51 protein-coding genes (1 of these 51 running past the window's edge) are annotated in these 57,671 nt (G+C 39.9%); 5 read left to right on the forward strand and 46 right to left on the reverse strand.

The features are described from left to right. Positions 1 to 84 precede the first annotated feature (84 nt). The 19 genes from LQZ76_RS02830 to LQZ76_RS02920 all read right to left on the reverse strand — a co-directional run bounded on the left by LQZ76_RS02830 (position 85) and on the right by LQZ76_RS02920 (position 23,896). On the reverse strand, positions 85 to 1,677 hold the full coding sequence (locus LQZ76_RS02830; RefSeq protein ID WP_230098257.1) for a lectin-like domain-containing protein: 1,593 nt from the start codon (positions 1,675 to 1,677) through the stop codon (positions 85 to 87). A gap of 1 nt (position 1,678) precedes the next feature. Next, complete coding sequence (locus tag LQZ76_RS02835) at positions 1,679 to 3,097, reverse strand: hypothetical protein (protein ID WP_230098258.1); 1,419 nt, start codon at positions 3,095 to 3,097, stop codon at positions 1,679 to 1,681. A 475-nt stretch (positions 3,098 to 3,572) separates the two neighbouring features. After that, positions 3,573 to 5,048, reverse strand: a complete 1,476-nt coding sequence (ffh, locus tag LQZ76_RS02840) for a signal recognition particle protein (RefSeq protein WP_230098259.1) — start codon at positions 5,046 to 5,048, stop codon at positions 3,573 to 3,575. Positions 5,049 to 5,062: 14 nt separating this feature from the next. Then, entirely contained in the window at positions 5,063 to 5,404 is a 342-nt protein-coding gene (locus LQZ76_RS02845; RefSeq protein WP_230098260.1) for a putative DNA-binding protein, read from the reverse strand. A 14-nt stretch (positions 5,405 to 5,418) separates the two neighbouring features. Further along, on the reverse strand, positions 5,419 to 6,714 hold the full coding sequence (ftsY, locus tag LQZ76_RS02850; protein ID WP_230098261.1) for a signal recognition particle-docking protein FtsY: 1,296 nt from the start codon (positions 6,712 to 6,714) through the stop codon (positions 5,419 to 5,421). 18 nt (positions 6,715 to 6,732) lie between these two features. Continuing rightward, a complete protein-coding gene (gene smc / locus LQZ76_RS02855) occupies positions 6,733 to 10,284 on the reverse strand; it encodes a chromosome segregation protein SMC (RefSeq protein WP_230098262.1) in 3,552 nt (1,183 codons plus the stop codon). 7 nt (positions 10,285 to 10,291) lie between these two features. Beyond that, the gene (rnc, locus tag LQZ76_RS02860) at positions 10,292 to 10,993 is read right to left on the reverse strand and encodes a ribonuclease III (protein WP_230098263.1); all 702 of its coding nucleotides are present in this window, start codon (positions 10,991 to 10,993) and stop codon (positions 10,292 to 10,294) included. Positions 10,994 to 11,300: 307 nt separating this feature from the next. After that, a protein-coding gene (locus LQZ76_RS02865) for an IS3 family transposase (protein WP_230098264.1) occupies positions 11,301 to 12,697 on the reverse strand; the annotation gives its coding sequence in 2 pieces (ribosomal slippage) (positions 11,301 to 12,211 and positions 12,211 to 12,697; 1,398 coding nt in all). Between the two features lie 140 nt (positions 12,698 to 12,837). Then, on the reverse strand, positions 12,838 to 13,089 hold the full coding sequence (gene acpP, locus LQZ76_RS02870) for an acyl carrier protein (protein ID WP_230098265.1): 252 nt from the start codon (positions 13,087 to 13,089) through the stop codon (positions 12,838 to 12,840). A 4-nt stretch (positions 13,090 to 13,093) separates the two neighbouring features. Continuing rightward, positions 13,094 to 14,131, reverse strand: coding sequence for a phosphate acyltransferase PlsX (gene plsX, locus LQZ76_RS02875; protein ID WP_230098266.1), 1,038 nt, complete (start codon positions 14,129 to 14,131; stop codon positions 13,094 to 13,096). A gap of 27 nt (positions 14,132 to 14,158) precedes the next feature. Next, on the reverse strand, positions 14,159 to 16,213 hold the full coding sequence (recG, locus tag LQZ76_RS02880) for an ATP-dependent DNA helicase RecG (RefSeq protein WP_230098267.1): 2,055 nt from the start codon (positions 16,211 to 16,213) through the stop codon (positions 14,159 to 14,161). 142 nt (positions 16,214 to 16,355) lie between these two features. Continuing rightward, positions 16,356 to 18,035, reverse strand: a complete 1,680-nt coding sequence (locus LQZ76_RS02885; protein WP_230098268.1) for a DAK2 domain-containing protein — start codon at positions 18,033 to 18,035, stop codon at positions 16,356 to 16,358. 30 nt (positions 18,036 to 18,065) lie between these two features. Then, the gene (locus tag LQZ76_RS02890; protein ID WP_168722470.1) at positions 18,066 to 18,428 is read right to left on the reverse strand and encodes an Asp23/Gls24 family envelope stress response protein; all 363 of its coding nucleotides are present in this window, start codon (positions 18,426 to 18,428) and stop codon (positions 18,066 to 18,068) included. Positions 18,429 to 18,631: 203 nt separating this feature from the next. Further along, the gene (gene rpmB, locus LQZ76_RS02895) at positions 18,632 to 18,832 is read right to left on the reverse strand and encodes a 50S ribosomal protein L28 (RefSeq protein WP_168722469.1); all 201 of its coding nucleotides are present in this window, start codon (positions 18,830 to 18,832) and stop codon (positions 18,632 to 18,634) included. A gap of 203 nt (positions 18,833 to 19,035) precedes the next feature. Beyond that, positions 19,036 to 19,698 carry a thiamine diphosphokinase gene (locus tag LQZ76_RS02900; protein ID WP_230098269.1) on the reverse strand — a complete coding sequence of 221 codons (663 nt, stop codon included), beginning with the start codon at positions 19,696 to 19,698 and terminating at the stop codon, positions 19,036 to 19,038. Positions 19,699 to 19,781: 83 nt separating this feature from the next. Then, positions 19,782 to 20,438 carry a ribulose-phosphate 3-epimerase gene (gene rpe / locus LQZ76_RS02905; protein WP_230098270.1) on the reverse strand — a complete coding sequence of 219 codons (657 nt, stop codon included), beginning with the start codon at positions 20,436 to 20,438 and terminating at the stop codon, positions 19,782 to 19,784. 15 nt (positions 20,439 to 20,453) lie between these two features. Further along, on the reverse strand, positions 20,454 to 21,356 hold the full coding sequence (rsgA, locus tag LQZ76_RS02910; RefSeq protein WP_230098271.1) for a ribosome small subunit-dependent GTPase A: 903 nt from the start codon (positions 21,354 to 21,356) through the stop codon (positions 20,454 to 20,456). A 201-nt stretch (positions 21,357 to 21,557) separates the two neighbouring features. Then, positions 21,558 to 22,001 (reverse strand): GatB/YqeY domain-containing protein, encoded by a 444-nt coding sequence (locus LQZ76_RS02915; protein WP_230098272.1) that lies wholly within the window; start codon positions 21,999 to 22,001, stop codon positions 21,558 to 21,560. 65 nt (positions 22,002 to 22,066) lie between these two features. Further along, positions 22,067 to 23,896 carry a DUF2207 domain-containing protein gene (locus LQZ76_RS02920; RefSeq protein ID WP_230098273.1) on the reverse strand — a complete coding sequence of 610 codons (1,830 nt, stop codon included), beginning with the start codon at positions 23,894 to 23,896 and terminating at the stop codon, positions 22,067 to 22,069. Between the two features lie 151 nt (positions 23,897 to 24,047). Between LQZ76_RS02920 and LQZ76_RS02925 the strand changes: the two genes are divergently transcribed. Beyond that, on the forward strand, positions 24,048 to 24,821 hold the full coding sequence (locus tag LQZ76_RS02925) for a hypothetical protein (protein ID WP_230098274.1): 774 nt from the start codon (positions 24,048 to 24,050) through the stop codon (positions 24,819 to 24,821). A gap of 184 nt (positions 24,822 to 25,005) precedes the next feature. Here LQZ76_RS02925 and LQZ76_RS02930 read toward each other — a convergent pair whose 3' ends face one another. Genes LQZ76_RS02930 through zapA form a run of 3 tightly spaced genes read right to left on the reverse strand, consistent with a single transcriptional unit; the run spans position 25,006 to position 28,217 of the window. Continuing rightward, entirely contained in the window at positions 25,006 to 27,381 is a 2,376-nt protein-coding gene (locus LQZ76_RS02930; RefSeq protein WP_230098275.1) for an endonuclease MutS2, read from the reverse strand. Positions 27,382 to 27,401: 20 nt separating this feature from the next. Beyond that, positions 27,402 to 27,947, reverse strand: coding sequence for a CvpA family protein (locus LQZ76_RS02935; RefSeq protein WP_230098276.1), 546 nt, complete (start codon positions 27,945 to 27,947; stop codon positions 27,402 to 27,404). A 3-nt stretch (positions 27,948 to 27,950) separates the two neighbouring features. After that, positions 27,951 to 28,217 carry a cell division protein ZapA gene (gene zapA, locus LQZ76_RS02940; RefSeq protein ID WP_230098277.1) on the reverse strand — a complete coding sequence of 89 codons (267 nt, stop codon included), beginning with the start codon at positions 28,215 to 28,217 and terminating at the stop codon, positions 27,951 to 27,953. Positions 28,218 to 28,393: 176 nt separating this feature from the next. On the opposite strand from zapA, the gene rnhC reads away from it, so the two are divergent. Then, on the forward strand, positions 28,394 to 29,326 hold the full coding sequence (gene rnhC, locus LQZ76_RS02945) for a ribonuclease HIII (RefSeq protein ID WP_230098278.1): 933 nt from the start codon (positions 28,394 to 28,396) through the stop codon (positions 29,324 to 29,326). 171 nt (positions 29,327 to 29,497) lie between these two features. Here rnhC and LQZ76_RS02950 read toward each other — a convergent pair whose 3' ends face one another. The 4 genes from LQZ76_RS02950 to LQZ76_RS02965 form a co-directional block, all read right to left on the reverse strand. Beyond that, the gene (locus LQZ76_RS02950; protein WP_230098279.1) at positions 29,498 to 29,947 is read right to left on the reverse strand and encodes a universal stress protein; all 450 of its coding nucleotides are present in this window, start codon (positions 29,945 to 29,947) and stop codon (positions 29,498 to 29,500) included. An 18-nt stretch (positions 29,948 to 29,965) separates the two neighbouring features. Continuing rightward, complete coding sequence (locus tag LQZ76_RS02955; protein WP_230098280.1) at positions 29,966 to 31,333, reverse strand: Nramp family divalent metal transporter; 1,368 nt, start codon at positions 31,331 to 31,333, stop codon at positions 29,966 to 29,968. Between the two features lie 229 nt (positions 31,334 to 31,562). Beyond that, complete coding sequence (locus LQZ76_RS02960) at positions 31,563 to 32,237, reverse strand: VIT1/CCC1 transporter family protein (protein WP_230098281.1); 675 nt, start codon at positions 32,235 to 32,237, stop codon at positions 31,563 to 31,565. 12 nt (positions 32,238 to 32,249) lie between these two features. Further along, positions 32,250 to 32,957 (reverse strand): VIT1/CCC1 transporter family protein, encoded by a 708-nt coding sequence (locus tag LQZ76_RS02965; RefSeq protein WP_230098282.1) that lies wholly within the window; start codon positions 32,955 to 32,957, stop codon positions 32,250 to 32,252. 105 nt (positions 32,958 to 33,062) lie between these two features. Here LQZ76_RS02965 and LQZ76_RS02970 point away from each other — a divergent pair, with 105 nt between their 5' ends. Next, a complete protein-coding gene (locus LQZ76_RS02970; RefSeq protein ID WP_230098283.1) occupies positions 33,063 to 33,524 on the forward strand; it encodes a Fur family transcriptional regulator in 462 nt (153 codons plus the stop codon). A gap of 68 nt (positions 33,525 to 33,592) precedes the next feature. Here LQZ76_RS02970 and pyk read toward each other — a convergent pair whose 3' ends face one another. Continuing rightward, positions 33,593 to 35,029, reverse strand: a complete 1,437-nt coding sequence (gene pyk, locus LQZ76_RS02975; protein WP_349304831.1) for a pyruvate kinase — start codon at positions 35,027 to 35,029, stop codon at positions 33,593 to 33,595. A gap of 102 nt (positions 35,030 to 35,131) precedes the next feature. Further along, a complete protein-coding gene (dnaE, locus tag LQZ76_RS02980) occupies positions 35,132 to 38,479 on the reverse strand; it encodes a DNA polymerase III subunit alpha (RefSeq protein ID WP_230098284.1) in 3,348 nt (1,115 codons plus the stop codon). 137 nt (positions 38,480 to 38,616) lie between these two features. Here dnaE and LQZ76_RS02985 point away from each other — a divergent pair, with 137 nt between their 5' ends. After that, positions 38,617 to 38,799 carry a DUF2929 family protein gene (locus tag LQZ76_RS02985; RefSeq protein WP_230098285.1) on the forward strand — a complete coding sequence of 61 codons (183 nt, stop codon included), beginning with the start codon at positions 38,617 to 38,619 and terminating at the stop codon, positions 38,797 to 38,799. A gap of 42 nt (positions 38,800 to 38,841) precedes the next feature. Here the strand turns inward: LQZ76_RS02985 and pepT are convergent, their stop codons facing one another. From pepT to trxA, 10 genes are all read right to left on the reverse strand, one after another. Further along, complete coding sequence (gene pepT, locus LQZ76_RS02990; protein WP_230098286.1) at positions 38,842 to 40,071, reverse strand: peptidase T; 1,230 nt, start codon at positions 40,069 to 40,071, stop codon at positions 38,842 to 38,844. A gap of 23 nt (positions 40,072 to 40,094) precedes the next feature. Beyond that, positions 40,095 to 40,901: a Nif3-like dinuclear metal center hexameric protein gene (locus LQZ76_RS02995; protein ID WP_230098287.1), complete on the reverse strand. Its 807-nt coding sequence runs from the start codon at positions 40,899 to 40,901 to the stop codon at positions 40,095 to 40,097. Next, a complete protein-coding gene (locus tag LQZ76_RS03000; protein ID WP_230098288.1) occupies positions 40,898 to 41,575 on the reverse strand; it encodes a tRNA (adenine(22)-N(1))-methyltransferase in 678 nt (225 codons plus the stop codon). Before LQZ76_RS03000 ends, LQZ76_RS02995 begins: the two co-directional genes overlap by 4 nt. Positions 41,576 to 41,725: 150 nt before the next feature. Beyond that, the gene (rpsT, locus tag LQZ76_RS03005) at positions 41,726 to 41,980 is read right to left on the reverse strand and encodes a 30S ribosomal protein S20 (RefSeq protein WP_230098289.1); all 255 of its coding nucleotides are present in this window, start codon (positions 41,978 to 41,980) and stop codon (positions 41,726 to 41,728) included. A gap of 63 nt (positions 41,981 to 42,043) precedes the next feature. Next, positions 42,044 to 42,313 carry a 30S ribosomal protein S15 gene (gene rpsO, locus LQZ76_RS03010; RefSeq protein ID WP_168722447.1) on the reverse strand — a complete coding sequence of 90 codons (270 nt, stop codon included), beginning with the start codon at positions 42,311 to 42,313 and terminating at the stop codon, positions 42,044 to 42,046. A gap of 136 nt (positions 42,314 to 42,449) precedes the next feature. Then, positions 42,450 to 43,466 (reverse strand): DNA polymerase III subunit delta, encoded by a 1,017-nt coding sequence (holA, locus tag LQZ76_RS03015; protein WP_230098290.1) that lies wholly within the window; start codon positions 43,464 to 43,466, stop codon positions 42,450 to 42,452. Between the two features lie 6 nt (positions 43,467 to 43,472). After that, positions 43,473 to 45,725, reverse strand: coding sequence for a DNA internalization-related competence protein ComEC/Rec2 (locus LQZ76_RS03020; RefSeq protein ID WP_230098291.1), 2,253 nt, complete (start codon positions 45,723 to 45,725; stop codon positions 43,473 to 43,475). Then, positions 45,725 to 46,198, reverse strand: coding sequence for a ComE operon protein 2 (locus tag LQZ76_RS03025; RefSeq protein WP_230098292.1), 474 nt, complete (start codon positions 46,196 to 46,198; stop codon positions 45,725 to 45,727). Before LQZ76_RS03025 ends, LQZ76_RS03020 begins: the two co-directional genes overlap by 1 nt. A gap of 75 nt (positions 46,199 to 46,273) precedes the next feature. Then, positions 46,274 to 46,966, reverse strand: coding sequence for a ComEA family DNA-binding protein (locus LQZ76_RS03030; RefSeq protein ID WP_230098293.1), 693 nt, complete (start codon positions 46,964 to 46,966; stop codon positions 46,274 to 46,276). 114 nt (positions 46,967 to 47,080) lie between these two features. Next, entirely contained in the window at positions 47,081 to 47,398 is a 318-nt protein-coding gene (trxA, locus tag LQZ76_RS03035; protein ID WP_230096432.1) for a thioredoxin, read from the reverse strand. 180 nt (positions 47,399 to 47,578) lie between these two features. Here trxA and LQZ76_RS03040 point away from each other — a divergent pair, with 180 nt between their 5' ends. Further along, positions 47,579 to 47,731 carry an SPJ_0845 family protein gene (locus LQZ76_RS03040; RefSeq protein WP_230098294.1) on the forward strand — a complete coding sequence of 51 codons (153 nt, stop codon included), beginning with the start codon at positions 47,579 to 47,581 and terminating at the stop codon, positions 47,729 to 47,731. A 43-nt stretch (positions 47,732 to 47,774) separates the two neighbouring features. On the opposite strand, the gene LQZ76_RS03045 is transcribed toward LQZ76_RS03040, so the two are convergent. From LQZ76_RS03045 to LQZ76_RS03080, 8 genes are all read right to left on the reverse strand, one after another. Continuing rightward, positions 47,775 to 48,068 (reverse strand): nucleoside triphosphate pyrophosphohydrolase family protein, encoded by a 294-nt coding sequence (locus tag LQZ76_RS03045; protein ID WP_230098295.1) that lies wholly within the window; start codon positions 48,066 to 48,068, stop codon positions 47,775 to 47,777. 2 nt (positions 48,069 to 48,070) lie between these two features. Continuing rightward, the gene (yihA, locus tag LQZ76_RS03050; RefSeq protein WP_230098296.1) at positions 48,071 to 48,697 is read right to left on the reverse strand and encodes a ribosome biogenesis GTP-binding protein YihA/YsxC; all 627 of its coding nucleotides are present in this window, start codon (positions 48,695 to 48,697) and stop codon (positions 48,071 to 48,073) included. 211 nt (positions 48,698 to 48,908) lie between these two features. Beyond that, positions 48,909 to 50,156 (reverse strand): ATP-dependent Clp protease ATP-binding subunit ClpX, encoded by a 1,248-nt coding sequence (clpX, locus tag LQZ76_RS03055; protein WP_230098297.1) that lies wholly within the window; start codon positions 50,154 to 50,156, stop codon positions 48,909 to 48,911. Between the two features lie 186 nt (positions 50,157 to 50,342). After that, positions 50,343 to 51,644, reverse strand: a complete 1,302-nt coding sequence (gene tig / locus LQZ76_RS03060) for a trigger factor (RefSeq protein ID WP_230098298.1) — start codon at positions 51,642 to 51,644, stop codon at positions 50,343 to 50,345. 344 nt (positions 51,645 to 51,988) lie between these two features. Next, entirely contained in the window at positions 51,989 to 53,335 is a 1,347-nt protein-coding gene (locus LQZ76_RS03065; RefSeq protein ID WP_230098299.1) for an RNA-guided endonuclease TnpB family protein, read from the reverse strand. A gap of 211 nt (positions 53,336 to 53,546) precedes the next feature. Beyond that, positions 53,547 to 54,734 (reverse strand): elongation factor Tu, encoded by a 1,188-nt coding sequence (gene tuf / locus LQZ76_RS03070; RefSeq protein ID WP_230098300.1) that lies wholly within the window; start codon positions 54,732 to 54,734, stop codon positions 53,547 to 53,549. A gap of 205 nt (positions 54,735 to 54,939) precedes the next feature. Continuing rightward, positions 54,940 to 55,851, reverse strand: a complete 912-nt coding sequence (locus tag LQZ76_RS03075; protein ID WP_230098301.1) for a hypothetical protein — start codon at positions 55,849 to 55,851, stop codon at positions 54,940 to 54,942. Positions 55,852 to 55,926: 75 nt separating this feature from the next. Further along, a protein-coding gene (locus LQZ76_RS03080) for a ribonuclease J (RefSeq protein WP_230098302.1) crosses the window boundary here: on the reverse strand, positions 55,927 to 57,671 show its 3' portion. It continues 127 nt past the right edge of the window; the window shows 1,745 of its 1,872 coding nt (coding positions 128-1,872); the start codon falls outside the window, past its right edge; it ends in the stop codon at positions 55,927 to 55,929.

Below are 57,671 nucleotides of genomic sequence, written 5' to 3' on the forward strand. Positions count from 1 at the left end.
GGAGTGCTCGCTAATTTATTCACTTTTTTCAAAATAAAAAAATTCCAGATGGAAATGATACTCATTTCCATCTGGAATTTTTATTTAAGAGGTAGTTATGTCACAACCCCTAGGCTGTAAACCGTATTGGGCCAGAATTTTTAAGTAATATGCTTCATTAAAACTGATGCGTTCGCCCACTTTACCTTGTAATGAAATTACGCGGATGACTTGGCCGGTTACATGATTAATAATCTGTAAATGAACGTTCAAAGTTTGCGCCTTAATTGGTGTGTAGATCACCTCAACTTGTTCGCCAGCGCCATTAAAACGACCGCTAAGCACCTTAATATTACTAGTAAAGCCTTTGACTTCGGGCACCGTCATTTGATAGTCATCCCCAAAATAGCCACTAATTTGGCGACTCGGTAAGATAGGATGGTGGTTACTTGTCATGAAAACCACTTTAACGTGGCCCATAAGCCGTTGATAAATTAAATTCACATTGGTATCAGTGGAGCCAAACGTCCCGGTTAAGGCGACTGAATTAGCCATATAGGTATAGCCTGGTAAAACAGTTGGCTGAATTTGATACGTAGTTCCAAACTCACCCGTTAGCGTTTGGCTTGCGGTTAATTGTTTACCATTTTGATCAAGGTAATTAATCTTAACATGCGTTGTTATCGGTTTATATGTTAAAACAATCGTTTGATCAGTCGCCCAAAAATTCCCTGTTAATTGGCTACTACTACGTTGGTATTGATAGCCAGCAATTGCAGCGGGTTGGATGGTAAAAGGACTGTTTACGGCCCCTTCAATTGATGTACTAGGCTGCAAACTGCTACCAGTAGCATCTTGATATTCAATTTTAATATGGCTTTTAACCACCGTGGGCGTGTAATCAAATGATTCAAAGTTAAATTGTTGTAAATTAAACTCTTCCCCGGTTGAGGCGGTCATTGATAAAGCGAGCGCATGACTATCACCTATCCAATTTGATAAATTACGGCTAAACGTCTGGTCACCATACGTTACCGTCATCATATGTGTTGAGCCATCATAACTAATCTTGACCGGTATAAATTGATTATTAGTTGGATTAGCAATTTTTTGGGCTGAATCAAGGTCGACTACCGGGGTATTTTGCTCATCGTTGTGTACGAAGGCGGCATAAGATTCATTATTTGTAAACTGGGCGGGATCATTAGGATTATGGTACGTATCCCATTTGAACCCAAAGGCCCCGGGAATCCCACCAAAACCAGTCATTTCACCCCCGACACCAGTTTCGTCAATCGGTCCGGGATGAAAAATGATACTAACCCCATCAGCACCACCCTTGGCCTGGGACTTATCACCAAGATTTAATTGCCCGGTCAAAGTAAAACTTTTATCCATATCAATCTTATTGTTTAAAGTAAAATTACCAACTTGATGGGCTTGATTTGGTGTTAAAGTTACTAACTGGTGCCCATTACTGGGTTGGCCCGCTAAAATTGTATCTTGATTAAGGTTAAAATACTTCGAAAAATCCTCCGGCGAAACGTGCACAGTGCCATCTGTGGCTGCACTACCGGTCATTGATTGCACGGCAGTTGCATGAATGACTCGCGGTACGATGGTCACCCAGCCTTGGGCCACTAACCCAGTTAAGGCAGCAGAAATTAATAAATGACTGAATTTACTTTCATGGGTCATCTTACTCCTCCTTGACGTGACCATACTTGCTAACTTTTGCTTGGGCAATCATATCCCCCAACTTTGACCAATCCAGTGCCGTTGGTGGTTTAACCCAAATTAGTTGTTCTATTAATAATTGTGGCTTAAAGTAATCCCCCAGATAGATATCTGTCGTACTCGTTATAGTGGTTGTCGTAACGACATTAATATTGACATAGGTTTTAAACATTTCCATCATAAACTGGTTAACATATTTACCACCTGAAAAATCAAAACAAACTTCAACTTGATCAAAACCACTAATATCAAAATCAGATACTAAAATATAAGAAATCAACTTAAAATATACTCGATCAACTTGATATTGTTCCGTTAAAATGTGCTGAGCCAATAATGCTTGTACGAATTTAACAACTAAGCGATTTAACGTCGGATATATGTCTTCAAAATAGCGGGTACGCGTTATATCAAATTCCGATGCAAAACCTTCCGTATATTTCTCTGACAAAATAATTTGAGCGGCGGTTGTAACAAAGTCGGCTTGGATTGCTTGGGACCCAGTTGTTAATAACGTTGCCATGTTACTTGTGATAGTTGCAATAATTGCCGATAATTCAGTCCCGTAGGCGGGGTTGATTTGTAAATCCTCCCGTAAGGTTGGTGCTAATAATCCTTGTTCAAATAATCCTTGCACCAATAATTGCGCTTCAATCGTTGCTCGTTGTGCATCACAGCCCAAAGTTGTTGCCAAAGTGCTCACAAAACTGGGTGCGGACGTCAACCATAAGTTAGTCAATTTGAGCTCTTCGGTTGCAACCGGCAGCCGCATCAAAGCAAGGGTCATTATTAATTCTAACTGTTGCTGTTGATTAGGACTTAAGTTGGTAACGGCTGTTAATTTAATTAAATTTTTAACCTTTAACTGATCAACATTATTTTCAATATTTAAGTTGTGCCCAAAAAAAGTGTATAATGCAAAAATAAATTGGCGGACTGCTATTTCTGGATAGGCATACCACTGATCAAGTTGTAAATCTTTTAATAGGCGCTTTTGTTTTGAATAGTATGTACGGCTCCACCCATAGCTTAATTCCATTTCTTGGGCGCGCGGATAACGATTACGAACTAAAGTTTCCCCAATTAACATTTGCAACGGCGCAAATTTAAAATAATATGCACGTAGTTGTTGAATTAAGGCCCGCGATAAAATTGGTTCGACAACGAGCCAATTTTGTTCAATACGTAACGCCGCTTGATTTAAAATCAGCTGCGTATCGGCATTAATACCGTTAATAGCCTCTTCAAATTTATAGTTTGAAATGGCTAATTTTTCACGAATAATATCAATACGAACATCATCATTACTCAAGCTTAGTACTAACTCTAGTATGTTAATCTTTAACTGATCTTGTTCAGGTAAAATACTAAGGAAGTCCATTTGCTTCCCCCCCTTTATGTTGTCTTGCAAATTTAAACCAAATAAATACCTTTAACATAATACCAGTTAAATCAAAAAAATATTAGTTTAAGCACTTCAACAGATTTTTAGCAAAAAATGATTCAAAAAAATTTTTTTGAATCATTTTTGTTTTGCCCCCCGAATTTGGCAAGTATAAAATTTTATTTTTAAAAAAAGTTCATGCGATGATTTCATAACTTATTAAGACTTAAAACAAGTTTCCCCCCGCAACAAAAACATCATCCTACCTTAACGGCAATCCCCCCGAACTAACATTATTAGCCCCCCAGCTAATAATGTTGAACAATGCTGTTACTCTATTGACTTATCTCGTTTCTTAACAATATTTAGTATAGGCCATAATCCAAATAAAAATGCTTTCAATTTTTTGAAATTCTCGAAAAATTGAAAGCATTTTTATTTAAAAGTTATTATCTGGTGCTAATTTTTGGGTCTAACGACGTTTTTTGGCCTTTTTAAGCTTACGTGCCATTTGTTTCATCGCTAAATTACCTAACCCACTGGCAACTTTACCACCAAGACCACCCATCCCTGGGATATTTGGCATACCGGGCATTCCACCGCCTTGGCCCATCATATTCATCATATTTTGCATTTGGGGTGACATCTTACCGTTCATTAAACCACTCATCATCTTTTTCATTTCCATGAATTGTTTAATCATGCGGTTAACCTCAACAACTGGCCGTCCTGATCCAGCTGCTAACCGACGCCGGCGACTTGGATTTAATAAATCAGGATTTTCTCGTTCAGCTGGCGTCATTGAAAAGACAATTGCTTTAATGTGTTCTAAATCTTTAGGATCAACATTCATGTTCTTAAGCGCTGGGTTATTAGCCATTCCGGGAATCATCTTCATGATATCTTCCAATGGTCCCATACTTTGAACTTGGTTTAATTGTTCAATAAAGTCATTAAAGTCAAAAGTGTTTTCCTTCATCTTTTGCATTTGTTCTTCGGCTTGCTTTTCATCAAAGTCACGTTGCGCTTTTTCAATCAGCGTTAACATGTCCCCCATGCCTAAGATCCGTGAACTCATCCGATCTGGATAGAAGACATCCAAATCAGTCATTTTTTCACCTTGACCGACAAATTTAATTGGCTTACCAGTCACGGCCCGAATTGAAAGGGCAGCCCCACCACGGGTATCACCATCTAATTTCGTAAGGACAACCCCAGTCACATTAAGACGTTGGTCGAAACCTTCGGCTGTTTGGACCGCATTTTGCCCAGTCATAGCATCAATTACTAATAAGATTTCATCTGGTTGGGCAATCGTTTTGATGTCCGCCAATTCATCCATTAATAATTCATCAATTTGTAAACGACCAGCCGTATCAATAAACACGTAGTCATTTTTATTTTCAGCGGCTTGAGCTAACCCTTGTTTAACAATTTCACGTGGATTAACATCAGTTCCCATGCTAAAGACCGGAATATCCATGTCATGACCAAGTTTTTCTAATTGGTCAATGGCAGCTGGTCGGTAAATATCGGCGGCAATCAATAATGGCCGCGCATTTTGTTCATTTTTAAGTTTTAAAGCTAATTTACCAACCGTCGTTGTTTTACCAGCCCCTTGGAGCCCGGCCATCATAATAACCGTTGGTACTTTAGGGCTCTTATTAAGCGGAACCGCTTCTTCACCCATCATCTTGGTTAATTCTTCATCAACAATTTTAACAATTTGCTGTGCTGGATTAAGTCCTTCTAAAACATTCGTGCCGGCAGCGCGATCACGAACAGTTTTGATAAATGTTTTAACAACTTCAAAGTTAACGTCGGCTTCAAGTAACGCCAAGCGAATTTCCCGCATGGTTTCGCGTAAATCAGCATCCGTCACTTTACCCTTACGGCGTAATCCTGAAATTGCTTTTTGGAGACGTTCTGTTAGTCCTTCAAAAGCCATTTTTTATACCTCATTTATTCTTCATCGATTTTTGTAATTTGTGTAATTATTTGGTGTAATTGTTGGTCAGTTTGATAATGTTCATCCACATATTGATTTAGCGTCTGTAAAACGCGCGTGCGTTGCTCAAAATCAGCCAACATGTGAAGTTTATTTTCATAGCTTTCCAATAATTTTTCGGTCCGTTTAAGATTATCATATACGGCTTGTCGGCTAACAGCAAATTCTTCAGCAATTTCGCCTAAAGAATAATCGTCGCCATAATACAAATCCATATATTCATTTTGCTTAACTGTTAAAAGCGGTTGATAAAACTCAAATAACAAGTTAACGCGATTATTCTTTTCAATTTCCATTAGCACCCTCGCCTTTAATCAATTAAACCTTTAAATAAACCTTGCACGAATTGATCAGGACTAAAGGTCCGTAAATCAGTTGCTTGTTCACCAAGACCAACCCACTTAACTGGTAAATGCATTTCATTACGAATTGCCAAAATAATCCCACCTTTAGCAGTTCCATCAAGTTTAGTTAAAACAATCCCCGTAACATCGGTTGATTCTTTAAATAATTTAGCTTGTTGTAAGGCATTTTGGCCCGTTGTTCCATCAAGCACAATCAACACTTCATGGGGCGCGTCTGGTAATTCACGACTAATAATCCGTTTCATTTTAGCCAATTCTTGCATCAAATTAACATTATTTTGTAAACGACCAGCCGTATCAACAAATAAGACATCATAAGCATCTTCTTTGGCCTTTTTAACCGCATCAAAAACCACTGATGCTGGATCGACGCGATCTGGACCTGAGACGACTTCAACCCCATCACGACGACCCCATTCCTGTAATTGTTGCGTCGCACCGGCCCGGAAGGTATCTGCCGCCGCTAATAAGACTTTTTTACCTTCTGATTTGTAAAGGTTGGCCATCTTACCAATCGTCGTCGTTTTACCAACTCCGTTAACACCGACAAATAAAATTACCGTTGGCCCGGTTGGTGCAAAATGCATTGAAATATCTTCACCATTACCACTGGCTTCATAAATTTCAATTAATTTGTCGACAATTACTTGGCGAATCGCGTCTTTGTTTTTAGCATTCTTTAATTTAACTTCATCCCGTAATTCATCACTAATTTGCATCGCCGTTTGATAACCAACGTCGGCTTGAATGAGGGTATCTTCAAGATCTTCAAAAAAGTCTTCATCTACCGAACGGAATTTAGCAAAGAAGGCATTCAAACGTTCCCCAAATGATTTACGTGATTTTTCCAACCCTTTATCATAGGCTTGTTCTTCAGTTGCGGGAGCTGCTTCAACTACTGGTTCTTCAGCTGCTGGGGCTTCCTCAACCACTGGCACTTCAGTTGCGGGAGCTGCTTCAATCACTGGTTCTTCAGTTGCTGGGGTTGCTTCAACTACTGGTTCTTCAGTTGCGGGAACTGCTTCAATCACTGGTTCTTCAACTACTGGGGTTGCTTTAGTAATTGGAATCTTAATACCATTAGTAACTTTAACCGCTGGTTCTTCAGTAGATGTTTCAATAGGCGCCGCACTTGGAACGGCGGTTGGTTCATTGGCCGTTTGGGCTTCCTCAGTTGATTCAACAACTGGTTCTGGTTGTTTTTCTGAATCTTTCTTACGGAAAATATCAAATAATCCCATATTTATTTCCTCACTTTTTTATTGATTAACATCAGCTAAGTTAACGGCGACAAGTTTTGAAATTCCTGATTCTTGCATCGTAATCCCGTATAACATATCCGCATTAACCATCGTTCCTTTACGGTGGGTAATCACGATAAATTGCGTATCATTTTCAAATGTGTGTAGATATTGCGCAAAGCGCGTCACATTTGCATCATCCAAAGCCGCTTCCGTTTCATCAAGAATTGCAAATGGCACTGGCCGAACCGCTAAAATTGAGAACAATAATGTAATCGCCGTTAAGGCCTTTTCACCACCCGAAAGCAGTGACATTTGTTGGAATTTTTTACCAGGCGGCTGTGCCATAATATCAATTCCTGTTGTTAATAAGTTCTCTGGATCGGTTAAGCGTAATTCAGCCTTACCACCACCAAACATGCGGCCAAAGATATCATTAAATTGACTAGCAATCGCATCAAAAGTTGTTTTAAAACGTTGTGATACTTCGCCATCCATTTCCGTCATCGTCGCAAATAAATTATCACGAGCGGCTACTAAATCAGCTTGTTGTTGACTTAAGAATTCATGACGGCTAGCGACTTCTTGATATTCGGCAATTGAATTTAGGTTAACATCCCCTAATTCGTCAATACCACGTTTAATCAATTTTAATTGCGTTTTAATTTCGGCAATCGGCATGTTAACTAATTCCGCTTTGGCAGCCTCAATTGTCAAATCATATTCTTCTGTCAATTGGTGTTGGGCTTGCTCTAAAAGGGCACTATTGCGGGCTTGTTGTGAATTAAGCGTACTTAATTCTTGTTGACTTAAACGTTGCGTCCCTTGCACGCGTTCGAGTTGTTCCTCTAACGCCGCAATGGCCGCATCGGCTTGCGCTAACTCATTTTTTATGACCGCTAAATCCGTTGTCGCTTGTTGATAGTCAGCTTGCGCCACTACTAAATCTTTTTGCGCGCGGGCCCGAGCTTGTTCTAATTCATCACCACCAGCGGAAAATAATGCTAATCGTTGTTCCAATTGTTGGCGATTTTTAACAGCACTGGCTTCTTGTTGCGTTAACGTGGCTATATCGTTGGCTAGGGCGGTCGCCGTAGCCCGTTGGCCTGCTAACCATTCCCGTTTGGCAAAAATTTGTTCACTCAAGCTCGTTTGACTTTGGGCTAGTTCGTTAATTTCTGCTTTGGCCGTCCTAATTTGGGTTTGTAATTGCGCTAAATTGGCTTCTAAAGTTGCTAATTTAGCTTTATTGGCAGCATCCGATTGGGTCATGCTAGTAACACTATCATCAACCGTTTTTTGTTGCGCTTGTAACTGCTCAACCTGCTGTTGCACGTGATTACTGTTTTCAGCGGCTAACTTAACTTTGGAAGTTAAAATTTGCACATTTTCGTTGCAAATTGCCAACTCTGCTCGTTTGGCCGTGCCGGCCTCCGTAACATCATTAATTTGTTGTTCAAATGCTTGGACTTTTAATTCCGCACTCGCTAGCTCTGCTTTCATTGTAGCAACTGCTTGGGTTAATTGCTCAATTTCCGTTTTTTGTTGCAAGACCCCATTATTATCATTACGTTGCGCCCCACCGGTAATTGAACCGCCGGGATTGATCATTTGACCATCCAACGTCACAATTTTAAACCGATGTTGACCGGCATGGGCAATTGCGGTGGCTCGCTCCAAATCCGTTGCAATCACCGTCGTACCCAATAAGTGGGTTAAAACTTTTTGATAACTAGGTGCGGTCGTTACTAAGTCACTCGCCACCCCTTGAAAACCATCGAGGCCTTGAATTGCTTGTAACTGTTGCACTGGTAAGCTTCGCCCTTTAATCACCGTTAATGGTAGAAAGGTTACCCGTCCAAGGCGTTGCTGCGTTAAAAATTTAACAGCTGCTTTAGCCGTTTGTTCATTGGCCACGACGACTTGTTGTAAAGCACCCCCGAGGGCAACTTCAATTGCCTTACTTAATTCCGCTGGTACATTCAATAAATCGGCCACGACCCCCGCAATTTCGGGGAATTGTTCACGTTGCCGCATTAAGTTACGAACCCCTTGATAATATCCGGCATACTCGTTATCCATTGCTTGTAACGATTCCAACCGGGCTTGAGCTTGCTTAACTAAGGCTAAACCATCTAACCACGCTTGTTGATTTTGCTTTTGTTGCGCATGGACGACTTGATACTCATTTGTTAGCGTATCAAAGGCTACTTGTGTTGCTTGTTGTTTGCTTTGTGCCGCGCTTAATTGTTCAGCTAACGTTTGTTGTTCGGCTTGAGCCAAACTCAATTTAGTTTGACTAGTGGCTAACTGCGTTTTTAAATCAGTCCCATTGGTGGTAACTTGCTTTAAATTATTAACGGCATTTTGGACTTCATTTTGGAGCGTTACTTGCGTTTTTAAATCAGCTAAATGCGCCTGTTCAGCAACTGCCACTTCTGCTTGCAATTGTTCAATCCGGCTAGCAACCGTTTGATTACTTAATTCGGCTAATTGAATTTCAACCAATTCAATTTCAGCCTGTTGACTAGCTAAAGCTGCTTGTTTAGTCGTCAATTCCGTGGTCAACTGTGCTAAATGTTGCGTTACTTGTTCTAAACTACCAGTTAACTCGTTAATACTACTAGTCCGAGTTTGTTCTCGTTCCGCAGTAATATTTTGTAACCCATTTAACCGTTCCGTCGTTTGCGCTAATGTCACTAACCGGGCTTGTAATTGCTCGCGTTGTGCGTGAAGCGTTTGTTGCGTAACTTTAAGTTTTTTGAGTTGGTCGGCTTTTTGTTTAATATCTGCTTGTTGTTGCCCAATTATGGTTTCTAACTGAGCGGCCTTAATCGAACTAGTCGTTTGGGTCGTTAAATATTCATCGATTTCAATTACTAAGCGTGATTTTTCCAAAGCATCGTATCGTTGCTTTTGCTCGATATAATCTTGGGCAATCGCCGCTTGTTGGGCTAATGGTTCAACCCGACTAGCCACTTCTTCTAAAATATCTTCGACCCGATCAAGATTTTCTTGGGTTTGCTTAAGTTCTTTTTGCGCACGTTCTTTATTTTGCTTGTATTTATAGACACCCGCAACTTCTTCAATAATTGTCCGCCGATCTTCAGCTTTCGAATTAAAAATGGCTTCCACGCGGCCTTGCGAAATAATTGAAAAACTTTCACGGCCTAAACCAGTGTCCATAAATAATTCAACAATATCACGTAAGCGAACATCTTGCCCATTGATGAGATAATTCGATTCACCAGAGCGATACAAGCGCCGACTAATCCGAATTTCAGTAAAATCTGTTTTTAAATAGTGATCACTATTATCAAAGATGATTGTTACTTCAGCACGGTTCAACGGGCTCCGTTTACTCGTACCACCGAAAATAACATCTTGCATCTTATCACCACGAAGACCTTTGGCTGATTGTTCCCCCATTACCCAGCGAATTGCTTCAATAATGTTTGATTTTCCCGATCCGTTGGGACCAACAATCCCGGTCATCCCTGGCTTAAATTCAATTTTTGTTTTATCAGCAAATGATTTAAATCCACTGATTTCCAAAGATTTAAGCTTCATATCGTTCCTACTTTTGCATTAATTGTTGATAAGCTGCCCGTGCAGCTGCTTTTTCAGCATTTTTTAGTGAGCTACCATGCCCAGTTGCCAAGACTTTACCTTGGACTTCCACGGCCACCGTAAACTGTTGTTGATTGTGTTCATCAAGATCCGTTTGACTAAGTTTTTGATACTTAATTTGCACTGCCCCATTTTTTTGTAAAAGTTCTTGTAGCTTACTCTTAAAATCAATGAATTGATCATAAAAGCCCGTATTAATTTTGGCAAACATATGTTGCGTCAAAAATTCGGTCACCGTGTTGGCCCCTTGATCAAGATACAAAGCGCCGATAAAAGCTTCCCAAACATCTTCTAATAATGAATCCCGATGCCGAGCACCATTTAATTCTTCACCACGGCCCAATAAAATGTAATCGTTAAACGCAAGTTCCTTGGCCAATAAAGCAAATGAGCGCGTTTGCACCATGGCAATCCGTAATTCAGTCAATTGACCTTCATCCCATGATGGATAGTTTTTGTATAGATATTGTGCGGTTTGTAATTGCATGACCGCATCACCCAAGAATTCGAGCCGTTGATAATCGCGCCCGTTAAATTTTGGATGTTCATTCAAATAATTTCCTTGAGTAAAAGCTTCAACGAGTAAATTAGGGTCGTTAAAGCTAATCCCAAATTGTTTTTTTAATTGTGTTTGTAATTTATCTAACACGTTTATATTCCTCCCCGATTAGGCAGTAAAAATGCATACAAATGCCATATTAAATTATACCACTAATTACGTGCTGATTTCTGCCTAATTAGGCATTCACACGGCAATAATCCGCTTTTTCAGTGGTAACTTGCTTACTAAATTCGTTACTAAAAATAATATCCTCCGCTAAACCATGCTAAATAAAAAGGAGCTGTGACAGAAGTCGGGCGATATCGAGAAATACACTAAAAATCCTCTATGAAGAAAATTCTTCATAGAGGATTTTGTCGTATTTTGCACTGAACCCCAAAAGTTGGACCGAATTTTATATTGTTTGTTGGGTGGCAAGTAGCCGGTATTTTACCGGACTCTTGCCACCCAATTTTGTTTTACTTCTACGATTATTATAATATTCAATCCACAGTGAAATTGCGGCACAAACATCCTCAAACGTATTAATTATTTTGTGGTAATAAGCTTCTGATTTTAAAAGATGAAAAAAGCTTTCCATTACGGCATTGTCTAGGCAGGTAGCTTTTCGGGACATACTTTGAATCATACTATTATCCTTCAGGTTGTTTTGCCATTGCTTCGTTTGATACTGGAACCCTTGATCAGAATGCACTAATGTTCGGTATCCTAAATTGGAAGGGATTTTTGTTATTGCCTTAGTTAAGGCTGATAGTGTGAATTTTACTGTCGGTTTCATGGCGATTTCATATCCAAGAATTTCACCAGAAAACATGTCATAAATGCACGTAAAATAACCGCGCTCGTTTTTAGTCTTTGCACCCCAACGAACTTCTGTCACATCAGTAGTTAATTTTTGATATGGGCGATCAGTGTAAAAATGACGATTTAACTTATTTTTCGCAATTTTGCCGATATTACCTCGGTAAGAACTATATTTACGACCTTGATGTTCGTATGCGGTTGATAAAATACCCAATTCTTTCATAATCCGTAAAACCTTTTTATGATTGATACGTTTCCCATCTTCGTGTAATTGATCTGTTACTTGACGATAACCAGCGGCGGGTGCCACTATTTTAATAGCTGTAATTGCCGCTTTACATTCGGCATCTTTATCGATGCCGTCATCATGTTTAACGATGTATGCATACGTACTTTTAGCCATGTGTACGACACTTAAGATAAGTTTTAAAGTGAAATTAAATTCTCGCCTTAGTTCAGTAACTATTCTAGCTACTTCTTTTCGCGTGACAGAACTAAGGCCTTTAATTTTTTTAGATATTCATTTTCAACTTGTAAGCGTAAAACTTCCTCTTTTAATTTCTCAACTTCAGATTTTTCTTGTTTTTGAGCTTTCATAGCTGCTTTAATTTTTTTAGGTGTCATATTTGCGTGCCTTCCTTTTGAAATAAAGAACGACTCTGGACCCAGTTCATCATATTTTTCCTGCCACCTTTGAATAGTGGTCCAGTTTCTGATAGAAAATTCTTTGGCTGCATCATAGTACGAGGCGTTATTATTTTTTCTCCATTTTAAAACAGCTTGCTTAAATGTACCATCGTAAACTCTAGGGTGCCGTCTTTTTTCTAGACCACTGATACCCTCAGAATTGAAAATACGCACCCAACTTTTTATCGTTGTAGCTGCCACAATGTGATTATTGTTGGCGGCCACTTTTTTAAAATTATGGGTTATTAAAAGGTATTCTTGTACCATTTTTAGTTTAAATTCTTTTGAAAATTTTTTCATAATAAAACACCCCAAAAGTTGACCTTTCTTGGTCCAACTTTTGGGGTGCATATCATTTCGAATATATCGGACTTCTGGAACGCGTTTTGGTAGCAATTTACTACCAGAAAAGCGTTATGTCACAACCCCTTTAATAAACATTAAGCGGTAATACCTTTTTTATCGGCGATGTAATCAACCGTACTTTGTAAAGTAACTAATTTTTCAGCATCTTCATCAGGAATTTCAACGTCAAAGTGATCTTCCAAATCTAATACTAATTCTACAAAATCAATTGAGTCCGCATCAATATCATTCAAAAAGTTCAATGATGGCGTGATTTTGTCAGCACTCAAGCTAAATTGTTCCATGATTGAGGCACTAATTGTGTTGTAAATATCTTGTTTAGTCATTTGATTATCCCTTATCTTCTTCAGTTGTCGTCGCTTTAATTACATCAGCATGATTAGCAATGTAATCTTGAATTGCTGGTACTAATCCATTTTGCACCATCGTGTGAATTTGTGCAAATGTATTTGCAACTTCTTGTTCTTTAGCTGAACCATGGGTCTTAACAACGGGGGCATTTACTCCGAGTAATACGGCCCCACCAGCCTTAGTGTAATCCATTTTATCACGCATGCCACGTAATGCATCTTTAATTAACAAACCACCAAGTTTAGCTTTAACACCGCCACCAAGGATTGATTCTTTTAATAAGTTAATAATTGTTAAGGCCGTGCCCTCAATCGCTTTTAAAGCAGTATTCCCATTTGAACCATCGGTAACAACGACATCCGCTGCGCCGTTAAGTAATTCGCGGGCTTCCACGTTACCAATGTAATTCAATTTCGGTGCTTTATTTAGTAATTGCCAAGCTTCTTTATGAACTTCATCACCCTTATCTTCTTCGGTTCCTAAATTCAAAAGACCCACTCGTGGATTTTCAAAACCAAGAACTTTTTCAGCATAGAAATCACCTAAGAAACCATATTGGTACAGGTGGGCCGCTTTTGATTCAGCATTAGCTCCCATATCCATCATCACAAATGAATCGTGGGGACCGCTAACTGATGGCAATACTGTGGCCAATGCTGGGCGATCAATACCTTTAATCCGACCAACAATAAAAATCCCGGCGGCCAAGATAGCCCCGGTGTTACCAGCAGAGAAAAATGCATCTGCTTCACCATTTTTAACGGCGTTCGCGGCTAAAACCATTGATGAATTTTTCTTACGGCGAATCGCACGAACTGGTTCTTCACCCATTTCAATCATATCATCGGTATGGTGAATTGTTACGCGGGTGGTATCTTTTAAGACCGCTTTAATTTTGGCTTCATCACCAAATAAAATAAATTCCATATCACTAAATTGGTCACGAGATTTTTCAACCCCTTTAACAATTTCCAATGGGGCGTAATCGCCACCCATTGCATCAACTGCAATTTTCATCGTTTTCTCTTCTCCATTTAACTAGCACTAATCTAAGTTACGGTATCGTGCCATTCTGTTTGATAAATATTGTACCAAAGCTGCGTTCGTTTGAACACTATCCCAGTTAGGTTGGGTAATAATTGTAATCGCTTCTTGTTGGGCAATTTCCAACATTTTTAAGTCGGCAACGGGATCACCAACTTTAAAATCAGGCATCCCCGATTGCTTTTGACCTAGAATATCACCTTGACCACGTAACTCCAAATCTTTTTGTGCTAAGACAAACCCATTGGTCGTTTTGGTCATGATATCCATCCGGTCTTTACCATACTGAGTCTTAGGATCTGCAAGCAATAGCGTGTATGATTGCTTATCCCCTCGACCAACTCGCCCACGTAATTGGTGGAGTTGAGCCAGCCCAAAGCGATCAGCATCTAAAATTAACATGACCGTCGCATTAGGGACATCCACCCCAACTTCAATCACGGTTGTCGCCACTAAGACTTGAAATTCATTGGCTTTAAACTTTTGCATCACCGCATCTTTTTCGTCATTTTTCATCCGCCCATGTAATAGACCAACTTTAATATCCGGCGCCAAAAAGTCGGCTAATTCTTCATAAATTGCCGTGGCATTTTGGACATCAAGGGCTTCTGATTCTTCAATCAACGGTGTGACAATATACGCTTGGGCGCCAGCCTTAATTTGTTGGCGCATAAAATCAATTGCTTGGTCATACGCATCCGTTTTTAACCACCGCGTTTCAATTGGCTTACGACCCGCGGGTAGTTGGTCAATAATTGACACATCCATTTCCCCATACGCCGTAATCGCCAAAGTCCGAGGAATTGGCGTGGCTGTCATCGCTAAAATATCTGGGTTCATCCCCTTTTCACGTAAGACAGCCCGTTGCTTAACCCCAAAACGGTGTTGTTCATCAATAATGGCTAACCCTAGATTATGAAACTCAATCCCATCTTGAATTAAGGCATGTGTTCCGATAATCATATCAATTTCACCACTAACTAAATCCGCTAATACTTGCCGTCGGGCGGCCGCTTTAGTCGCCCCTGTGATTAATTCCACGCGAATATCGGGCATCTCCGCAAAAAACTTACCAAAACTTTTGGCGTGTTGTTGCGCTAAAATTTCCGTCGGCGCCATAATTGCCGTTTGCATTCCCGCTGTAGCGGCCGCATACGCTTCAACTGCGGCAACAACTGTTTTACCCGAACCAACATCTCCTTGCAATAAGCGATTCATATGTAAGGGGCGTTTCATATCAAAAGCAATTTCATTAACCACCTTTTTTTGTGCGGCGGTCAATTCAAATGGTAAGGTTTTGATAAATGCTTGCACTAATTGATTATCAAAATTAATACTACGGCCATGATTTTTAGTATCGGCCATTTTTACAAGCTGTAAATTCATTTGAAATAGGAAAAATTCCTCAAAGGCCGCACTCCGCCGGGCTGCATGGGCTGCTTGCATATCGGTTGGAAAATGCATATCACGAATCATCGTTTGGCGATCTAATAAGCGGTATTTTTCCCGTAATGGGGCCGGAATTAAATCCGCAATTAGTTGATGGTATTTGCCATAGGCTTGTTCAATCAAACTTTGAATAGTTTTCGCTTGCACTGCTTTAGATGCTGGATAAATACCAGCTAAACTATCAGCTGCTTGTTGAATCACCTTCATTGCAGCTAAACTTTGGTGTATTGCGTCATATGTTCCATAAACCGCGATTTCATTTTCCAGTTTTATTTGCTCTTTTAGCCATGGTTGGTTAAAAAAACTCACTTTAATATTTTCATAGCCAATTAAAATATTAAAAGTTAAGCGTGATTTTTTAAATCCCATACGTACTAACACCGGTTCTGAAGAAACAATCCCTTTAAATGTGACTTTTTCACCATCTTGGGTTGCCGTTGGAACCTTAGCGGCTAAATCATCATAGCGAAACGGAAAATATTCCAATAAATCGGCAATGGTAAAAATTCCCAGGGCATTCAAACCTTGGGCCCGTTTTTCACCAACCCCACTTAAAACGGTAATATTGTCTTCAAGGGATTGGGGTGTTTTAGCTAGCTCACTCATCAATTTCCCTCCTGTTTGTTTGTATTTTAATTATAACAAACGAACATGCATTTGAATATTCGACTTTTAACCCACATTTAGTCTCCAAAGACAACAATAGCCACCTGAAGAATTTTCTTCAAATGGCTATTTAGAATATTTATTATTCAACTGCTACTAAGAATGGGTAGACCGGTTGGCCCCCTTGATGAATTTCTACTTCAAGATCTTCATCAATTTCGGCAATTGCTTCGGCAAAAATTTCGGCATCGGCTTCAGTAGCATCCGCACCGTAAAGAATCGTAATAATTTCTGAATCTTCATCAAGCATTTTTTGCACCATTTGGATGCTTGCTGCTTGTAAATCAGCGGCGGCAATTTGCAACTTCCCATCGATAATTCCAATGAAATCACCTTCGTGAATTGCAAGTCCATCGATGGTTGTTTCACGGACAGCTGTCGTTACTTGACCAGATGTAACTGTTAATTTATTTTCTTCCATAGCAGCCACATTAGTGTCTAAATCATTCATTGGGTTGTATGCAAACAATGCCGTCAAACCTTGTTGTAATGTTTTAGTGTGGACCACTTGGACTGGAATTTCAGCTACTTCCACGGCTTGTTCAGCAGCCATGAAAATATTACCGTTATTTGGCAAGATAATGGCTTGCTTAGCACCACTAGCTTCAATTGCTGCTAAAATATCAGCAGTTGAAGGGTTATTAGTTTGACCACCATCAATAATGCCTGTGGCCCCAGATGCCAAGTACAAGTCAGTTAAACCAGCCCCAGCTGAAACAGCTAAAATAGCTGTTTCCGGTGCTTCTTTAACGGCTGGTTTAGTATCTTCAACATGTTGTGCATCAATCACAGCTTGTTGTTGGTCACGCATGTTATCAACTTTAACCTTAACTAATGAACCATAGTGCGTTCCCCATGAAATAACTGCACCGGGATCTTCAGTGTGAACGTGAATTTTCACGATTTCATCATCATTGATAACCAACAATGAATCCCCTAAATCAGCTAAGTAAGCATAGAATTCATCATAATCAAAGGCGTGATCAAAGGTTGTTCCCTTACCAATTTCAACCATGACTTCTGTACAGTAGCCATATTTAATATCGGCTGGATCAAGTTGCGCTTGGGCACCAGCGTGTAAGCCTTTGACCATTTCTTCTAATTCGGCATTATCTGGAATATGAATATCACTCGCTGTGATTTCACCTGACAAGGCTTCATAGAACGCTTGTAAAACAAACGCTAGTCCTTGACCACCAGAATCAACGACCCCAACTTCTTTAAGGACGGGTAATAAATCTGGCGTTGATGCCAAGGCCTTTTCAGAGGCGTCCACTGTTTGACCCATCACAACAACCGCATCATCAGAGTGCTTAGCAGCATGGTTAGCCGCACTAGCAGCTTCACGGATAACAGTTAAAATCGTACCTTCAGTAGGCTTCATAACCGCTTTATAAGCCGTTTCAGCCCCTGACATTAAGGCATCCGCCAGATCACGCGCACTTAATGTTTCTTTACCATCAACTGACTTAGCAAAACCACGGAAAATTTGTGACAAGATAACACCTGAGTTACCACGTGCTCCCATCAATAAACCTTTAGCCGTTGCTTGAGCTAAGGCTCCCACTGATGTGTCAACGGCATCCCGTTCGTATTGAGCCCCACTATTCATTGATAGGGACATGTTTGTTCCTGTATCACCATCGGGCACAGGGAAAACGTTCAATTTATTAATTTTTTCGGCATTCTCGGTTAACTTTTGTGCGGCAGCATTAACCATTGCCCCGAATTCGATATTCGAAATCTTCGTTACAACTTCCAACCTATTATCCTCCTAGAGGGTAAACGAATATTAGTCAGCTAATACTCGCACTCCTTGTACAATTACATTCACTTCGTTTGCGTCAATTCCCAACATAGCATTCAAGTTGTACTTAACTTTTGCTTGCACACTCTTTGAAACTTCTGAGATCTTGGTGCCGTAGCCAACAACAATATAAACATCAACTGAGATGCCATTTGTTTCTTGGCGAACTACCACGCCGCGTGTATAATCAGCGCGCTTCAAGATTTGGTTAAAGCCATCACGTAAAGCTTTTTTAGAAGCCATCCCAACAACTCCGTATTGTTCAGTTGCTGAACCTCCAACGACTGTCGCAATGACATCGTTATTGATATCAATCGTACCGTGTTGTGACTTAATTTTTACCGCCATCTTAATTCCTCCTCAGTTAGCCCGCGCTAATATTAATTACTTGATATTAACCGCTTAGCATCTAATTTTTCTATTATTGTATATCTATTAAATTTTACCACATTCTTGAAAAATCGACTAACTTGCGTTTAGAAAATATACATCTATTTCTTTTTTTGTGCAACAAAAAAGCCACCAAAATGGTGACCATTTGTTAAAACTTATTAAACACGTTCGATTGAACCGTTCTTCAAACCAGCCTTCAAAGTACGTGCTGAAAGGTAAACCTTCTTAGGAGCTGCTCCGTTAATACGAACAGTAACCTTTTGTAAGTTTGGCTTCCAACTACGTGTGCTTGAGTTAAGGGCGTGTGAACGTTTGTTACCGAAGCGAGTACGCTTACCAGTAATTGCATCAACTGCCATGAGTATAACCCTCCTTGTCTATTTTATCGATTCTAGAAATCTAATTGATTAAATTTCATTACTGGATAATATTATCAGACATAGCGCAACATTGCAATAAAAAAGTGTAAAGTAAAATAACTTTACAGCTGTTTTTTTTCAAGCAACCGATGTTAAGCCCCATCGTAGCGATAATCTTTCATAATGTCTCGGCTGTAATTTATTTAAAATATTTTTTGTACATCCCGGCACTGCATTACTAACATTATCCCCGTGTCAAATTTAAAGTGATTAACGGCACTCGTAAATTCATTTGAAGTCCACGCTTTTGGGGCAACAGAACTCCAATTAGTTAATGGATATAATTCATCAATTAATGTCAAATTAGTGACGGGGGTTAAATTCATGAAAGCCAAATATTTTTTATCCACTTCCTTGGTAATGGCATGTTCTCCTGGTAAATAAAAGCGGAGTGAATTACCGTTATCAATCATGCGGACGCGTTCAACAATTGGGGCAAAACGGGCTTCCGTCACAGTCCAAACGTTCGCTAAGAAATGATCAATGCGGCCACCAGTTGCCCCGTACACGTAAATTTCTTCAGCCGCAAACTCCGTCATGGCAATCGTTAATGCCAACTGCGTATCGGTATCATCTTTTTCTGGTTGAGCCACGCGAATGTCACGTAACTGCTGGGCAACCGTATTTTTTTCATCCTTACTAATTGAATCAAAATCACCAATCGCTACTAATGGTGTAATTCCATGCTCCAATAACCGAATGGCCCCACGATCAACACCAAGCCAGTCTCCAGGAATTTCACCTGCCACTAACGCTTCGGGCCATAAATCAGTTGGCCCTCCAACTAAAATGTTTAGTCGTTGCATCCCACATCCTACTTTCCATCTGATACTAAAAAAGATTGTGCCAACACATTGTCTTGCCACAATCCTTATTAATTTATCCTGAATTACTTAGTTAATTCTTTCATTGCGGCAATTTTAGCAGCTGGATCAACTTTGTCATAAACATATGAACCGGCCACAGCGACCGTAGCACCAGCATCATAAGCGGCTTTAACAGTATCACCATTAACACCACCATCGATTTCAATATCAAAATCAAGGCCCATTTCCGCTTTGATAGCTGCTAATTGCTTAATCTTATCAATTGATTCTGGCAAGAACTTTTGACCACCAAAACCAGGGTTAACCGTCATAATCAACACTTGATCAACCATGTGAAGCACTGGCTTGATCAATTCAACCGCTGTCCCTGGGTTAATAACAACTTCCGCTTTAACGCCTTTAGCTTTAATCATTTGTAAAGCACGGTGAATGTGTGGTGTCGCTTCGTAGTGCACCCCAATAATATCTGAACCCGCATCTGCAAATTCATTGATGTAACGTTCTGGGTTTACCACCATCAAGTGAACATCCAAAACCATGTTAGTCACAGGTTTTAATGCTTTAACCCATGCAGCACCGTAAGAGATTGAAGGCACAAACATACCATCCATCACATCGATGTGCACGTATTCAGCACCAGCTTTTTCAACGAGTTCAACATCCCGTTGTAAGTTGACGTAATCGGCAGAGAGAATTGAAGGTGCTACTTTGATTGACATAAGAAAGACTCCTATTTATTTTTTATTTTTGCGATAATCTGGTTTTTGGTTAACAATCAAATCATAAAAGGCCCGATAGTTATCGTAACGTGATTGCATAAATTCACCCTGTTCAAGGCCATCTTTAACGGCACAACCAGGTTCATTAATGTGCACACAGCCCCGGAACCGACAATCGGCACTTGCCGCTAAAAATTCCGGGAAGAAATGACTTAATTCATTAGCCGGCATTTTAAAGACTTCATATGATGAAAATCCCGGTGTATCAGCCACCAAGCCGCCGTTAATTTCATGTAATCCAACCATCCGCGTTGTATGCCGTCCCCGACTAAGGGCTTGGGAAATCTCACCCGTGGCCAAATTCAAATCAGGTAAAATGTGATTTAACAGCGTACTCTTACCCGCTCCAGTTTGCCCCATAAAAACAGCTAAATGATCAGTAAATTCCGCACTCAATTCCGCTAAGGCTGCTGGTGCAAAAGCATCATCTGGTACCAAAGTTTGGTAACCAATTTTGCGATACCCCGCGGCAACCTCTCGTAAATGAGCTAATTGTTCGTCCGATAATAAATCAGTCTTGGTAAAGTAAATCACCGGTTCAATGTTCATTTCCTCGACGGCCACTAATTGGCGATCAAGTAAATTATCTGAGAAATCCGGTTCAGCAGCAGCCGTGACAACAATGGCACGATCAATGTTGGCAACTGGTGGGCGCACGAGGCTATTTTTACGTGGATGAACTTCAAGAATATAGCCTTCTTCTTGATTATCACTTTGAAAATCAACAAAATCACCAACCAATGGTGTAATGCCACGCTTGCGAAAATTCCCGCGTGCTCGCGTCCGATAAATCGTCCCGTCACTCGTTGCGACATCGTAATATCCTGCTAATAATTGTCGAATCTGTCCTGTTGCCAAATACTTGCCCCCTTTAAGGTGTTTGATTATTAATACACTGTTTATTGTACTTTAATTAGCTTTAAATTTCTAGCAAACACCGTAAAATCAAGCTGGTTTCAAGCAGGTAGTTACTAATACTAAAAAGGCTGGTAGAAAGATTCTACCAGCCTTTTTCCAGTCTTACAGCTATTGTGGTCGACCTGACTAAAGTCGTCGTTATTAACCAAGTAATGCTTTAACAGTTTCGTTAACGATTTTACCGTCAGCCTTACCCTTAACTTTAGGCATCAAAGCGCCCATTACTTTACCAAAATCAGCTTTTGAAGTTGCGCCAACTTCAGCAATTGTATCCGCAACCACTTGCTTGATTTCAGCTTCTGACATTTGAGCAGGCATGTATTTAGTTACAACGGCAATTTCAGCTTCAAGTTGTGCTACTAAGTCTTCACGACCAGCGGCTTTAAATTCAGCCATTGAATCACGACGTTGCTTCATTTCACGTGCAATAATCGTCAATTCTTCCTCATCATTCAAATCATGACCAGCATTGATTTGTTCATTTTGAATTGCTGATTTAAGCATCCGGACAGTTGATAAAGTTTCTTTATCCTTTGCCTTCATTGCTGTTTTCATGTCTTCTGTTAATTGTGCTAACACACTCATTACGCCACCTCGATTTTTTAATTGTTATCTCCAGTTTAGACTAAAATATTAGGTTTAGCAAGCATTTAGAAAGCACCACCACCACTGCTGGCACCGCCACCACCAGATGACATCCCACCGCCTAAGCCACCATTGCTGCTTGACCCGCTACTAGCAAGTGTTGAACCAATGTAGGCATTATTGGTATTCATCGCATTAAATGCTAAGTACATCGGTACTAAGTTATCATTCAGACCTTCATTTGCTGGCACGTATTTCGCCAACGCATGCATAACTTCCGCCCCGGCACCTAGTACAACGGCATAACCCATGTACCGATCCCAGAGTGTCACATCGGGAACTTGCTTAATATCAAATTCACCGACATTTTTGAGCATTGAACCAAAATCAAACCAATCTTGTGCAATCCGCCAATGATCCGTTTGATAGAGCAATGTGCGTCGAGCGGCAAATCCAATCAACCCAATCGCAATTATTACGAGTAGAATCCCGCTTATAATGGTCACTGAATTAACAACCATGTTAGTACTTAATAGCAGTAAGCCGCCATAAATTATCGCTCCAATGGTTGCTAATACGGCTGCAAAACCTTTCATACTCCGATAGAAAAAGTTCGCTTGCGTATCAATAATTTTATTATCTTGGCTATCTGTGCGGAGTGTGTCACTTAATTTATTTAACAACTTGCCATACCGTTTAACAACCGGACTGTGCGCATGCTTAAAGTCTTTGACGGCAACTTTTGCCCCAATTTGATTAGTATAATCTTCACCAAACAAAATTTGTATGACTAATAATTCAAATGGTAGCAAATGATCATCGAGTTTTAATAACGTAAATTCTAAATTATTCGTCGCTTTACGAGAATTAACAAATTTACCCAGATCAACTTTTTGCCCAACTGCCAAATAATGGCGCGCGGTTAAATCCATCATCGTAGCATTAAAGGCTTCATTAACATCCACACCACTATCATACAATTGATTAGCGACAATCGCGGGAGCTAACTGACTAGGCAACTCATAGTTATGTAATGGCACATAACTACCGAGTGCTCGATTACGCCGTTTAACCCAGTATTGGCGTGCATAAATGGCACAGATAAGGCCTAAAATCACCAAAATTCCGGCAACCCATTGCGCTAAAACTACGATACGTTGAGCTCGTTTAATATTAGCCGCAATTTTAGCTTCAACCGCTTTAAAATGGGCTAACTGAGCGTGCTTAATTTGCGGTGCTTGCACGAGCGTTTGTTGATCAAAATAACTGTGTAATTCAACGGCTTGACCGGCATCAATTTGCGGTGCCGTTAATTTATAAAGCCCAGCTTGTGCATCGCCAACAAATTTACCAGTACTCTTAGTGTGCGTGTAGGTACCAAATAACTTTTGTTGTCCATGGGGTAATTGCACCGTAATATCAACGTTATTTAAATCAACTTCCCAGTTTTCACCGATCACAAAATTATTGATTTCGCCAATATCGGTGTAGCGTTGGGCAAAATTTCCTAATTGATATTGCACATTTAATTGGTATGTTTGGCCCGCCTTAATTGGATAATGGACTTTAAAGGTTTGTGAAGCATCCCCATTTACGATTTCTAAACCTTGATTACCACCAGTATATTTTCCAATAGCTTGGTTATTAACTTTCGCTACGACTGGTCCTTTAACTTGCAGACCTTTTTCCAAGCCTTGCCGAATTAAAAAACCATGCATCGCATCATCAAATTTATACGTTAATTGATAATTCAACGCGGCACTACCATCTGCATTAACGTTAATGTGTTCATTAAAATGCGTAATTTCATAATCGTCATCAGCATATACTGGTTTCATGTGAAACACAAACAAACTTACGAGCACACTACATACTATTAATGCCCATTTTTTCATTAGCAAACCTCCCTTGTGCGTTCTTACTCATATCATACCTAATTTTGTGCTATTAGGCACATATTATCTTTGCAACAACGATTGTTTTAATTAAAAAGTCGATAAGCGTATAATTAAAAATAATAAATTTTAGTCCATGCAAGGAGATATCATGCACAAATCCTTACCACTTACGGCCATCATCGCCGGTTCATTATTTTTATTAACGGGCTGTGGTGTTTCACATTCCGCAAATAATCAAAGTAGTTCCGCTAGTAATTCAGCAAACAGTTCAAAAAGTAGTTCAACGCATACTAATAGTTCCAACGTCACCGCACCAACTAGTAGTTCTCAACAAGTAAACGCTACTTCGAGTGCGTCGAGTTCAGCACAACCTAATCATCAAAGCGTCGCCTTGTCTGAAGCCCAACAAGCACAAATCACAGCACAATTTTTAGCTTGGGCTGGCCAACGAGCACGGATTGGGGGCATGGCTGTCACTGATGACTATATGGATCATGGGGCTGCCGGTTTCGGTGACTTCTTCGCAGCTACCCCAGACGGGCTCGTTCAAGTGCAAAATCAAAATAACCCTGGACCTAATCATTTCAAAATCCATGCGATTGGCGGAGTAGCATTCTATACGCCAATCGATGGTAATCTCGGAGTTCAAACCGACCTTAAAGGCGACTTTGCAGAAGGTTATCGTGTCGTTGCTCGGCCTGATAAACCCATTTCAAAATATTTACTTGGCGACAACGGGACGGTTTATGAATTACAAAAGCCCGGTGATCAAGTTGCCCTTTCAACTGGTTTAGGTGAATTTAACGATGATGGTTCATATACCAGTGATAATGCCGTAGCACCTCAAGATCAATTTTCAATTTCTGGTGATACTGCTGCTCAGCAAGAACTCCAAAAATTACTTGCCCCCTATCGTAAATAAAAATCGTATTGTGTTGGTGCGTGTTTTTAGGCATAATTTATTGCTAGTATCCGTATCAACACGACAATATATTCGAAAATACACTAAATAAACCCCTCGAAGAATATTTCTTCAAGGGGTTTATTTAGTGTATTGCTCGGTAGCACTCGCTTATTGACACGTTTTATTTTTTAGTTACTATTAATTACTTCAACGTAACAATCGTCGCCCCATCGCCACCAGCATTTGCATTCGCGTAGTTAAACGACTTAACGCGTGGATGTGAACGTAGTAATTCTTGTACCCCCTTACGTAGTGCCCCGGTTCCTTTACCGTGAATAATTTCAATCGTTCCTAAATTACTCAAGACAGCACTATCGATATAGCGATCCACTTCACCCATCGCAGCATCATAACGTTTACCGCGTAAATCAAGTGACGCACTAATTCGTTGGCGTACACCACCTTTAACTGTTGCACGTTGTTTAGGGGCTGCTTTAGGCTTAGCTTCTTTGGGTAAGTTTTGCTTTTCAAGATCTTCGGTTTCAACCACCATCTTCAAAATTCCCATTTGGACTTGCCAAGCATCGGCCCCATGTTTTTTCAATAAGACCCCTTGTTGGCCATATGATTTAACTAAGACATCATCGCCTTCTTTAAATTCATGTTTCCGTTTTTCACGCGCCAGTACTTTGTTTTTCTTAAGGTCAACATCTTGGTGTAATGAATTAATTGCACCTTTTTGGGCAATCAATTCATTTTCTTTAATGTTTTGACCGGCATTAAGTTGCATTTTGCGTAAATCACTAATAATCTTGTCAGCCCGCTTTTTAGTGTCGGCTACAATATGGTTAGCTTCCTTTTTGGCATCAATTAATTCACGATCTTTGGCCCGTTCAAGCTTATCTTGTTGCGTTTCCAACGTTGCGGCCCGTTCGTTGGCTTGGGCTAATTTCTCATCAAGTTCAGCCACTTTGGCAATAACTTCTTGACGTTTAGCGACTAAATCAGCAATCATTTCGTTTAAGTCTTGTGAGTCTTGACTCGTTAATGAACGTGCTTCATCAATAATACTTTGATCAAGTCCTAACCGTTTTGAAATTTCTAAGGCATTTGAACGACCTGGCACCCCAAGCATAAAGCGATATGTGGGCTTTAATGACTCAACATCAAATTCCATTGAGGCATTGATGGTTTGCGCACGATTAAAGCCGTATGCTTTCAATTCGGGATAGTGGGTCGTTGCAACCACATAACTACCTTTTTCACCAAGGGCGTCTAAAATGGCAATCGCTAATGAAGCCCCTTCTTGCGGATCAGTCCCCGCTCCAAGCTCATCAACAATTACTAATGATTTTTCATCAGCATTAGCCAAAATATCAATAATATTAACCATATGCGAACTAAACGTTGATAAAGATTGTTCAATTGATTGTTCATCCCCAATATCGGCATAAATTTCATCAAAGATACCAACAGTTGAAAACTCATCAGCGGTAATATAGAGCCCTGATTGGGCCATGGCTTGTAAGATTGCCAAAGTTTTAATAGTAATGGTCTTCCCACCAGTATTTGGTCCCGTGATAATAATCGCTTGATAGTCCTCACCAATTACAATATCATTGGCGACCACTTTATGTTGGTCGATCAATGGGTGGCGGGCTTGCCGTAAGTTAATATGATTTGCTTCGCTAACTAATGGCTCGGTTGCCTTCATCGCATACGCGTGCATTGCTTTGGCATTGACAAAATCAAAGTGTCCCAAAATAACGGCATTATTTAAAATATCATTAGCCATGGGGCGAATTAATTCTGACAATTCCATCAAGATACGATGCTCTTCATGTAATTCCGCGACTTGGGCTTGGCGCAGGCGATTATTCATATCAACCACTGCTTGGGGTTCGATATATAACGTTTGCCCCGTTTGCGATTGGTCATGAACGACCCCACCAAATTTATTCCGATATTCAGCTTTAACTGGTAATACATAACGTTCATTACGCATCGTAATCAATGCATCAGTTAAATAATCCGCTGATTTACCGCGCGTGTATTCTTGCATTTTTTGGCGAATCGCTTGTTCAGTCGTCGTAATTTTTTGGCGAATTTGCTTTAATTCAAATGAAGCCTCATCAGTAATGCGACCATCAAGTTCAAGCGCCGTGTTTAAGCGTTTGGTCACAGCAGGTAAGGTAATAATTTTAGCAGCCAAATCATACAACCGCAATAGTTCAAGGTGCTTATCTTCTCGTAATTCATCAAAGAAATTCACCATACTACCGGATGCTTGCAAGACCCGACTGACTTGGGATAATTCAGTTCCACTTAAACTAGCGTCCATTTCTAGTCGTTTCATATGGGGTGTAATATTCATTAATTTGGGTAAAATAATCCCCCCCGCCACGCGATAAATTAAGACCGCATCGTGCGTATCAGCGAGCCATTTACGCATTAAATCAGGATTGTTAGTTGGCTGTAATTTAGCTAACTCATTTTGTCCAGCTTCCGAAGTCAAATAACTTGCAAGTTGGGCTTTAACTTTTTCATATTCTAGTGTTTCTAATACTCGTTTATTCACAATTTAACCCTTTCAATTAATCAAAAGCGAAAATTACCATTTAACCACCATTGATAGATGGCGTGTGATAAAATCGGCGTTTGATCTAAAATCGTATTCAAATATGGTGCCGCAATAAATTGTTGTTGCACCCATGCAATATTCATGACTGATAATAGTTGTAACGCAAAGAAACCAATCAGATACGTTAAAACTAAGTTGATAATTCCACCTAAAAGGGCATTAACGGTACTAACAACCGGGATTTTCTTAATAAAATGCAAGCTCCGTAAAATCGAGTGCACAAATAATCCACCGATAAAGTAAATCACCGTAAACCCTAAACCGGCACCTAAAAATTGTGACCCTTGATTGACTAATTGATTAGGGGCGCCAGGGCGAAATGCTACAAAAGTATCACCTAAAAAATTAGTCAACAGCGTACCTAATGGATGGGCAAATAGCAGTGCCACAATCCCTAATAAAAAATATCCAATAACCCGTGCAATTGTATTAACGAGCCCATAGCGATATCCTTGCATAAATGCTAATATCAACGCCAAGCCAAAAATAATACCTATGATCATTACCTATTCTCCATCTATCAAATTAACATTATCGGGTGCCGTTAATTCTTCCAATTCATCTTGAATTTTTAATTGATCAGAAATCGAATTAAATGCCAATAATAATGCTTGGTCTTGTCGTGATAATTTTGGCGCCAGTTTTTGAATTTGGTCAAGTTCATCATTTAATTTTTTTGTTACTGCAGCCATATGCTCAACGCTACTATTGCCGACAATCGTAAAATCGCGATCACCTAAACGAGCCCGATATCTACGCTTTTCATCTGCCATCTTCAAACCGTCCTTTATTATCTTAGTAGTAAATATTTTTGTTTACTACACACCTAAGTTTAATTATACAAAAAAAACCGCCTTTGAACCAAACATAATCATGATAATGCCCAATTTTAAATGGTTTTGTTGTGTATAATTAGAATTATTACTACAAAAAGAAAGTGAGCTCAGCCATGTCGATTGTTATTCAAACTACCGCCAAGCAATTAACCACGATTGCGCAGCACTATTCATCAAATACCACTATTCCAGCCGGCGCAGTTTTCCGCTACAAAGGTACCGGGGTTATGGTCACTGGTTATAAATCAGGTAAAGTGATGTTCCAAGGCCAAAATGAAGGTATTGAATCACAAAAATGGGCTTCAGCGACATCAAATACATCAACTACCAAAACAACTGCTAACGCCCGTAAAACACCAACTAAAGTAACTGCTAACTTACCAGCGAACCTCGCTAACTTAGGCGTCCTTGGCTCTGATGAAGTTGGCACTGGTTCCTATTTTGGTCCGTTAACTGTCGTAGCAGTCTACGTTGCCCCGGAACACATTGCCACCTTGCAACGGCTGGGCATTGCCGATTCAAAGACCCTCACTGATGCTAATATTACAACCTTAGCTGAAAAATTAATCAGTATGCTCCCCTACCACATTGTTAATATTATGCCACCTGCTTATAACCAATATAATCAAACGCTAAATGCTAATGAAATTAAAGCTCATGGGCATAACCGGGCGTTAGGAGCTGTCTTGGCTAAAATGGCCCCCGAAAAACCGGCGGCCATTTTAATCGATCAGTTCACGCCCGCGAACACTTATTGGCGCTATTTAAGTAAATTAGATTACGTAGTCAAAGAAAACGTCTACTTTGCCACAAAAGCTGAGCAATTACACGTTGCCGTAGCGGCGGCTTCAATTATTGCACGTTACGTTGAACTTAAAGCCATGCAAGAACTCAGCGCCCAAGCCCACTGTGAATTACCCGTTGGTGCTGGTAAGAACGTTGATAAAATTGCGGCGAAATTAATCTTACAAGGCATTGATTTAAGTCAGTATGCTAAGTTACATTTTGCGAATACCGAAAAAGCCCACCGTCTCGCAAAAAAATAAAATAACGGGCTTGTGCCATAACGCTTTTCGAGTACTAAATTACTACCAAAACGCACTCCAGAAGTCCAATATATTCGTAATACGACAAAATCCTCTATGAAGACTTTTCTTCATAGAGGATTTTTAGTGTATTTCTCGATATCGTCTGACTTCTGTCACAGCTCTTTTATTTTAACGAACTACCAAGACAGATACTGGTGAGTACTTCGCCACATATCCCGCTTGGCTACCCATGTATTTACCAAGCCCTTTTTTAGCGGCCGCCGCACCGACAACCACTAAGTCAGGTTTTACATCCGGAATAACGTCCTTCACAATCGTTTCACCGGGTTCACCCTCAGCAAAAACAACGTGAACTTCTTTAACTCCGGCTTCAAGAGCTTGGTGTTTATAATCATGTAAACGTTGCTCGACTTTGGCCCGTTTTTCCGTCAACTTTTCTTTATCTAAAGCTTCAAAGACATTTAGCGTGTCTGTTTCTAACACCGTTACAATGTGTAATAGTGAATCATCTTCGAGGGCGTGGCTAACCGCATTTAAAAATGCAAATTGTGCGTCCGCTGAATCATCAACCCCCACTAAAATATTTTTATGCTTTGGTAATGAGAAATTTTCACCCATTTATCATGGCCTTCTTTCCTAAAAGAGTCGAATTAACTGTTGGACAATATTAATAACTAATTGGAAATTCAAAATTGTCAATCCAATTGCTGATATCCAAGCGATAATTGAAATCCAGAGTGGATTAGCATACTCACCCATTACTTTCTTTGAACCAGTAAACCAAATCAATGGAATCATTGTAAATGGCAAAGCAATTGATAAGAAGACTTGTGAATAGACAAGTAAATTATCCATCGCACCTTCTGTACCACCCCAGACAATTGCTGCGATGATAACTGGTACAACGGCAATTACCCGGGTAATTAACCGCCGGGCCCACATTGGAATTTTCAAATGAATGAAACCTTCCATAACGATTTGTCCTGTCAAAGTTCCTGTAATGGTTGCATTTTGACCTGATGCCAACAAAGCAATCGCAAACAAGGTTGAAAGGACTGGTGAGGCAATTCCCTTAGCAATATTATTATCACTCAAGGCGCGATACAAATCCCCAAACGCTTGCAATTGATCACCATGACCAAAGAACAACGCTGCTCCTAAAATAAGTAACAATGCATTAATAAAGGTTGCCCCAATTAATTGAATGTTTGAATCCCACGTAGTAAAACGTAAAGCATTTCGTACTTCAGCTGGGTCTTCATGATTAATTGCCCGCGTTTGAGCAATTGATGAGTGGAGATACAAATTGTGAGGCATCACAGTTGCCCCAATAATACCCAATGCTAATAATAATTGATCATGGTGGAAAATTTCGGGACGGGGTAAAATACCACCCGCGATACCGGCAATGCTTGGTTTTGAAAGAATCACCAAGTAAAGGAAAATCCCAAGAATTGATAAAATTAATGTAATAACAATTGTTTCAATTTTACGGAATCCTAATTTTGTTAATAATAATAGCAAGAACACGTCTAATACTGTTAACATCACCCCAACAACTAACGGTAAGCCAAAAAGTAAGTTAAGGGCAATCGCACCCCCAATGACTTCTGCAATATCCGTTGCCATAATCGCCAATTCCGTCATAATCCATAAAACAAACCCAATTGGTTTATTAGTCCGATGACGAATTGCTTGGGCTAAATCCATCCGTGTTACAATTCCTAATTTAGCAGCCATGTATTGCATAATCATCGCGATAATTCCGGAAATAATAACAACAGATAAGAGTAGATAACGATACTGGGCCCCCCCAACAATTGAGGTAATCCAGTTACCTGGATCCATATATCCCACGGCAACTAAGGCACCTGGTCCACTAAATGCAAACAGCGTGCGCCAAAAACCGGCATTTTTTGGTACTTCAACGGATCCGTTGACTTCCTCCAAACTTGCTGCATCTTCATCAAGTGCAAACTTGTTTTGTGTTTCTTCTTTCGTCATGAACTCCTCCTTCTTTGAAAGGAAATTCCTAGTACGTGTCGAACAAAGTAAATTACTTTGCAATCTAATGCGCTTCGAGAACATTCGTTGCATAACTCCAATTGCAGACAGACTACGATCTCTTTCAGATATTCTGCATCGTAATTTCTACGACAACAATAATTATACCGAATAATACTAGTTGTTGTAAAATATATTACTAAAACGAAACAGAAACCTTGCATAACTTTTAAAAAAGTAAGCCAATGCCATAGTGAATCGCAATAGTAATTAAACTAATGATTACATTTCTAATAATCGCACGTTTAACAAGCCCTTGTCCAATTTTTGCACTTAAATAACCGATAATACCCGCAGTTAATGCTGTGACGATAATTGTGCCCCAAAACCGTAAATCGGGCGGTAAAAAAAGCATCGCAATTAATGGTAGTAACCCTGCTAAAGCAGCAGATACAAGCGATGCCACCGCCGCTTCAATCGGATTCATATAATGGCCTAAATCAATATTATATTTAACATTCACCACGGTTGCTAATGGTTGTTTCATCAATAATTCGGCGGCAATCGCATTGGCAGTTCCTTGACTAACGCCCCGACTAACATAGTGCTCAGCCACTGCGCCTAATTGGCCTTGATAATCGTCCTTTAAGTTACGTTCTTCTAATGCAACGGCTGCTTTTTCGGTATCACTTTGTGAACTAACGGAAGCATATTCACCACCAGCCATTGAAAAAGCACATGCAACTAAGTCAGCAAAGCCAGCTAATAAAATCGTAAACCGATTAGGCGTAGCTGCAGCCACACTAAATAACACGCCAACAACTGTTAAAATTCCATCATTTGAGCCTAAGACACCGGCCCGAATTGCGTTTAAACGTTCATCCATATTTTGTTTTTTAGCCATGATTTCACTCCATTATAAGCTTACAAGGTAACCCATTAAAAAAGTCACCAACATCGTTATAACACCACTTACAAAGTTCCGTAGCATCCCCCGTTTTGGATCCGCATTCCCTAAACGCGCCGCTAAGTAACCAGTAATTAATAAGGCGATGGCCACCGCGATAAATGTCCCGCCAATATTAAATGTTTTTGGCAACAAGGTAATCGCAACTAACGGTAAAATTGATCCTAAGGGAAATGAAATCATCGAAGCCAACGCTGCTGCATACGGATTAGTAAAATCATTAATTTCAAAGCCATACCGTTCCCGAACAACTGTTGCTAATGCATCCCCGGTCATCATTTCTTCAGTCGCCTTATGGGCTAAATTTGTAGAAATCCCTTGTGCAATGTATTTTTGTTCCACAAATTGATATTCAGCTGCATAATTAGCTTTTAATGCCGCCGCTTGGGTTTGAATAGCCGCTTTTTGGGTATCTTTTTGTGAATTAACCGATACATATTCACCCATTGCCATCGAAACCGTTCCGGCAAGCATGCCCGCTAATCCCGAAATCAAAATGGCAAAACTGCTTGTCCGGGCCCCTGCAACCCCAATAACAATCGCAGCCACGGATAAAATACCATCATTGGCCCCCATCACGCTAGCTCGTAAAATATTAATTTTTTGTGCCAAACTAATTTTTTTAACTTGTTGCATCGGTTCTTCTTTTACATTCATTTTTCGCCCTTCTTACGCTATAATAGAGTTAGTATATTTCTTATTTAGAATTATTCTAAATAAAATAATAGCACTTTTTTATAAAAAGTACAAGGTCTAATTTATATGAAAGAAGGTCTCGTATTGACTACTCACGAACTCGAAAACGCCCTTGACTTCCTCCGCCAAAAAGGACTGCGGATTACTAGGCAACGTTCACTCATTTTAAATTATTTAATTACCCAACATAATCATCCCACGGCCGAAGAGATATTTAACACCTTAAAAGCGGCAGATGCTAATCTTAGTTTAGCGACTGTCTATAACACGTTAGATTTATTTATTGAGCATCATCTTGTGGTCAATTTAGCTAGTAATGATGATAAGCAGCATTTTGATTACTTTGCACACCCCCATTATCACGTCATCTGTAGTGTTTGTGGGCGGATTGAAGATGTCTTTGACTTTAGTTTTAATCCACTCTTAGACCACGCCCAAGCGCATACTGATTATCAAATTGATCATGCGGCCGTCGAAGTCTTTGGGGTCTGCCCGACTTGCCAAGCTAAGCAAAAAAATAGCAAATAAAAAGCCGATTACAAAATGTAATCGGCTTTTTCAATGTTCACTAAATTAGCAAACATTGCTTTCTTTAATTAATCAATCGTTTGGATAGTCATGATGTTAGTAGTACCAGTAGTAGCAACTGGAATACCAGCAGTCACGATGATGTTATCACCCTTCTTAGCAAGACCGCGTTCAACCGCAACCTTCTTAGCCAAGGCAATCATTTCATCTGTGTTAGCAGGTTCTTCAGTGATCACCGGTTCAACACCCCATGACATAGTCAAGGCACGTTGCACGCGTTCACTGAAAGTAATTGCCAAGATGTCAGCATTTGGACGGTGCTTAGAAATCATCTTCGCAGTGTAACCTGAAGCAGTTGCAGCAACGATAGTCTTGATGTTCAAGTTCTTCGCAGCAGATGCAACGGCCGCAGCAACTGATTCAGTAACATCAGTTGCGTCAAACAAGTTATCAACCATGCGACCATTTTCAGCCAATGCTGATTCAGCCTTCATGTTGATGTTAGCCATCATAGCAACAGCTTCCTTAGGGTAGTTACCGTTAGCTGATTCACCTGAAAGCATTGTTGCGTCAGTACCATCAAATACGGCATTGGCAACGTCAGAAGCTTCGGCACGAGTTGGACGTGGTTTTTCTTGCATTGAGTCCAACATATCAGTTGAAGTGATAACTGCCTTACCAGCAGCGTTCATTGAACGGATCAAGTCTTTTTGAACCAAAGGAACATTTTCAGGTGGAATTTCGATACCCATGTCCCCACGAGCAATCATTAAACCATCAGAAACCTTTTCGATTTCAGCCCAGTTGTCGATACCTTCTTGTGATTCAATCTTAGGGAAGATTTGAACGTCTTCCTTGTTCTTTTCCTTCAACAATGCACGGATTTCGAGCACGTCTTCAGGCTTACGAACGAATGAAGCAGCAATGAAGCTGATACCTTGGTCAAGACCAAAACGGATGTCATCAGCATCTTTTTCAGTGATACCAGGTAAGTTAATTGACACACCAGGTGCGTTAACACCCTTACGTGAACCAAGAAGACCTGGGTTTTGAACAGTTACAACTAATTCACGAGTTGCATCGTCCTTAGAATCGATTTGCATGTCAATACGACCATCATCGAAAAGTACGTGGCCACCGATTTGAACGTCGTCAAAAAGGTTTTCGTAAGTAACAAAAATCTTTTCTTTGCTACCAAGCTTTTCAGCAGTAGCATCCATACCAATACGTAATTGGTCGCCGGCGTTAAATTCGATCTTACCAGTTTCAGTACCTTGCTTAGTAGTACGGATTTCCGCACCCTTAGTATCAAGTAAGAAACCAACAGTCTTTCCTGTGATCTTTTCAGCTTCACGAACCGCGTTCATACGGCCGAGGTGTTCTTCGTGGTCACCGTGTGAGAAGTTGAAACGGAAAACATTTGCACCGTTTTCAATCAAGCTAACAATAGTATCGACATCAGAACTTGCAGGTCCAAGTGTAGCAACAATCTTGGTCTTTTTCATGACGTAACATATCTCCTTAGATATAACTATAAATTTTCATTCCTTGTGTATGATAACACATTTTATTGCTAAATATGAGCCTTCTTGACTAAAAAATCCGACTTACTTTTCCTTAAAAATCACGTTTCCTTGTCCTAACAACGATGTAAGCGATTGCATCAATTGTTGATTTTTTTTAAGCCACCACTGCTTTGGCATTAAAATTTTACGATTATCAATTTCATAGACGATAATCACCGGATTTTCACCAGGATTTGCTTGTAAAATTTGCCGTAATTCATTTTCAATTACGGTTTGATTTTTATCTTTGGCGATCTTCAAAAACCACTGTCCTTGCGGATTTTCACTTATATTAGCATTATTTTTAACTTTAATGTCACGCGCTAATTTCATGTAATCTGCTACAATTTGTAGCTCCCGATTTTGCTCAACTTTACCACGTAAAACAAACACTTGGCCGGTTGCAATTTGCTTTTTAAGTTGTTGATATAAGTTAGGAAAGAGTGTAATACTAATTTCTCCTGTTTGATCAGTGGCCGTTAAAAATGCCATTTCTTTACCGGTTTTGGTCCGAATTGTATGAATCCTTGTGATTAATATCACTAAATTAACTTTTTCATCAACGTGTAACTGATTAATCGTTGTTAAATCAATTTGTTGTGCTAATTTACGGTATTGTTCAACGGGGTGCGCTGAGACATAAACACCGAGCATCTCAACTTCCATGGCTAATTTTTCCGCTAATGAAAAATCTGGTAGTTTCGCAATTTTAGGGGCCATGCTGGCAAATAACGACATCGAGCTACCTGATAGCCCAACCGCTTCAAGAATGCCATTTAACGCCTGTAAAAGCTCTTTACGATTATAGCCTAAGTTATCGCAAGCCCCGGCTTTAATTAAGGCCGTAATTAGCGTTTCATTCCGCCATTTATCACTTAACCGACTAATCAAGTTTGGTAAACTTTCAAAGCGGCCATTGGTATCGCGTTCTATCAATAGCTCATTAATAAAATCGCTGCGTAACCCTTTAATTGCGGACAATCCAAAGCGGACCGCTCCATCGGCACTCGCAAAGTCGCGCGTACTACGATTAATATCAGGGCCCACGACCGTAACCCCAGCTTGCCGGAGTTCTTGGATATAGACGCCAACTTTCGCATCATTACCAGCATTGGCATTAATAAGGGCGATAAAAAATTCCCGTGGAAAATGAACTTTTAAAAACGCTAGTTGATAGGCCATTTTCGAATATGCCACGGCATGTGACCGGTTAAAACCATAATTAGCAAATGCTTCAATATAATCATACACGGTGATTGCCACTTCACGGGCATGGCCTAGCGCACTGGCGCCATCAATAAATTGTTGCCGCAAAACATTAATTTTCTGAGCATCTTTTTTACTAATCGCCCGGCGTAACATATCAGCTTGCGCCAAAGTAAATCCCGCTAAGGCTGATGCGACCCGCATAACTTGTTCTTGGTAAACAATAATCCCAAAAGTCGGCGCTAAAATAGGGGCTAAAACTTCATCGGGATATGTCACCGGCTCTTGCCCATGCTTGCGGGCAACAAATTGAGAGATATTCTCCATCGGACCTGGTCGAAACAGAGCATTAACAGCCGCAATCATTTCAAATGAATCAGGCTGTAATTGCCGTAAAACTTGTTTGATACCGTCAGATTCAAATTGAAAAACCCCGTTAGTCTTGGCCGTTTGAAAAAGCGCTAAGGTTGCTTGATCATCATAAGGAATTTTATCTAAATCAAAATCTGGTTGGCTAGTATGAATTGCACTAAGGGTCGTTGCTAACAAGGTCAAATTTCGTAACCCTAAAAAATCCATTTTAAGCAACCCTAATGCTTCAACAGGGTTTTTAGGTAGCTGCGTCATTAACCGGTTATCTGGTCCCGTTTGCACAGGGACAATATCGGTCAATGGGCCTTGTGAAATCACAACCCCCGCCGCATGCGTACTATAATTACGGGGTAACCCTTCTAGCTGTTGAGCCACATTTAATAGTAAGGGACCGTTTGGTAAATCATTAATCACGTTTTGAAAGGCCCGTGATTTTTCAATGACATTCGCTAACGTAACATGTGCGGCATTTGGCAAGGCTTTGGCCAATTGTGCTAGTTGCGGTTGCGTATAACCAAAAACCCGGCCAGTATCGCGAATAACTTGTTTTGCCGCTAACGTCCCAAACGTAATGATTTGGGCGACATGGGTATGCCCATATTTATCGTGAACATAATTCAACACTTCTTCACGCCGGTTATCAGGTAAATCCAAATCAATATCGGGCATTTGCGCCCGCTCAGGATTTAAAAACCGTTCAAACAATAAATCATATGCGATTGGATCAACATCCGTAATCGCTAAAGCATAGGCAACTAATGACCCCGCTGCTGATCCGCGCCCAGGACCAGTTTGAATTTTTTGTTGGTGGGCCCACTCCATGACATCCCATACAATTAAAAAGTAATCATTGAAACCCAATTGATCAATTACAGTTAATTCATGGGTCAAGCGTGCTTGATACTCCGAACTAGTTAAGCCCCGTTTGCGCAAGCCAGCCTGGCTAATTTCAGCTAAATACTCGCGCGTATCCGTACCGGTTGGTAAGGGGAACGTCGGTAATTGCGGTTGCTTAAATTTTAAATCCACCGCAATTTGATCTGCTAACTGGGTATTATTATTAAAAGCCGTCGTCAAACCGGCATTCGCATAGGCCGTTTGCACATTAGTAAAGGGTTTTAAATAGTCCGCGCCAACTTCACCACGGCTTTGGCCTAAATTAGTTAAAACAATATTGGCATCAATTGCCTGTAACACCCTACTAGCGAAATAATCGGTAGGTTCTAAATAATGGACTGGTTCATCAACTACTAACGGCAAGTTGACTTGGGCGCTAAACGCTTGTAATTGTTCCCGGTGCTTAGCTGATTGGGTTAGGTTAATCCCTAAATAGACGGCAGCAGCATCAAATAGCGCCATTAAGTGGTGGGCTACTTGGGTTGCTAATTCAACCTGGCTTTGTTGGATGAGCTGATCAATTTCACCACCGACGGGACTAATCACAAAGAGGTCGCTTAAAAATGGTGCAATGGCGGCTAAATTGGCCTCTGCGGGATTGGTTAACGTCATCTTATATGATGAAATTTTCATCAAATTTTGATAACCTTGAGCATTTTTGGCAATTAAAATAATCGAGCCAATTGTGTTTTGATTAACAAGCCCATTAACTTTTAAGGTTAAACCTAAAATTGGTTTCAGTTTAGCAGCGATTGCCGCATTATAAAAATCAACCACTCCATACATCACATCAATATCCGTTAAGGCAATATTTTGGTAACCGAGTGCTTTAGCTTTTGTTACTAACCCTTGGGGGGTTGTTGGACTTTTCAATAAGCTATAGGCGCTTAATGCTTGGATTGGAAAATAACTCATTATCGCTCCCCCTTTCAATTATTTAAGTCGTCATCTGAGTTGTTAATTTTATTATAGCAAAAACTTTTCCACTTGCATTTAAATATAGAGAGCGTAAACTAATAGTGAAATTATTAATAAACGAAAAGGTGAAAGTTATGAAATACTTTATGGGTGCTTTTTGGGCATTGATTTTCGGAGAAATTATTGGTTACATTGGCCACGCTCTTGAAGGTGGTGCATACTCACCAGCCTTCATCGCCGTTTGGGCCATTGTTATTGGCCTTGCCGGGGCAATTGTCTTTTCAAAAATTTCAACTGGTGCCAACAAACAACAATAAAAAAAGTTCGGGATATCCCGAACTTTTTTTATTTGCTAGCAATTAGTCAGCAATATTTAATTCTGAAATCTTTAATAAAGTGTCAACTGCTTGTTCCATAACTTGAGCAGAAACAAATTCGAAACGTGAGTGCATGTTTTCACCACCAGCAAAGAGGTTTGGTGTTGGTGTGCCAAGGAAAGTAATCTTAGAACCATCAGTACCACCACGAACTGGTTCGATTAATGGCTTAATATCAAGAGCTTTCATGGCATTAGCTGCTAAGTCAACTGAACGCATGTCGTCTTTTAAAACTTCACCCATGTTAAAGTATTGGTCTTTGATTTCGACGTTGATTCGGTCAGTACCAAAGTCAGCATTCATCTTGTCAGCGATTGTAAGAAGTAATTGCTTACGTTCTTCAAATTTTTGACGGTCATGGTCACGAACAATGTAACGAATGGTAGCTGCTTCTGGTGAACCACCAATTTGCATTACGTGCCAGAAACCTTCAGTCCCTTCAGTGTGTTCTGGACGATCGTGTTCTGGTAATGCTGCGTGGAAATCCATCACAACTTGAATTGCATTGATCATTGTGTCTTTAGCTGAACCAGGGTGGACATTTTTACCTTGCACTGAGATTTTAGCATCAGCCGCATTGAAAGTCTCCCATTCCAATTCACCCAATGGACCACCATCAACCGTGTAGGCAAAGTCAGCCCCAAATTCTTTCGTATCAAAGTTATCAGCACCAATCCCGATTTCTTCGTCAGGACCAAAGGCTACTTTGATTGTTCCGTGCTTAACGTCAGGGTTAGCAATCAAGTATTCCATCGCAGCAATAATTTCTGCTACCCCAGCTTTGTCATCGGCACCAAGTAAAGTGCTACCGTCTGAAGTAATTAAAGTGTGACCTTCATAGTTCTTCATGTTAGGGAATTCGGCTTGGCTCAAAGTCCATTCATCACTCAACTTAAGATCTGACTTACCGTCATAGTTTTCGTGGATTTGTGGTTGCACGTTTTCAGAATTGAAATCGGCAGTATCAACGTGTGAAATAAAACCAATCGTTGGTACATCTTTATCGATGTTACTTGCTAACTCGGCAAAAACATAACCATCTTTCATAGTTCGCACATTTTGCAAACCAATTGTCTTTAATTCAGTTGCTAAATCTGCTAAGAACGCAACTTCCTTAGGATCTGATGGAACAGTCGTTGACTCCTCATTTGAGCGAGTGTTAACTTTCGCATATTTGATAAAACGTGGTACTAAATTTTCGTATTTAGCCAATTGCTTATACCTCTTTCTTTGACTTAAACAAATCGGAATGGATCCGTGTTTATATTAGATTGTACTACATCTAATTCCCATTCGGCATCATTTGCCCAATCTTTAATAAATTGTTGCATTGCTGTTTTCATCCAAAATTCCATATGGTGACCTGGATCGATTACAGAAACCCCACTTGATAAAATATCATGGGCGACGTGATAGCTCACATCAGCCGTTACTAAAACATCGGCTCCTTGCGCTTTTGCTTCGGTATAAAATTCGGAACCAGAACCCCCAATAATCGCCACACGCTTAATAAATTGATCAGTATCCGTAGTAATTAAACGCACATGCTCAACTTTAAACGTTTGCCGTAACCGACTCGCAAAGTCCTTTAATAACGTTGGGGCTGGTAAATTACCAATGCGACCTAACCCAATTTCTGGTTGGTGGGCTTCAGGAATTAGCGGGGTTGTTTCTGGTAAGCCAATAATTTGCGCTAACCAGTCATTCATCCCATCACTAACTTTATCCAAATTAGTATGTGCGGCATACACCGTGATATTATGCCGTAATAAATCTGCATACATACGATTTTGGGGATTTGCTAAATCTAAATCATAGGCGGGTTTAAACATCACCGGATGATGCGCTAAAATAAAGTCCACTCCTTCAGCAATTGCTTCTTGGACCACTTCAGGGCGGACATCCAAGGTTGTCATTACTTTATGAATTGGCTTTTTTAAATCCCCAATTTGGAGCCCACTATGATCCCAGCTTTCTGCAAGGGCCAACGGTGCAAATTCTTCTAGACGTTGAACAAGTTCATATCCGCGAATTACTGTCATTTGAGTACCTCTTGAATCGTAGCGATTTCGGCTTTAGTTTCAGCAATCCGATCTTCATGGACTGGGGTTGCTGCTTGTAAGAAGCCTAAAACCTTTTCTTTCCGACTTAGTTCATGTTCCCATTTAGCCCGCCAAACAGCTGATTGTTCCGTACTTAGATATGGGCCAAATTGTTTTTCATGGGCTGATAAATTCATGGCACCGGGAACCGCTTTAATTAATTCATAAGTATGATTATCTTCGGCGATAATATCTTCCGCCACAATTTGATAATCATGGTTTTCTAACCATTCACGTACGGTTGCTTCATCAGTATTTGGTTGTAAAATTAATGTTTCAAACCGGGGACCGGCATCCAAAATCTTGCTAATTAAAATCCCGCCCATTCCTGCAATTACAACTGTATCAATCGCATCACTTGGTTCAATAGCAGCTAAACCATCAGCCAAGCGTACGATAATCTTATCTTGAAAACCTTGCTTGTTAACTTCTGAAGCAGCATTTTTCATTGGTCCAACCGCAACTTCACCAGCAACAGCAAAATCAATTTTATTATTTAAAAGTAAATTTACTGGTAAGTAGGCATGATCTGAGCCAATATCGGCTACACGAGCCCCTTTTGGTACCATTTGCGCAACCGCAGCAAGGCGTTGCGATAATTTATGTCCATCCATTATATGTATCCCTGATTTCTTTTAATTTCTACTTAAAATAGTATCATTAAAGCGAAAGCCGGGGCAACCGGTATAGCTAATTAAAATGATTTATTGCACAAAAAAAGTTCTACGATGAACTAATTCATCATAGAACTTCTTAAATTGCAATTACTTGCTTAACTTAGCAGCCAAACGTGACTTGTCACGTGATGCTTTGTTCTTTTTGATCAAACCTTTGCTTGCAGCTTTATCAATTGCTGAAGAAGCAGCAACGTATAAGTCTTGAGCATTGTCAGCACCGGCAGCAGCAGCGGCAACGAACTTCTTAACTTGAGTACGGTATGAGCTCAATTGAGAAGCACGACGAGCTTGCGCTTTTTCGTTAGTGCGGACACGTTGGATTGAAGATTCAATAACTGGCATTGATAATTCCTCCTGGTCTTTTTTCTGTTAGATAGCAGTTAATTCACGAAATTAATATAAATATTAACGACGTAAACCAAGTGCCTTAATCAATTCACGGTAACGTTGAACATCTGAGTTACGGAGGTAACGTAATAAGTTACGACGGTGACCGATCTTCTTCATTAAACCACGTTGTGAGTGGAAGTCGTGCTTGTGAATTGAGAAGTGTGCGTTCAATTCGTTGATGTCTTCAGTAAGGACTGCAACTTGAACTTCAACAGAACCAGTATCGCCTTCGTGACGACCAAATTGCTTAATAAGTTCGTTCTTACGTGCTTGTGAAATAGCCATGGGTTATTTCCACCTTTCTTTATTTATTCCAAAAACCGAGTAAATCGACGGTGAACCGATAAACTAAGTAAGAGGCTGTGCTCTTTAACACCTTTATAATATTACACGTTCCTTTAGGTTAATGCAAGTAAAACATTTAGTTATTCACGAAATTAATCATAAATAATTCAAACAGCATTTCCGGATCCCGTTGGGTACTCTTTAATTGCTTTTCCAAGTCATATAAACCAAGATACGCTTGACTTAAATTTTGTAATGAAAATTTGCGACTAGCTTGATTAGCCAACTTAACTCGATATGGATGAACTTTTAATTGGGTTGCTAAATCTTTTTCATTGCGAACTTTTGGCATTAACCCTTTTACTTGCAAAAGTAAGCGAAATTGACCTAATAATAATGCATTCATTTTAATTGGCTCTTCACCGTTCGCACGTAGTTCATGATACAGCGTTAAGGCCGTACTTGTTTTACGGGCCAATACGGCTGTCACCAAATCAAACACATTCTCAGTTAATGATTTCGTAACTAAGTCCGCCACTGCTGGTGCCGTAATCATCTTTTCTTGATAACAATATAAATATAACTTACCCAACTCCTGCATAATAATCGTTAAATCAGCATTGGTGCGTTGAATTAAGAGATTCAGGGCTTGTTGGTCGATTTTAAAGCCATGTTCGCTAATATCATTATTAATTAATGTTTGAATATCCCGTTCAGATATATTACCAAAATCAAAAACTGTGGCTTCTTTTAGTAATGTCTTAACCACCTTTTTACGCTTATCAAGCTTCTCGTAAGGTGCTAAAAATACCAAAGCAGTATCAGGTTCCGGGTGTTCCAAATAAGTCAGCAAGGCCTCTAAATTATGATTAGCCCGTTGTTTTTTAGTTTCACCCGTTAGAAACACCGGTTTTTCTAAAATTACCACGCGGCGGTCACCAAAAAACGGAATTGTCGCTGCATCAGCTAACGCAATTTCCAAATCAACTTCATCCATATCATAACTAGCATAGTTCATGGCTTGTTCTTCGGGTGCAATCAGACTTTTAAAGGCTTGCCGAGCTTTTTCTAAAAGATATAACTGTTCACTTTGCACTAAATAGACTGGCTGTGGCGAACTCGTTATTTGGTTGGTTAAATCTTGTATATTCATAAATTGTTACTCACTTTTCATTTTCGACCAACGATCACCAACTAGTGACCATTCATATTTAATCATACCATCTCTAGCGGTACTAAAATACGGAATTTTAGTTTGGGCTAATGTCATTAACGTTTCTTCATGGGGGTGATGATACCGATTATCGCGGCCGGCAGAAATAATCGCCACTTGTGGTTGAACGGTTTCTAAAAACTGGGCGCCGCTACTCGTTTTACTCCCATGGTGGCCTAATTTAATTACATCGGTATTCTTAATTTGCACTGCCGGGATGCATAACTCATTGGCGCGATCTAAATCACCCATAAACAAAAAAGTTAAGCGACCAAACTTACCGCGGGTCACCACTGAATCTTCATTTTTCCCCTGTCCCGGTATTTTGGGCCATAAAACTTGTAACGGTAGTTGCGGCAGTTGTTGGCCTGTATGAATACCAACTAATTGCACATGATATTTTAGTGCTAATTGCTGATATTTTAACATGCTTTCCATCCCTTGACCGACATATAAATAATGAACTCGAAACGTCTTGAGTAGCACTTCAACATCGCCGGCATGATCGGCATCCGCATGGGTTAAAATAATTTGCTGGATATTAGCAATTCCTTGCTGCATTAAATATGGCACTAAAAACATCTCGGCATTACTTTTAGCCTGTTTACTGCGTTGTTGCCATTGGTGTTCGACTGGTAATGCTAAGCGACCACCTGTATCAATCAATGTGACCTCCCGGCGATAAGGCGTCTGAATGACGATGCTATCCCCTTGACCAACATCAACAAAAGCCACGGTCCCGTGTAATGGTATTTTTAGGCCAATAAACCCAATGGCATATAAACTTAACAACCCCACCCAACCCCGGCGACTCTTAAAATGCTGCATTAAATAAAAGGTCAAACCAGTCGCCGCTAATGCAAGCGCCCAATTAAATTGACCAAAAATAATGTTCCCCGGTAATTTACTTAACCACGTAATTAAACTACTTAACTGCGCAATTAAATAATCAATTCCACGGGCAACGGGGGGCACAATTGGATAAGTAATGACCCCTAAAGTAGTTAAGGGCACAATTAAGTGGGTAAACACTGGGATAAAAATAAAATTGGCTAAGAATGCCAGCAAATGGGTTTGATAAGTGGTATACAACAATACCGGCAACGTGACTAAGTTCATCATGACAATTTCTTGCCAAAATTTTAATCCGCGCATAAAAATTAACGCCAAGGCCAATAAATATGATAATTGCCCTCCAAGCATTCCTAAAATACCCGGTTCAAAAAATACGCCCCCTAGTAAACTTAGACTCCAAGTATCTAAGGCTGATACGCGCCACTTTAATAAAATTAATCCTTGGGCTAACATCCCAATGATAATAGCGCGGATTAATGACGGAATACTACCTGAAAATACATAATAAAGGGGTAAAATACTCAAGATTAGGACTGCGGTAATTGCCGTTGGGACACGTAATTTACCAAAAAAACACGTTAATAAACTAATCAACATCGTGACTTGAAAACCCGAAATACTAAATAAATGTAGTAACCCTAATTCGCGAATACCTTGATTAGCTTGATAAAAATCGGCCCGAATATAGCCTAAAATTAACGTTTCACCGTAATACCTTAACGCCGGCGGTAATGCTTCAAAATATTGAAGCACGTTTTGCCGGGCCTGATGAATCCATCCATTAATCGATTGGGAAGTTGGCGGCTGCGTAACGGCAATTACTTCCGCCTTACTTAACGTCGCATTAATTTTTTGCAAAGCATAAAATTGCCGACTATCAAATTGGCCCGGATTAGTCGCCGCATCAAGGGCTTGCAAGCGTCCTTTGACGGTAAGCGTAACTTGACCCGTCGCACGTTGTAATTGTTTTTGAATTTTTGCTTCCACAATGCGGGCATTGATAACGAGTTTGGTATCAGTTGATGGTAACTGGGCAATCAACTTAACGACATTACCATCAACATCATATTCATCAACCCATACTGTCAGCTGCGTTGTCACGCTTTGGCCAGTTTGTTGTTGCACTTGCTGTAATTCAAGCTGATTAGCATTGACAAAATTGTTAATCCAGCAATAAAAAAAACCGCCGATCATCATAGTTACGATTACAACCAGGGGTTCTTTTAAAAAACATAATCGACCAAATAATACTAAGACCGCCACGCTTGCCCACCAATACTGTCCGAGGATAGAGACAGCGATTACAAGCGTGCCTAGCGCTGGAAAAATCCAACGATTGGTCATTAATTAGTAAATTTAGCTAAATCCACAGCGTCCTGTGAGTTTGGTGAAAAATGAACTTGATTCAATTCAACATTTTTCAAATTAATTAAATGCATCGCAAAATCATCATTCCGATAATTACGGAGATAGTTAATTTTTTTAATTCCGGCTTGTAACAACATTTTTGTACAAGTGGCACATGGGAAATCAGTTACGTAAACTTCTGCGCCTTCAACCGGTACTCCATATTTAGCACATTGTAATAAAGCATTTTGTTCGGCATGGATCGTCCGAATACAGTGACCATCAACAATTAAATCACCTTCGTCAATACAATGGGCGTCTCCTTCAACTGAGCCATTATACCCACTAGCAATCAAGCGTTTATCGCGCACTAAGACGGCCCCGACTGATAAGCGGGTACACGTTGAACGTGATGCCAATGCAACTGCTTGGAGCATGAAATATTCATCCCATGAAATTCGTTCTTGCATGCTGTTTTCTCCTGTAAAATAAAATATGGTTTTTATTATAGCAAACTGCATCGTTTTAGGCACCCATATCATCGTTTAAACGCCTAAGTATGGTTTCAGTTTAATAAACGTTTTTTCACCAATGCCATCGACTTCCTTTAACTCGTCGATAGTTTTAAATTGGCCATGTTCTTGCCGATATTGCAAAATTGCATCAGCTTTACGTGCCCCAACACCCGTCAGTGTTTGGAGATCCTCTTTCGTAGCTGTATTCAAATTAACAATTTTATGGTTTGAACCACTAGCGCCCCCACCTAGGTTAGCGGTTGCGTTGCTAGTATTTCCGGTTGACAGGCCTTGATTCATTTGCAATTGAACCGGTATCTGTTCACCTTTTTTAGGGACATACACAATCTGTTGATCTTTAACTGTTTGGGCCAAGTTTAGTTGATTTAAATCGGCCGTTGCTAAAGCCCCCCCAGCTAGAGCAAGTACCGTTTCCAGCCGTGCATCAGTCACTAGCGGATACACACCTGGATGGGCTACCGCTCCTTTGACGTCAACATAGGCTCGGACTTGTTCTTTTCTGGAAGTGGCCGCAGTTGCAGCTGAACTTACCCGTGTTGTGCTTGCCAATGCGGCCTTATTTAATGATTTAAAATCATTATGGGGCTCATGTGCTGTTGGTTTCGCGATTATCCCAATCACAAGACTAATCAGTGCCAATAACGCAATCACTCCAAAGGCCATGATTCGATAATTTTGCTTTAGTTTTTCCCACCATTTCATTCCTTGCTTACCTCCTTTTTAATCTTCAACAAAATACGTGGACCGTTGCAAAAAGGTCAAAAAAAAGAAGCAAACCCTTTAAGGTTTTGCTTCTTTTTTTAAATTAACTTTAAATTAGTCGATGTATTGATCCAACACTTGTGTAAGTTGTTCTTTTGAGTGGTAACCAATAATTGTTTCCACAACTTCACCATCTTTTTTAACAAGTAAAGTTGGAATTGACATAATACCAAATTCTTGTGGCGTAGCTTGGTTAGCATCAACGTCCATCTTGTTGAAAGTTACTTTATCGCCTAATTCTTCTGATAAAGCATCAATAACAGGGCTTTGCATGCGACAAGGACCACACCAAGTAGCCCAGAAATCAGTAAGCGTTACACCAGTTGCGGTGTCTTTTTCAAATGTTGCATCGGTAGTTTCTAAAACAGCCATTATAAATTCCTCCGTCATTATCTTTCGATTGAGTATTATTCTATCATCGTTTGCGCATTTAGGCTAGTAGTTTGCTTACAAAAAATTAGTAATTATTTGTAATAAATTTTTCATTATCATTTTAATCTAAAAGATGCTACACTATGGCAAATAGCTAAATTTAAAGGAGTACCCACTAATATGGCTTTAACTGTAAAACGCGAAACAAACTTTGATAAAATGCTTGGTGACTTTATCACTTTACCCCTTGATGATGCGGATAAAGATGCTAAAAACAAAGCCCTCGGCCGTAGCGAACAACCCACAACGAACACGACTGATAAAAAAGCATAATTTATATTTGCAAATAAAAAACGAGCGCATCGCGCTCGTTTTTTTAATTTGTTTTATTATCTGGATAGCGTTGGTTAAGGGCTGCCAAATTTTCTTGGGCAGCGGCTTCAAAATCAATATCAGCCCACTCGGCAATTTGCGATAAATACCACAAAGCATCTCCAATTTCATGCGTCAAGGCAGTCTTGTCAAGTTGGGCCCCTTCAAAACTGTATTGTTTCATCATGTAGGTAATTTGACCAGTTTCAGAAGCTAATCCTAGCCCTAAATTAGTTAAAACCGTTTCGGTCCCAAATAATGTCCGGTTAGCGGCTTTTTGATAATCATTAAATTCCATAATTAATCAATCTCCTCAGGACCCGCGATTTCAACCACTTCATCGGCCATCCGATCTTCAATCCAGTTCCAAACGGCATCTTTACCATCTTTAGTAACTGAAGAAAACATCATAAAATCGCTCTTTGAATTATCAAATTGGAGCGCTTTTTTAATGGTTGATTCCGCTTTATTCCACTTACCACGGGCAATTTTATCCGCTTTAGTAGCCACGACTAACACGGGAATATCAAAATACAATAACCAGTTGTACATATTGATATCATCTTCTGATGGTGCATGACGGGCATCAACTAAGCTCACAACCCCACGTAATTGTTGCCGTGTGCTTAGATATTCTTCAATCATGAAGCCCCACTTTTCACGTTCCGTTTTAGAAACTTTCGCGTAACCATAACCTGGAACGTCGACAAAGTAAACTTGATCTTCAACATTATAAAAGTTCAAAGTTTGAGTCTTACCAGGTTGTGATGAAGTCCGCGCAAAACTTTTACGATTAATTAAAGTATTTGTAAGTGATGATTTACCAACATTTGAACGTCCTACTAACGCAATTTCTGGTAATTCATTTGTTGGATATTGTTTAGGCCCTACCGCACTAATTGTTAAGGCAACGTTGTGTACATCCATAATATTCTCCCATCTATGTTTTAAAATTTGACTACAATAAATCGATTTAAATTAACTTATCTAGTATACCAGACAATCTTACCATATTTAGCAATATTTGTTATCAAACACAAAAAAAGGGCTTGTGACAAATCCCATACTAGCAGAGCGTACTCCTAGCTAACTGGTTCGGTCACAAACCCTCGAATTTAGTTACTTAAAATATTGATGTTTATTCGCTAGCCAAAACTAATTGTGGTTCAGCATGGCGATTGACAGTGTCTTCATCCACAATCACTTTTTTAATATCATCGCGACTAGGTAAATCAAACATAATGTCGCGCATTACTTCTTCAATGATTGAACGTAAACCACGAGCCCCAGTATTACGTGTAATCGCTAAGTGCGCCATTGCATGTAATGCTTCCGTCGTAAATTCAAGTTCAACATCTTCCATTTCAATTAACGCTACATATTGCTTAACCAAGGCATTTTTAGGTTCAGTTAAAATACGAACCAAATCATCCTCGTCTAATTTTTCAAGCGCGGTTAAAATTGGTAACCGACCAATAAATTCAGGAATCAAACCAAATGACATCAAGTCTTCTGGAATAACTTGTTGCATAATCGTTTTTTCTTCCAATGAATGCAATTGTGCTAATTTACTTGAGTCAGTACCAAACCCAATTACTTTATCCCCTAGACGCTCTTTAACCATTGTTTCGATACCATCAAAGGCTCCACCAACGATGAACAAGATGTTAGTCGTGTCGACTTGAATAAATTCTTGTTGTGGGTGTTTACGGCCCCCTTGAGGTGGTACATTGGCAATGGTACCTTCAAGGATTTTTAAGAGGGCTTGTTGAACCCCTTCACCAGAAACATCCCGGGTAATTGAAACATTTTCAGATTTCTTAGCAATCTTGTCAATTTCATCAATGTAGATAATTCCCCGTTGGGCCCGGTCAACATCGTAATCCGCATTTTGCAATAACTTAAGCAAAATATTTTCAACGTCTTCACCAACATACCCGGCTTCCGTTAAGGTTGTCGCATCTGCAATCGCAAATGGCACATCCAAAATTCGAGCTAAGCTTTGTGCCAAGTATGTTTTACCTGACCCAGTTGGTCCAATAACGGCGATATTTGATTTTTGTAACTCAATATCACCTTCACCAACTAAAGTATCATTAATCCGTTTATAGTGGTTGTACACCGCCACGGCTAATGTGCGTTTAGCGTTCTCTTGACCAACAACATATTTATTTAAAGCATCCACAATTTGGCGCGGCGTTGGTAAATCAATTACCTCCTCAGCGGCATCGTGGCGGACTTCTTCATCAATAATTGATTTTGCAAGGGTAATACATTCATTACAAATGAAAACCCCTGGTCCAGCGATTATCTTTTGCACTTCATCTTGTGACTTACCACAAAATGAACAGATGATTGGTCCCATTGGATCAGTCGTATCAAGCATTGGCAATGCCTCCTGTCAAAAAATTCATTAGTTAAATTGTACCATATCACAACTAAAGTTAACTACTATTAAAAACTTTCGTAAAATTAAGTCGCTTTTGTTATTAAAAACCCCACATTTATCCAATAGGATAATGCGGGGTTAAATTATCAAGTATTTGATAACGATTGAAGTGCTAATTTAAAATTAAGCTTCTTCCTTAGCTGAATCAACGATTAAGTCAACAACCTTCTTGATTGCGATATCGTGTTTCAACATTGCTGGTGTCAAGGCTTGACGAACAGCTTCTTCATCGATACCGTATTGAGCAGCTAAGTCTTTAACTTCAGCATCAACTTCAGCGTCAGTACCTTCAATGTTTTCAGCAGCTACAATAGCTTCTAAAACAAGGTTAGTCTTAACACGGTTGGCTGCGCCTTCTTCGAATTGCTTGTGCAAGTCTTCTTGTGTAGTTCCAGTTAATTGGAAGTACATTTCTGGGTTGATACCTTGTTGTTGCATGTTACCAAGGTATTGGTCCATTTGACGGTGCACATCAGCTTCGATCATTGCGGCAGGAACATCACCACCAACAACAGTTGCGTTGTCAACAGCCTTAGTAATTGCAGCTTCTTCGATAGCGTCTTTAGCAGCTTGTTGCTTAGCTTCCTTCAAGTTAGCCTTAGTAACAGTCTTCAATTCGTCAAGTGAGTCAACATCTTCGTTAACATCCTTAGCAAATTCGTCGTCTAAAGCAGGCAATTCTTTAGTCTTGATTTCGTGAATTTTAACTTCAAACAAAGCATCTTTGTCAGCTAAGTTTTCAGCTTGGTAATCTGCTGGGAATTTAACGTTTACGTTTACATCTTCACCAGCTTTGTGGCCAACAAGTTGGTCTTCAAAGCCAGGGATGAATTGACCTGAACCTAATTCAAGTGAGAAGTTTTCACCCTTACCACCATCGAAGTGTACGCCATCAACAGAACCGTCAAAGTCGATTACAACAGTGTCGCCGTTTTCAGCAGCTGCATCTTCCTTCAATACGAGTTCAGCTTGAGAAGCACGTAACTTTTCAATTTCAGCATCAACTTCTTTAGCAGTTACACGTGTGCTTTGCTTAGGAACTGCTAAGCCCTTGTAATCACCTAATTCGATTTCAGGTGCAATTTCAACTTCAGCGTGCAACTTCCAAGGTTGACCCTTTTCCATTGAATCTGCGTCGATGTTTGGTTGACCAACTGGGTTAATACCAGCTTCAAGAACAGCGGCTTCATAAATGTCACCTAAAACAATGTTCAATGCGTCTTGGTATAATGATTCTTCACCAAATTGCTTGATGAAAAGTGCCTTTGGCATTTTACCCTTACGGAAACCTGGAATGTTAACTTGACCCTTTACACGATCAAAAGCCTTGTTAATACCATCAGTGTATACTTCAACTGGGATTTCAAAAGATAATGTACCTTTGTTACCATCACCCTTAGTAAATTGTGCGTTTGTTGCAACCATGCGTTAATTCCTCCAATAAATGAATTGCTGCAGCTAATTCATTGTTTTCAATGTTTAATACATACGAATAATAGTTTAACATACTAACTATTATATGCAAATATAAAACCAGTAATAGGCCGATATTTCGGCCTTTTTTGTTATTTTGATGTGAACTACTCGTCCATGAATGAACGAGCTTCAATTTTTAATTGAAAACGTTTAGGCAATGCACTTTTACAAGTGGTTTCCACATTGGAACTCGTTGGATATATCGCACTTATTTTGCACGCTCAAAGTGATACGCACATATCCGCCCTCAAAGCCTTTCAAGACGACCAGGTTCTGTTTCGCCTATCTTAAAACTAATTTATTGCAATCAGACTACTTGGCTTAATCGCTGGGTAGTCTTTTAATTTGATGTGTTTTTCTGGGTCTAAGCCCCATGCCAAAATATTTTTAGCAGCATTTAAATCTCGTGAAATCATGTTTCCAGTGTGTTTTGAGCGCCATTCACGTACGGCCACGGGGTGTTTTTCTGCAAATTCGGTACCGTATTCAACTTGAGATGTTTTGTAACTATCAACGCGGATCAACGTTTTACCGGTTTTATTAGCGGTCATTTCAATTAATGCCATGAGCCGATAAGGTTTGATTTTTGCGAGTTTCCGGTTTAACCCCGTATTGGTTCGTTTTACGGCCCGCATTTCCTTACTATCGAGTTGTTCAACAACAACTAAATCGGTAGCTTGGAACAGCGCCCGTGCTAATTTTTTATAAGTTTCATCCAAGATATTGGTCCGTTTAATATTTAAATATTTAATCTGCTGATTTAGCTTAATCAACCGTTGGCTAGTGCCCCCCAACCAAATCAGTTTGTCGCGTCTGGATTTTACAGTATTAATTTGGGCTTCTAAATAATCTGCCTGGTCTGCAATCGCAGTGGCAAGATAATGCGTTTGATCCGCTGAAGTATGAAAAATTTTATTATCTTTCATATTCCAATCAACGCCGATTTTGCTATCAGGTTGCTTACGCGCAACTTGTTCACGGATTACTAATTGTAATTCGTAGTGTCCATTGCCTTTTAGCTTTAATTTAGAAATCACAATCTGTTTATTAGCAAGGTTTTTAATATTTTCAACAACTTGTAGTACCCCAAAATCTTGTATCTTAATACCGTGGTTTGAAACCACTTTAATTTGCTTGTTATCAGGCAATGAAATCGTTTTGTAGGAATTGTTTTTACGTAAGAAGTTGAGTGAGCCTTTACGATACCACGACCTATGCTTTGCGTTGTTACCATGTTCATTATTTTTATAGTCGCTCTTTTCTTGGCTACTCATTTTAAAAGCTTTAAACAAGGTTTTGCGGTACTGGCTAAAATTAGTTAGTAATGTCAGCAAAAACAACCGTGCACCTTGCGAGTGCAAGCCAATTTTATTAGCGTTCCAACGATCTAAAGCATAGCAATCTTTAGCAAATTTGCCGGCAATTTCTGCAACTAAAAACTGTTTAGCGGTTAATGTTCTGGGGAAAGGGCGTAACACGTGTTTACGTCCGTATGTTTTTTCCAAATATTTAACGGCATAGTTATGCAATTTATTTTGAACGTGTAACCCATGCTGATGCTTTAACATCAACGCTGGGGTAGTTACGATACGATAGTGACGGACGTAGACATATTCCGTTGTTGATGTTAAGTTAAGCATGATTTCGTCAATTCCTTTACTTTGAATAGGCAGATTATAACATATTTAATCAGAACTATAAGGAAAAATAATTTGAAGATATGGGCTTTCATCACGGCTTTAAAAAACCGTGTCTTTCGCCCTTAAAGCAATAAAAAAAGGATTTGCATAAAATGCAAATCCTTTTTCGAAAGTTGTCCTTGTTAAATCAAGAACCGATTAAACTAAAAGATTAGTCTTCGATTTCTGAAACAACACCGGCACCAACAGTACGGCCACCTTCACGAACAGTGAATTTAAGACCCTTTTCAATGGCAACAGGGCTGATCAATTCAACAGTGAAAGTAACGTTATCACCAGGCATAACCATTTCTACACCTTCTGGCAATTCGATAACACCAGTAACGTCAGTAGTGTGGAAGTAGAATTGTGGACGGTAGTTTGAGAAGAATGGAGTGTGACGACCACCTTCTTCTTTAGAAAGAACATAAACTTCAGCCTTGAAGTTCTTGTGAGTTTGGATTGAACCTGGTTTAGCCAAAACTTGACCACGTTCGATATCGTCACGTGAAACCCCACGGAGCAATGCACCGATGTTATCACCGGCTTCACCCATGTCCATAGTCTTACGGAACATTTCAACACCAGTAACAGTAGTTGAAGCTGCTTCATCCTTCAAACCAACGATTTCAACTGCATCACCAACTTTAACAACACCACGGTCGATACGACCTGATGCAACAGTACCACGACCAGTGATAGTAAATACGTCTTCAACTGGCATCAAGAAAGGCTTGTCAGTGTCACGGTCTGGAGTTGGGATGTATGAGTCAACAGTATCCATAAGTTCTTCGATAACCTTAACTTGTTCAGCATCACCGTTAAGGGCACCAAGAGCTGATCCACGGATAAATGGAACATCGTCACCTGGGAAATCGTATTCGCTAAGTAATTCACGAACTTCCATTTCAACAAGGTCGATAAGTTCTTCATCATCAACAAGGTCAGTCTTGTTCAAGAATACGATAAGGTAGTCAACACCAACTTGGTGAGCCAAAAGGATGTGTTCACGAGTTTGTGGCATAGGACCATCAGTAGCGGCAACAACAAGGATGGCACCATCCATTTGTGCGGCACCAGTGATCATGTTCTTAACGTAATCGGCGTGTCCAGGGGCATCGATGTGAGCGTAGTGACGTGCTTCAGTTTCGTACTCGATGTGAGCAGTGTTGATAGTGATACCACGTTCACGTTCTTCTGGAGCAGCATCGATAGCTGCGAAGTCAGCTTGCTTAGCCAAACCTTTGTCAGCCAATACCTTTGAGATAGCGGCAGTTAAAGTAGTTTTACCGTGGTCAACGTGTCCGATAGTACCGATGTTAACGTGTGGTTTTGTGCGTTCATAATGTTCTTTAGCCAAAATGAAAATCCTCCTAAAATTTGCAAAGCGATTGATTTATCTCAATCCTATGCATTCAATTATACTACAATCCACCAAGAACACAAACAAGAAAATTCAATTTTCTGGTTGATATCTTTTGGAAAGCCTTAATTATTATATAAATACCATCTAACTTTGTAAATAAAAACATACTGTAAAAAATAAATTCCTGCTATTTTCTGGATTAATTACCAATTTTGGCAAATAATGCGTCAAATTTTAACAGCCAACGAATATCATTTTCATTTAAATCCGGTAACTCTTCACCCCGGAAACGGGCAATTTGATATTTAGTCCATGTTACTGGATCAGTAATCACTTGTTCCACAAACGGAAAAGCTGCCCGAATTCGTAAAATAATATTTTGTTCTAGCCCTGCTAAAGTTACTGGATCGGTATTTTCTAACTCTTCATACAACGTATCTTGAATAATAAAGGCCGTTTCAGTTGCCAATGGTGGCACTAATTCACTGAACTTACGCGTATAAACCGTATTATCGAGCCATAAAAAACTGACCTCGTCTTTAACTTTTAGCGCCATAAATGAGGCTAAAATTGTAATACGCACTAAATCGCTAACATCTTCATCCAATAATAGATTACGTGCAATCGCGAGATGTTCACGTAATGGCAATTGTAAACCAGTTTGATAACTATGATATTGGGCGGCAAAATCGTGCATCCCTAAATATTTAAATTCCCGGGCCCGGGCTTTAAAGGTTGCTTGCAAAATTGTGCGGGCCTCATCTTCCTTCAAAGTTAATGCTTGCTGTGTATGTTGATAAAGGGTTGGGCTCGTAATTTTATTGATAATTTCATGACATAAAATATAGTTTTGGTTTTTAGTAAAAATTAAAATCACATTGTCAACATCATCATTGGTCCCCAAATACTTTTCAACATAGTCCAATAAATATTGTTGGGCTAACTGAAATTGTTCTAAGCGGACCGCTAAGTTAACCAGTTGTTGATTCACTGCCAAATTTTGTTCGATTTGATACAGTTCTTCATATAAGGCTAACGCTTGTGACCAGGCACGTTCATCAACTGCTTGCTGCGCTTGTAATAAGAGTAAATCTTGTTTATTTTCTTCCATCCTAAGCAACCCCCTTTTTATTTTTAGACAACAAAAGAGATTGACTTACTTAAAAAATCAATCTCTTCGCCATCATTAATTATTTGAAGTTTCCGTTGTTCCTTGAGCAGGCTTGGGTTTCCGACGACGAGGCTTCTTCGCTTTTTTAGGCTTATTTGCTTCGGCATTTTCAACATTTTTAACTTGCTTCGGAGCATTTGGCAACTTTTTAGCTTTCGCTTTACCTTCACCGCTCTTACTTGTGCGGTTATGGCGCGCCAACCGACCACCGTTTTGGTTAACTTCCATAATAACTGGAAGAATAACTGGACGACGACGGGTTTGTTCGTAAAGGAAGTGACTTAAATTATCACGAACCGCGGTTTTTAAAGTTGTCCAATCAAAATCTTTTACATTGGCGAGATTGTCCAAAATTGTTTTCTCAACAATATCGCTACTGTCACGAATTAAATCACGTGAAGCCTTCACATACACAAAACCACGTGATGTAATCTTTGGCTTGGCAACAATTTTCTTACGACGACGATCAATTGTCACAACGGCCACAAAAACCCCATCTTCGGACAGAACTTTACGGTCACGTAAAACAATATTCCCGATATCACCAATGCCAGAGCCATCAATCATAGTGTTATTAACTTCAAATGAACCGGCCAAGTACATATTCTCACCATCATATTGAAGTTGATCACCTTTTTTAGTAATAAAAATATGATCTTCAGGGATACCAACTTCCATGGCTAATTGCTTAGCGGTATTCAATACCCGATATTCACCTTGAACTGGTAAGAAAACCTTTGGACGCATAAAGTTTATCATTAATTGCAAATCATTACCCGATGCATGTCCTGAAGAACGTAAATCTTGCGAAATTGCTTTAACATGTGCACCCGCTTTAAATAATAAGTCACGGGTCCGGGCAACGTAGGCTTCCATTGCTGAAGTTGGCGTTGTGGTAATAAATACCAAATCACCTTCCGTAATCTTAATGTGGCGGTCATCACCATTAGCCATCCGTTGAAGATGTTTAATTGGTTCACCCATCCGCCCAGTTTCTAAGATCACGGTTTCTTCAGGGGCTAATTTATTTAAATTTTTAAATGAAACAAATAATTCATTTTCAGGAATTGGTAATTCCAACATCCGTAACTTAAGGGCTGTGCGGACAACCTTTTCTAAATCATTCCCAGATAAGACAATCTTTCGCCCAGTAGCATATGTTGCATTAATAATTTGTTGGACCCGTTGAACATTTGAAGCGACCATCGCGACAATAATTCGCCCGTGGTGGTTTTGGAACGTATCCAAAATATAATCTTCAATTACCGATTCGTTAACAGAATCTCCAACCGATGCCACCCCAGCTGCGTCAGCCAATAAGGCCAAAACACCATTTTTACCAATTTCACCTAAACGAGCTAAATCGGTCCGGTAGCCTTCTTTGGCCGTTTGATCAAATTTAAAATCACCGGTGTAGACAATTTGACCTTCTGGTGTTTCTAAAACTAACCCTAGTGATTGGGGAATCGTGTGGGTGGTACTAAAGAATGATACTTTAACACTACCAAAATCGATAATTGAATTTTCGTTAACCACATGGAAATCATCAAAATCTTTAGTTAACTCTTCTGCTTTAACCGCCAAACGAGCTAAGGCCAACGTCATTTCAGAACCAAAGACTGGGACATTAATTTGGGCTAATAAATATGGTAACGCCCCAATTGCATCGGCGTGTCCGTGCGTTAAAAAGACCCCCGCAATCTTATCCGCGTTATCGACTAAATATTGAAAATCAGGAATGACAACATCAATTCCTAACA

The organism is Periweissella ghanensis (assembly GCF_918814755.1).
Lineage (GTDB): Bacteria > Bacillota > Bacilli > Lactobacillales > Lactobacillaceae > Periweissella > Periweissella ghanensis.

Coding starts and splice junctions, on each gene's coding strand:
- LQZ76_RS03045 (WP_230098295.1), bottom strand. CDS start 48,068: ATGGAATTTAATGATTATCAAAAAGCCGCTAACCGGACATTATTTGGG.
- LQZ76_RS02950 (WP_230098279.1), bottom strand. CDS start 29,947: ATGGGTGAAAATTTCTCATTACCAAAGCATAAAAATATTTTAGTGGGG.
- LQZ76_RS02915 (WP_230098272.1), bottom strand. CDS start 22,001: ATGAGTGTGTTAGCACAATTAACAGAAGACATGAAAACAGCAATGAAG.
- LQZ76_RS02925 (WP_230098274.1), top strand. CDS start 24,048: ATGCACAAATCCTTACCACTTACGGCCATCATCGCCGGTTCATTATTT.
- LQZ76_RS02845 (WP_230098260.1), bottom strand. CDS start 5,404: ATGGAAATTGAAAAGAATAATCGCGTTAACTTGTTATTTGAGTTTTAT.
- ftsY (WP_230098261.1), bottom strand. CDS start 6,714: ATGGGATTATTTGATATTTTCCGTAAGAAAGATTCAGAAAAACAACCA.
- rpsO (WP_168722447.1), bottom strand. CDS start 42,313: ATGGCTATTTCACAAGCACGTAAGAACGAACTTATTAAGCAATTTGGT.
- pyk (WP_349304831.1), bottom strand. CDS start 35,029: ATGAAAAAGACCAAGATTGTTGCTACACTTGGACCTGCAAGTTCTGAT.
- LQZ76_RS02960 (WP_230098281.1), bottom strand. CDS start 32,237: ATGGCTAAAAAACAAAATATGGATGAACGTTTAAACGCAATTCGGGCC.
- dnaE (WP_230098284.1), bottom strand. CDS start 38,479: ATGAGTTATTTTCCAATCCAAGCATTAAGCGCCTATAGCTTATTGAAA.
- LQZ76_RS03065 (WP_230098299.1), bottom strand. CDS start 53,335: ATGCTTAACTTAACATCAACAACGGAATATGTCTACGTCCGTCACTAT.
- LQZ76_RS02995 (WP_230098287.1), bottom strand. CDS start 40,901: ATGACAGTAATTCGCGGATATGAACTTGTTCAACGTCTAGAAGAATTT.
- clpX (WP_230098297.1), bottom strand. CDS start 50,156: ATGCTTGATACGACTGATCCAATGGGACCAATCATCTGTTCATTTTGT.
- LQZ76_RS02935 (WP_230098276.1), bottom strand. CDS start 27,947: ATGATCATAGGTATTATTTTTGGCTTGGCGTTGATATTAGCATTTATG.
- smc (WP_230098262.1), bottom strand. CDS start 10,284: ATGAAGCTTAAATCTTTGGAAATCAGTGGATTTAAATCATTTGCTGAT.
- LQZ76_RS02970 (WP_230098283.1), top strand. CDS start 33,063: ATGAAAGAAGGTCTCGTATTGACTACTCACGAACTCGAAAACGCCCTT.
- rpsT (WP_230098289.1), bottom strand. CDS start 41,980: ATGCCAGTTATTGAATCTTCAATCCAACGTGTCCGCACTAACGAAAAA.
- acpP (WP_230098265.1), bottom strand. CDS start 13,089: ATGACTAAACAAGATATTTACAACACAATTAGTGCCTCAATCATGGAA.
- recG (WP_230098267.1), bottom strand. CDS start 16,213: ATGAGTGAGCTAGCTAAAACACCCCAATCCCTTGAAGACAATATTACC.
- LQZ76_RS02890 (WP_168722470.1), bottom strand. CDS start 18,428: ATGGCGGTAAAAATTAAGTCACAACACGGTACGATTGATATCAATAAC.
- LQZ76_RS02920 (WP_230098273.1), bottom strand. CDS start 23,896: ATGAAAAAATGGGCATTAATAGTATGTAGTGTGCTCGTAAGTTTGTTT.
- LQZ76_RS02835 (WP_230098258.1), bottom strand. CDS start 3,097: ATGGACTTCCTTAGTATTTTACCTGAACAAGATCAGTTAAAGATTAAC.
- LQZ76_RS03075 (WP_230098301.1), bottom strand. CDS start 55,851: ATGGAAGAAAATAAACAAGATTTACTCTTATTACAAGCGCAGCAAGCA.
- LQZ76_RS03000 (WP_230098288.1), bottom strand. CDS start 41,575: ATGGATGGACATAAATTATCGCAACGCCTTGCTGCGGTTGCGCAAATG.
- plsX (WP_230098266.1), bottom strand. CDS start 14,131: ATGAAAATTGCAGTTGATGCAATGGGTGGCGATTACGCCCCATTGGAA.
- trxA (WP_230096432.1), bottom strand. CDS start 47,398: ATGGCTGTTTTAGAAACTACCGATGCAACATTTGAAAAAGACACCGCA.
- yihA (WP_230098296.1), bottom strand. CDS start 48,697: ATGGATGTACACAACGTTGCCTTAACAATTAGTGCGGTAGGGCCTAAA.
- tig (WP_230098298.1), bottom strand. CDS start 51,644: ATGGTTGCAACAAACGCACAATTTACTAAGGGTGATGGTAACAAAGGT.
- LQZ76_RS03030 (WP_230098293.1), bottom strand. CDS start 46,966: ATGAAATGGTGGGAAAAACTAAAGCAAAATTATCGAATCATGGCCTTT.
- LQZ76_RS03040 (WP_230098294.1), top strand. CDS start 47,579: ATGGCTTTAACTGTAAAACGCGAAACAAACTTTGATAAAATGCTTGGT.
- LQZ76_RS02965 (WP_230098282.1), bottom strand. CDS start 32,957: ATGAATGTAAAAGAAGAACCGATGCAACAAGTTAAAAAAATTAGTTTG.
- zapA (WP_230098277.1), bottom strand. CDS start 28,217: ATGGCAGATGAAAAGCGTAGATATCGGGCTCGTTTAGGTGATCGCGAT.
- LQZ76_RS02830 (WP_230098257.1), bottom strand. CDS start 1,677: ATGACCCATGAAAGTAAATTCAGTCATTTATTAATTTCTGCTGCCTTA.
- rpmB (WP_168722469.1), bottom strand. CDS start 18,832: ATGGCAGTTGATGCAATTACTGGTAAGCGTACTCGCTTCGGTAACAAA.
- holA (WP_230098290.1), bottom strand. CDS start 43,466: ATGAATATACAAGATTTAACCAACCAAATAACGAGTTCGCCACAGCCA.
- LQZ76_RS03025 (WP_230098292.1), bottom strand. CDS start 46,198: ATGCAAGAACGAATTTCATGGGATGAATATTTCATGCTCCAAGCAGTT.
- LQZ76_RS02900 (WP_230098269.1), bottom strand. CDS start 19,698: ATGCAACGACTAAACATTTTAGTTGGAGGGCCAACTGATTTATGGCCC.
- LQZ76_RS02955 (WP_230098280.1), bottom strand. CDS start 31,333: ATGACGAAAGAAGAAACACAAAACAAGTTTGCACTTGATGAAGATGCA.
- LQZ76_RS03020 (WP_230098291.1), bottom strand. CDS start 45,725: ATGACCAATCGTTGGATTTTTCCAGCGCTAGGCACGCTTGTAATCGCT.
- ffh (WP_230098259.1), bottom strand. CDS start 5,048: ATGGCTTTTGAAGGACTAACAGAACGTCTCCAAAAAGCAATTTCAGGA.
- rpe (WP_230098270.1), bottom strand. CDS start 20,438: ATGTCAATCAAAGTAGCACCTTCAATTCTCTCTGCCGATTACGTCAAC.
- rnhC (WP_230098278.1), top strand. CDS start 28,394: ATGTCGATTGTTATTCAAACTACCGCCAAGCAATTAACCACGATTGCG.
- LQZ76_RS02985 (WP_230098285.1), top strand. CDS start 38,617: ATGAAATACTTTATGGGTGCTTTTTGGGCATTGATTTTCGGAGAAATT.